Here is a 57,671-nt window from a genome sequence, read left to right on the forward strand (position 1 = left end):
TACTATAGATTATTCATTGGTACGAAATAATGTATAAGCTGTTACCTACGGACTTCGCAATTATTTTATCAAAAGAGGAAAGAATGATTGAGGTATAATGAAGACATCCCTAAACTTTAATAATCAAACATTGACAACGGGTTTCAATTCAACCAGCATAATGTCGAAGTATATTGAACATATGAATATATATATAAAACTGAGCGAAGGCGCCTAAGAGGGTGGATCGAAGCGGGTTTGAAGGGAATCATTATGACCTTTATGATTTTGGAGATTATTTGCTGCTTTTTTTCTCCATGTTGCTAGTGATTACTTCATCTATATAAAAAGGTTATAGAACCTGCATATTAAACTTTCGAAAGGATGTCTTTATTTTGATTACAGTAATACTGCTTTTTTTATTTGCGGGTCTAGCGGAAATCGGTGGAGGTTATCTTATTTGGCAGTGGTTAAGAGAGGGTAAACCGGCTTACTTGGGTCTTATAGGCGGGCTTGTTTTAGCGATGTACGGAGTGATTGCCACTTTCCAGCACTTCCCGACTTTTGGCAGGGTGTATGCTGCTTATGGCGGGGTATTCATTGTGCTATCTGTACTTTGGGGATGGGGCGTCGATAAAAAGATGCCGGATACATACGATTGGATTGGTGCTGCAATTTGTATAGTTGGTGTATCCGTTATGTTATGGGCGCCTAGAAGTTAATGTATAGCGAATAGCACCTGGTATCCAAATGGTTATGAAATGTTTGGATGCCAGGTGCTTTTTATTGAGGAGGAAGAAATAGCAATTTATTTGTTGGTATTATTAATTTATGATTAAGCCCAGAACACCCGTGACTTCAGTCTCGGGAGATTCATTCAGGCTCTACATGGACATGAACATCGTATACACCATGATCATTTATCAAGACTTTTTCAACATGGCTGGCTATATCATGAGAGTCTTTAATATTTAACGAGGAATCAACTAAAATTACAATATCTATTACTTCATTATTTCCGTAATACCTCCCTTTAATTGTTTCTATACCTAGAACTCCATCCACTTTTTTGACTATATCCTGATAGAGTTTAATTTTATCTACATCAAATCCATCCGAAAGTTCATGTGAAGCTAGTTTGAAGATATCCCAAGCCGTTTTACATATTAATAGTCCAACAGTAATGGCAGTTAGCGTATCCAACCATGGCATATTTAATTGTGAACCAAATATACCTATAGCCGTTCCCATACTTACCCAGGCATCTGAAATGTTATCTTTTGCAGCGGCCATAACCGCTTTGCTATTAATTTTTTCGGCTAGTTTTTTGTTGTAACGGTAGACAAAATACATAACTATTGAAGAAAAAACACCTACATAAGCGGCGCCAATATGAGGGGTCTCTTTGCCTCCTTGAAACATGGAGGTAATTGCCTCATTCAATACTTGAATACCAACTGCTAGCATAATGAATGAAGCGACCATTGAGGCAATTGTTTCACTTTTCCAATGACCGTAACCATGATCCTTGTCAGGTGGTTTTTGTGAAAGTCTTAGTCCGATAAGGACAGCAATTGATGCGACAATATCAGTTGTATTGTTTAGTCCGTCTGCCCTCAATGCGGCAGAGTCACTCATATATCCAACAACCAACTTTATGATAGAAAGAAAAACATAAGCAATAATGCTAATGATTGCTCCACGTTCTCCTAACTTAAGGTTATTATACTTTTGATTCTCCATTTTTTTGCCCCCCTATCGAATTCAAAACATGATTCATAAATTGAGCATAACGAGGAGAATTCTTTCCCTTACGCAACAAAAACCCTCGACTGATTCCAGTCGAGGGTTTTGGGTTTTGAAATATAATTTTGAGTTAAATCCAAGTTGGGGCACAGTTATCACTCACTAAGTTTAGACGTATATATATAGTAGCAGATGAAGGTAATTATAGCTCGATATTAACCTGTAAGAAAAGTCGGTTGTCTTCAGCTAAATAAGGTGAGGTATTTAGAAATGGAGCCTCTGTGGGTACGATTTACATTGAAAGGCTGAAGCGGTTATTGCATCAGGCAAATGAACCTATCATACCCACCCACTCTCGTAGAGTTCAAACATTGTGTCCGTTGGATAAGCAGGTATAAATGGAAGACTGTCGATGTAGGTATTATATGTGGACTATTCAAGAGATGAGGAATACTAGATGACAAGGCAAAGAGTATTTTAGAAGGAATCGGAATTGGACTTTTTAATACAGCAAAAAAATGGATCAAACTATAAAACAGCAATCCAATCGCTCAACTGCATAGTAGCATTATAATGTTTTAGTTCATTTGAGAAATATGTTTAATTTATCTATCTTCTGATAATTTTATGCAAAATGCCTATCAGTAATCTTGCGAATGGTGTGGTAATTGGAAGTAAAATGAAAGCATATATTGTACCCCAAATCAATGTACCTTCAACTTTTATCGTTTTCATGCCACCTCTAACGATAGTTTCGCCAAAAATTGCGCCTATCGTTCCGCTATATAAAGCTACAAGAAATGCACTTAGAAGGCTTAAGAGCCAAAGTTTTTTGTTGGAGATTTCGTTTTTATTGTGAAAATATCCTCCTAACACTGAAAAGGTAGTTGCGAAAGGAATTATCACTGAGAAATATAACCAACTTTCACCCCTGAATAAAGTTATGCCACCAGCCAACGTTTGTCCTATTAGCATAAATAACAATGCAGTAACGAATGAAAATAGAACACCGAAAATAAGACCTTTTAACGAAGAAATGTTTTTCAAAATCTAATCACCACCTAATACATAATATGAGATATTGCGAATTAATCATTTGGATTGTTTACATTACTATTATATCAGAAAATATAAACATAATAAAAATCATCCCTAAAGCAACAACGCTTAAGGAAACAGATAATTCGAGAAAATCTATTTGTTGAGAATGGTATAATGGAAATATAATCAAATGAATAAAGATCCTATGTTCTTTCTATTATTTCCTTAAGTATATGTATTCTTTTAGGTGTCTGGCTTATTTCAATATATTTGAAATTCGAAACCACTTATGAATTAGAAGAACCACTCTGATATGGGTTAATCTCACCGAATGGATAGTAACATCATTATATTTGATTAGCAAAGTGGAGAATATGGACGGAAGTATATTGAGTCTAATGAGTGACCGACCAATTGCGAGAAACAGCCATCACCAATTTCTACAATATCAATATAAATTCATAATGTTGTCTTACTCCCATGAAAATAAAAAAACGCTAATTATTGATAATAGTGCATAACAAAAAACTACTGAGCCTTGAGAAGGGTAATGTTGAATTGAAAGGTACATTAACAATCAGCTCCATCCTCCAGAAAATATAGGCAATGCCGGTGCAAAAACTAGTGTGGGATTAATCTCCCGAAAGCGCTTTACGTATCGTGGTCGTTGGAGTCAGGCTAACGGGTTGCTTTAGTGAAGATTAGGCTGCCTTTAATTACAGCTCTTTCTAATTGAGTAATGGAGTATCAATTAGGGGGATGTCAACCTATTGTGAATGGTGTATACAAAGTCGTTCAGCGATTGAATGGATGTTTTTCAGTTAGATCTTATGGAGCTATTCCAGTTTCTTATGTAACTAAGGGACAAGTTAGTGAAATGAAGAATATGGATTATTATGGTGGTGTGAGTTGAGAAGCAGCTGTCAATGTGAAGGTGGTTCTTCAGGCTATTATTGGTTCAATATTAATTAGTGTATCTTATATAGCTTGTATGAAGTTAGTTGGTTATTTTAAAACGAACGCTTATAAACCAGATATTATTGTTGCGTGGGACAAAGTAGAAATACTTCAAAATGAAGTTGTGTTTTGTAAGATTATTTCATTTGTTTTTGCTTTGTTGTCTTTTGTGGGATCATAATTATTTCATGAGGAAAAATGTTCAAATAACAGGACAAATTATGGAGGGGTAAAAATGACAAGGTTTATTGACGATTTAGCTGGAGCTATCTATGATTTCTTTAAGTTTATTTTTACGAGTACTTGTTATCTAATTGCTGGAATGTTAATTGTCGGAGTCCCACTTTATCTAATTGCTTTAGTATTTAATATGCTGCAATAACGGTGGGCTTTGGTGAAGATATAGCTGCCTTTCATAGTAGCTTTATATTTTTGAGTAATGGAGTTAAATACTTCCGAGAAATGGCGTTATGTTAACCTGATGCGTGTGGACTATGCAAGCCCCTTCAATGATTGTAACGAATACGTCCAATTCATAAATGAAACAGAACGCTATATTTTGGAGGGAGATAGGGGTATGAGGATACTATTTACTATTAGCATTTTTATTTCTGGATTAATTACTGCTTTTGCGTTTTTCTTTGCACATAGATTAACTGTTCCATTTGACCCCACAAATGATTTATTAGGTGGTGGTAATGGTAATGCAGCTCTGTTTTTTGTTATGGCTCCAGGTCCAGTTATTTTCTATTTCTATTTTTCATTGATTTTTGTATTCGAGAAACTTCATAAAATCCTTTCGTTAACAAAGCAGAAATGGTTCAAGTATAGTTACTTAATTGTTTTCATTATTATTGGGGTGATTACTTTTTATAGAGCAACAATATACCGGAATTATATTAATACAAATCACCCATATATGGAGGTAGGATTGCTTAGTCAATTTTCGAACAATATTTTCTTTAATATATGGACATTTGTAGCATTGTTATCTTTTATAGGGTTTATATCTTTTTGGACCAAGAAAAAATGAATAACAAGGGAAGTGATTGGAAATTAGCCTAATCGAAAAAGGCTCGAATAGTTTTATCCCGCATTAACGGGTAGTAAGACCCCCACTTCAAGTATTCAAGGACACAAGAAGAATAAGTGGGGGATCAACTGCCCGTAAAAACCCGAATGGTTAAACTAACAATCAGTGGGGGATGAAGAACCCCCCTCTGATTGAAGATTAACTTTATTAACCGTGCAACTATTGTTCAACTAACTGTACAGGGTCGTACAATAAGAAAGTAATAATAAAAGGGGAGAACAGATTGAAAAAATTAATACTGTTTTTATCTCTACTTGGTTTTCTGTTAGTTACTTCGGGTTGTTTGAATGAAATGGTTGGGCAAAAAATAACTGTACAGAAACGAACTGGTGAAGAAAATGTTTTTGAAGACATCAAAGAAGTCACTAAAAAAAATCAGGTAAAAAAAGCGATAGATATAGTTGGAAATGCTGATTTTGAAAATGAAAAGGTAGCAATGGCACACTATGCTGACTACCAATTTCAATTTCCTTCTAAGAATCGCTACGGCAGCGAAGACAAAATAGCGTCTTATTTACTATGGATTAGCTCAAATGGTGAAAATCTAGAGATAGTTAACGATAGCGATAAATATGTGAAATTAACAAAGCAAGATTCAGCAGACCTTTATGAAATTTTAATAGGAGAAGAATTAGTAAAATAATTCCCTATCTTCGTATACTCTTCAATTAACGAGTGCGTTTGTGAAGTGGGTTATGTTTACCTTAAGCACATGGGATAAGGGAGATCGTTCAGCAATCGAATGGCTGTTAACAGGTAGAATCTCATGGAGAGACTTCTAATAGACAACAATATAAGAATAGAGGTTATTATACATGGACATATATATTGAAAAATTACAGGATACAGATGCTGAAGGTTTGTATAAGTTTGAACTTGATAACAGAGCATTTTTCGAAGAAATGGTACCTACTCGTGGAAATGACTATTATAACCTTGAGGTTTTTAAAAAAAGACACGAAGATTTACTTGAAGAACAAGTTCAAGGAGGTTCATATTTTTATTTAATTAAAGATAAAGATAATTCAATTCTAGGAAGAATAAATGTCGTGGATATTGATAAATCTCAAAAAACGGGTCATCTCGGTTATAGGGTGGGGCAAGCACATACTGGAAAAAGTATTGCCACTAAAGCATTGAAGTTATTAGTAGAAACAGTAACTGACATAGACATAAAACAAATTAAAGCGAAAACAACAACTAACAATATAGCTTCTCAAAAAGTTTTAGAGAAAAATGGATTTGAGAGAACAGCTACTGATAGCGGAGAATTCGAAATGAATGGCCAGAGGTTAAACTTTGTTTATTACATTTTGACTATTAAATTTAAGTCTTATTTAACTTCCATGAAATAAAAAACTCTAATTAATGATAATAATGTATAACAATAAAGCTAAGCCTAGAGAACGATAATATTGAATGTATAGGTAAATTAAGCAACAGCTTCATCCTTCATATAATATAGGTAAGTCTGTTCCAGTAACTAAAGTAGGATTAATATTCCATAAGTGGCTACCCATATTGGGTGCAATAGTCTGTGATGCACCATAATCGTTGGTGTTAGACTAACGGATGGGGGCTCTATGGCAACATAGTTGATTGTCCTTCTTCATCAGTCGTAGTATCCAATATCCGTTCTGCATACATTTTTATCCTCTGCGCTGTAACGCTGATTTTGCGCTACATGTATGTCGAACGCTCCTTTTAGTTTAATTATAATTTTTTCAGAAAAGTGAAAGTATCGGTTATTGCACCGATGCTTTTTTAGTCGTTTCAATAAGCGTTTTTATTAATGTTTTTTCTCTAATGTCCCCCCCAAAAGAGAAGCCATTATCGGTTGAGTAGTTCTTTATTTCCAAAAAGTGCATCTTTTTTTGATTGAAAACTCTCTAATAGTCAGGACGGTGAAAAAAATGACGGTTAATGACAAGAAAGTAATAAAAGCGATTGGAGGAGATCAACAAGCGTTGTTGTTTTTGCTTCAACAAGAAAAAGAGAAAATTTATCGTACTGCATTTAGTTATGTTCGAAATAAGGCGGATGCTTTAGACGTTTTCCAGCAAACTGTGCTATCGGCAATTGAGTCTATTCATCAGTTAAGGGAGCCAAAGTATTTTTCGACATGGCTGATGAAAATTTGTATCAATGTATCACTTGGTGTACTTCAAAAACAAAAGAAAGTGGTTTTGATGGACGATCTGAAATTTCAATCCCTTTCCGCGGAGATGGCAACATCTGATGAAAAAATGGACTTACTTGATGCCATTTATAGATTAAATGACAAATATAAGACAGTCCTTATTTTGAGATATTATGAAGATTTAACTTTTGAGCAAATAGCAGAGATACTTGGCGAACCAATCGGTACAGTCAAATCGAATGGCAAGAGAGCGTTAGCGAAACTCAAACCGATATTAAAAGGAGTGTATATAGATGACCGAGCAAAACCGCTTTAAAGAAGTGATAAATGAAATTCCTGTTCCTTCTGAAGAGTTAGATGCTATTTTGATAGATGCTTTCAAACAGGAGAAAAAGATAATAAAATTCCCCTTCAAACGAATGGTTAAATATACTGCAGTTGTAGGGATTCTGTCTATTTGTACGATTTCCTCTGCTTATGTGTCACCTGCATTTGCTAACTTTGTTACGCAAATTCCAGTCATTGGTCATGCATTCGACTATTTCATCTTACAAGAAGACTATTATCAAGCGTATGAGGAAATCAGTACAGATATTGGTTTAGTTGAAAAAAGTAATGGCGTCGAACTAATTATTGAGAAAGCATTTTATGATGGGAATACGGTGACGCTTTCGTATGTACTGCGAACAGAAGAGGATTTAGGTTCATTTCCAACTTTCGAAAATCTGCCCACTAATATAAGTAATGCTGGTTATGAAGGAGAGTATGTCGATGGAGTCGGCTATGTCGGCATGATGACCTTATCAATGCTGGAGGACGCTAAGGAGACGGTAAATGTTATTTGGAAACCAAAATCGATTTCTTCAGATCAAAAGACAATAAAAGGGGATTGGCAGTTTGCATTTTCTTTAAATGCGCTAAAGGGATCACATATTTCGATTAATGAACAAGTAAGTAAAGAAGGTATTACAGTCGAATTAATTGACGCAATCAAAACAGATGTCAATTTAACAGTAAACTATTTACAAAATGTCAAACCATCCGTTCATAACAACTGGATGTACGTTGAAGCAGAGTTACATGCAATTGATAATTTAGGTAACGAATATAAAGTGCCTTATACTGGCGGAACAGGAACAAAAGGTGGAGATTCCAGTGAAGATATCACATGGAATGCAACGATTCATGGTCTTGCCCAAGAAGCAACATCCATTACATTTTATCCATTCGCACATGTAAGCAATAGTCAAAGCGATAATAAACGTATTGATTTCGAACCGATTATTGTGGAATTAGAGTAGCTATCAGGTGATTTACTCAACAGTGCTGTTCTCAAACGTTTAAACTTGGGCGTACACTTATGCTTCTTAACCCAGTCGATTAACTGTAATAGAAATACTGTCTTAGTAGAAAATGTTCGAATTCCCTTTCCTTTTGGAATCATTATATACCGAGTAATTGAATATTTATGAATGTCCATACTGCATGCATGCTCAATGATTAATAGCTGATCGACCTTCCTCTCCCAGGCGTAGTATCCAATACCCGTTCTGCACATATTTTCATTCTCTGTTGTGTGGCGCTAATTTTGCACTACTTATATGGTTAACTGTCCAAGGTTTGATACCTGTACTGTAAATTAGAGTCTATAGTAAGGAAAAACGCCTTCCATTTATGTATAACCATTCGAAGTGGTTACACGGAAGACGTTCCCAAAAAACATATGGTTATCCTATCAGACTATCGCTTAATTAAAAAACTTGAGAAAGGCGTTTTCAGTTCCGCTGCAAGAACAAGGCACTTGTTCTTGCAGCGGAACTTTCTTTAAATAGTTATATTGGTGTTCGTCTAGCGGAAATGTTTGAATTCATACATGTTGATGGAGTTGAAGTTGCGGTTGTACGTTTGTTGAGCGTTCTTAATATCGAAAACAGGCTGTTTATTGGCCTTATAGTTTAGAGTATCGGTCATGTCGGCGAATGCTTGGTATATAATGATGCTGTTTGATTTGATTCTGGCAGATTAACGGGAGTCTTATTCGGTCTTTTCAAAGATTCCATTTAGTGGAGCTGATTTAATTGTTGCAATAATGTCCGTTTATATTGGAATTATTTTGATGATTGGTATCTTCTGGTTGTATACGGAATTATTTATAAGAATCCCGTTAGATAGCGAAAAGTACCAGCGAACTTGCACGGAAGTTATCTAATTGTTAGAATTAATTATCCATACTTTTATTGGAAATGAATTTATTGCTTCCTCTTTTATATGGAATTAATATTATGGGAGCCGCTGCCAATAACATATACTTATTTCTAAATTTGTTATTTGTCTATTTAATAGACGCAAATTATGATAGGAGTGTATAAATGATGGAATTAAAGACAGAACGGTTAAGATTAATACCCTTAAATGCAGTAAACTTAAAATTACTAATTGATAATCAGAAGGCAATGGAATTAAAGTTATCACTAAGTCATTCAGATGAAATTCTTAGTGAGGAACTTAGGCAAGCCATGGAATATAGACTTACAAAGGTAGTAAATGATAAGCAAAATTATTTGTGGAATACAAATTGGTTAATTGTTTCTGATGATAATAATTGTGTAATTGGCGGCATGATGCTAAAGGGCTTGCCAAATGCAAATGGTGAAGTAATAATCGGCTATTACACATTGCCTAACTATCAAGGTAATGGCTATATGACGGAAACGATTATTAGAACGAAAAGTTGGCTGTTAAGTCAGCCTAATGTTCGGTATATAATTGCAGATACCGAAAAAGACAATAATGCTTCTCATAGAGTATTAGAAAAGACGGGTGCAGAAATGTATAAAGAAACGGAAGAATTATATTATTGGAGAATTTTTTAGATAATTCCTCAGTAGGAGAGAACCAGCATTTTATATGTTGGTTCTTTTTCTTTGGATATACCACGTCAGGTAATAACTTTTTTATGATAGTGGAGGTGTATATGATGAAATACGCCGGAAGGGGAATAAGTGTCTCGAAATGAATCCCAGCAATTTTTTCATAATAAGGTGTTAAGTACTTTGTGTTGTAAGATGCTCATCGAATGCATCAATAATTTGAAGGAAGTGATCCGCTTCACGGTAAACGTGGTCAGCAAGCAAAGCGGGAATGTTGCTCTTTATTTTACATGCTTCAATTAAATCTCTTGCCGTCTTTTTGAAATCGCGTAACGATACGACAGAAACGCGATTTTGGTCAAGAAAGTGTTCTAAAAGCGGTTGAGTTTCTGACTGAGGACGCATGTGATCCAAATCTTGTGCTTGGAAAAGAAGTTGGTCGAAATCATGGCTAAATTCTCGAGCTTGATCGACAAGTTTTCTTTCGGATGGGTCTAATAGATGGCTGATGAATTTTGAGTGATCCGCCATTATTTTTAAGAAAAACACATTCTCTTTAATAATTGCCTCAGGTAAAGGTATCAGCTTACCTTCATTTAATTCTTTCAATCGCTTAGCAAAATAAGCCGCCTCTCGGCTTGTATGATCAACTAATAAAGGAATATTATTGGACACAATTTGGCACCGTAATATCAATCCCAGTACTTTTCGTTTATATGCCCAAATAGAAGCTGCCGCCTGATACACTTGAATGTTTAGTTGTCTAATTACATTCGGATCTGTTGTTTCGTTGTAATTGCTAATTTGTTCTTCAATTCGTTCAAATACTGCAATAAATTGCTGTGCTTCTCGAATAAGTTCTGTATCATCTGCAGTAAACCCGAGACTTAAAAAGAAAGCGTGTTCCTTCATAATCCGTGACCAAAATCGGATCTCATCCAATGATTGTGTTACAAATGTCGGAATCGGATATTCACTCCTCTTATAGTGTCGATGCTATCTACTGTATTCGGAGTAGGATGAATCCATACTGCTTTCATATTTAATAATTAATACTCAGGGATTAAGCAATGTGTTATTGCTAGCTAACAGCAGGTTCCATCACAGTTATTGTCCGGTTAACTGTATTCATATTCAAGGTTGCTCCAATAGGTATTGTAGCTTTATAAATGCCATGTCCAGTTGCTAGATTGGACATGAGTGGTTTACCTAAAGGTACTAGAAAATCGTTTATAAGATCGTTATAGGACTTTCCATATGCATCTACACAATTTGTACATTCCCCCATTATTATCCCTACACAATCATCGAACTTCTTGGCTAATAAAAGATGATTCAAATACCTGTAAACTGTGTTAATCGGTTCATGCGTTTCTTCAAGTACGATAATTTTTCCTTCCGTATTGATTTCAAAAGAAGTTCCTAACGTACCGATGAAAGATGTGAGATTGCCTCCGACAACGGGACCGGTAACGTTTCCGGGAACTAAGCTTTCGAGGAGCATACCAGGTGGATTATTTATTAGCCAAGGCGCGGTTAATGTTGTGGTTGCTGAGAAGAATTGATTGAAATTATATGCCGGAGTATTTGGATTGAAGTCTAGCAGGAGAAGGCTGTGAAATGAAATTAAGTCCGCATATTCGTACAGTACATTTAGTAGTACTGTAATGTCACTGTAGCCTGAGACGATTTTCGGATTTTGAGAAATGATAGAAAAGTCGAGGAAGGGGAGAATACTTGCTACACCAACGCCGCCCCTTGAAGGCAATATCCATTTCACTTCTTTATTCTGAAACATGTTCATCAAATCCGACGCCATTTGTTGGGGCGTCGCTGCGAGGAATCCATTCGATGAATAGACATGCTCGCCTACAAGTACTTTAAACCCCAAATTCCGTAAATTTGTTATTCCTGCATCTATTCTACTTGCTGCCAATGGACTCCCCAACGTAACAATCCCAACAGTATCTCCTGGCTGCAAGTGAGGTGGTTTTATAGCCATATTTTACAGCTCCCTTTTAAATGAAATAGGATCATGTGAATCCTTGTATTTATAAGAAAAGAAATAATTTATGTTAACAAATGAATACCTATATAAACTGAGTGAAGGCGCCTTCCAAGGGGCAGCCGAAGCGAATTCATTGGGGTTCTTTATTTCAATCTATATATTCCGCACTGCTTATTTAGAATTAACTAGGTGGTATACCTCGCAAGTATAACGAACGAATCTAGCGACAAAGCGATGTTGGAAGAACAATCTATTTGTTAAGTGCCGACTATCTATAGAGATTTTTATTGGAACTATTTGTATCTTTAAGCCTAGTAAGAATTAACAGTTGCAGGACCTTCCGCATATGCTATAATAAATAAAAAGAATGATTAGAATAGTTAGTATTAATCATTTGGTCTGAGGTTATAATTATGGGGGAGTTACAGAAAAAGAAGCTATTATTCGTCTTTGTAAGTATATGTATGCTACTTCTAGTTGGTTACGAGGCACGACCTTTTCATCATGTAGAAATGAATGGAATGATTAGTGTTGCGCACCGTGGCGCTTCTAATTTTGCTCCAGAAAATACGCAGTCAGCTTTTCGAAAAGCATTAGAGCTTGGGGCAGACTTTTTAGAATGTGATGTGCACCTGTCGAAAGATGGAGAGTTAATCATTATGCATGATGACAAAGTGGACAGGACAACAAATGGTTCTGGCTATGTGAAAAACTTCACGCTTGCCGAATTGAAAGAGCTAGATGCAGGAGGGAAATTCCATTCTTCATTTGCCGGAGAAAAAATCATTACTTTAAATGAATTGCTCGAAGAATTTTACGGGGAAACTGGTTTATTAATAGAGATTAAGAAGCCATCGATGTACCCGGGTATCGAAGAGCGAGTAGTGGCTTTGTTGGGTGAATATAATGATTTGAACAGCATTATTGTTCAATCTTTCGATATCGAATCGATGAGGAAAATGAACACGTTGCTTCCAGAATTAGAGGTGGCCCTACTCATAAAACCATCTATTCAATCTCTGTCCTCTCAAAAAATAATTGACCTGACATCCTTTGCGACATATATTAACTTTAATGTCTCATATGTCAATAAACGTGAGATCAATCAAATACATAATCAAGGTGGAAAAGTATTAGTTTGGTCTACGAAAAATCGAGGATGGGTGGACAAAGCTTATCAATACAACGTTGACGGCATCATTACAGATTTTTCAATTTGGCCAGTCGAGGGCCCCATCCAGCTGGTGCAAGAGTAATCCACATCTGTTCCTTGGGAAAGCTGCCGTGATTATTGTAGCCGAAAGCGATCCAGGAACGTACTAGTCGACATAAAGACTTTTGCGCCTAGCTTACCTGTATGTTGTGTAAGAAAATGGTTAATCAATAGACATGAGAGTAATCCATAGTATGAAAAGGAATCTAGTACTAGCCAATTGGGGCAGTACTGGATTTTATTATGGTCCAGCTCATAATGCGCTTCCTTGACAATGAAAAACAGGAGCCATACACTTATGAGTAGAAAAGATAGTTGGAGGATAAAATGACAAATAATAATTTCATACCAATCATTATCGGAACAGACATGAATGCTTACAACATGGCGATCTCATTCCATGAAGAGTATGGTATCAACCCAATTCTAGTAGGAAAAGAATCTTTATCATTCACCAGTTTAAGCTCAATTATAAAGACGATAGAACTCAATCCAAAACTGCCTGAACAACAAGTATTCGTGAGCTTCTTGAAAGAGATTGCAGAGAAGTATGCGGAGCCAGGGAAAAAAATGCTGCTTATCGGAACAAATGATCTTTACGTCCGGATGATTATTGAAAATGCGGACGAGCTGAAAAGTCATTTCGTGTTTAATTATATTTCGGAACCACTTATGAACGATGTGCTTGTTAAATCGAATTTTTATAAGTTATGCGCAGAACATGGTATTGAAGCACCGGCTACATATTACTATTCTTGTCGGGATGAAAAGCCATTCTCAGAAAAGGTCATGTTCCCAATCATTATCAAACCAAGCAACGGTGTCGAGTACTATAAGAATCCGTTTGCAGGCATGGAAAAAGTGTATAAGGTCGATTCCTACGATGAAGTCCATAACGTTATTACAACGATTAAAGCGGGCGGCTATAGAGAGGATCTCATTATCCAGGACTATATTCCAGGGGACGATACATACATGTGGGATTCCGTATTCTACATGAACAGTCATGGAAAAGCTGAGCTGATCACTTTCGCACAAGTCGTGCTACAAGAGCATACCGTCACTGCGATAGGGAATTATACAGCGCTTATTACTCGGTATAATGAAGAGATGATGTTGAAACTAAAAGGCTTCCTTGAAGCATTGAACTACGTCGGTTACGCGAACTTTGATTTGAAGTATGACGAACGGGACGGTAAGTTCAAAGTGTTTGAGGTGAATATACGACAAGGACGATCAAGCTACTATATTACGGCTTGTGGACATAATATGGCGAAGTATCTAGTCGATGACGTCATTCACGGTCAACAGAAAGAGCTGACGCTACTGAATGAAAAATTCCTATTCACTGTCGTACCTAAAATCGTACTGAAGAAATTTGTGTCGAACCAAGAAGTACTCAAAGATGTGAAAGCATTGCTTAGAGCTGGGAAATACGGCAATCCATTGTTTTATAAAAAAGACCGTCATTTCAAGCGTAAGCTGTATTTATTCGCTAGACAAGTTAATTACTATCGTAAATATAAAAATAGTACATGGTAAAACAATCCCCTATGCGATATGCATAGGGGATTGTTTATTTCGACTTATAAGTGCTGTGTGTTATTAAGATTCCACTATCGAATCTAGCTGCATGCTGATCACGCTTAGACTTCCGGCGGACTCTGCAATCATGGCGATCATTTTGCTTTGTTTTTTTATTGATGAAGTAATATTTTCTACGGATCTTGCAGTTTGCTGAGAAACATCGGATGAGTTTTGGACAGCAATCGATATCGTATGGTTTTGTTCGGTCACTTTTTTTAATTCATCATTTAAAGTATCGATTGCTTCAATGGTTTGTGTAACGGCTTGCCGAATGGCGATGAATTCTTTTTCCGTTGCTTTAACGGATTCATCAAGCTGCCTGGAATGGGAGATGGTTTCCGTCATTGTCTGGATGGTCTTTTCTGTTTCGTGTTCAATGCTTGCGATCATTTTTTGAATTTGTTGTGTTGAAGTATTTGACTGCTCCGCTAATTTACGTACTTCACTAGCAACGATAGCAAACCCTTTCCCATGCACTCCCGCCCTTGCTGCTTCTATACTAGCGTTTAATGCCAATAAATTTGTTTCTGAAGAAATACCTTTAATCGTTTCGGTTATCCGGGAAATATCCAATGTTTTATTATATAGTGCTGAAATGCTTACACTAATTTGGTCTGAGGCGTGTAAGGATTTTTCATTGGATTGTTTAAGCTGTGCAACCATCTCTGCACCTTGTTGTGTGGCCATTTCTGAATTTGTTGTCACTTGACTAATGATCTGATTTTGTTGATTCATCATATCAATTGAATCGTTCATCATTTTCACTCGGTTGCTGACGATTTCCATATCTGCGACCTGATGTAATACTTCGTGTGAAATGCCAAGAATGGCGCTGTTGATATCAGCACTGGTGGCTGAGGTTGCTTCGGAAATGGCTGTAAGTTCTCCGGCAGACATTATGACGTGCATACTTGCATCACTAACTTGTTGGAAAAGCACCTCATTGTCATTCGAAAGGCTGTGAATGACCAAATGCAGCTTTTTAATGTCATCCGGTGTATTCGAACAATCTATTTTCGTTAGTGATGAAGCCTCCAACGCGGTTTGTGCCAATAACGTAAATGTTTTTCCAAAAGTTAAATAGAATGCCAGTATGCTCATAATTGTAAGTACGCCAATGGCTAAATAGGCAAGAAGCAAGCTTTCCCATTGTGCAAAAAGAGAGGCAGCTCCTCCGACGGATAAAACAAGGACACCATGGACGACTACTAATTTCATGAATAAGTAACTCTTTGTAAGCATTTCTCTCACTCCAGACTTTTTTCCCGTAAGGCAAAGTAGTTATATACTATCAGGCAGAGTTTGTGAAAAAACGGTGTCAGACGTGGAGAAACCGGTGCCTGACACCGCTAATGATTACTTTTCGATTAGCTTAAATTTTTGCCAAGGATGAATCTGATCTAGTAAAAACTGTTCCTCTTTGTCAACTGTTGCAACAATATTTGTGTTTCCACTGTTCTCCATAGGAGAGAGGGCAATATGGAGTTCACCTTTGTAACGCTCATAGCCGGAATTATCGATTGTGACACTTCCACGAGCAATTGTATCTGTATCATGAGCTGGGAAGTCATGTTGTTGATAGAGAACACGACTTTGCGTAGAACGGATAACATAGGCGGAAACATCTCCACGGTTGAAGTGTGGATTTTCTAACGCAATTTCTTTCTCCATCTGTGAAGTTTGTTCTTTAAAGTCCACCTTTAATTCTAATAAATAGCGGTTGAGCAAGGATAAACTTTTTAACTCCTCCTCTGACGCAAAAGCATTACCGATAATCAAATCATCAATGAGATTTGTTTGGAAGAAATCCTTTGCTTGAACATCAATGGGTAAAAAGCGATGCTCCTCAAGAGTTGGAAGGCCTTCTTGGACTGGCCACGGTCCAAACTCTGCATCTTTTGAAGAAATCATAGCTGCTGTACGGATGCCATTTTCTTTATATTGGGCAGAGCATTTGAGGAAATGTTCTCTTGATAGGCCCGTGTAACGTCGAGGATAAAAGTTATGGCAACCAATTATTTTTTGCTTGTTCGGTTGATAGGAAAGAATATTTTCAAGGTATTTCGTTCCTTGACTCATATTCAATTCAATGGAAAGTCCATAGTCATTGAAAGACATAACGCTTTCTTCTAATCCTGAAAAACCGAGGTCAAGCCTAAGCCCAGACAGACCAAGTTCCTTAAAATACGATAAATCTTTATAGGAAAGATTTTTTTCTTCGAAAACCGATGGACTGACATCGGCAATAACTTCAAACTCGAGTTCGTTTGCCTTTTTTAAAAGAGTTTGCAGTTGTTGGGTATCTTGTTCATCCGTTGCGGACATTAGACAGGTGAACATACGTGTGAAACCATAGAAACTAGCTTTTTCCATATAGTTGACGAGTTCTATTTCTGTCCCATACTGTGGATAAATTGAAATTCCGAGCTTTCTCATTTACACTAGTGCCTTCATTGAAAACTGTGGTAAATAGGCTTGATTGACTTCTAGTATCTCATCTAACAATAACTTAGCTACTTTACTGGAAGGAACAAACGGATTAGTTGTTAAGGCAAGCAACGCTTTTTGTTTATTTCCGGTCACAGCAGCTTCGATTGTTAATTGTTCAAATGCTTTTATCTGTTGGATTAAGCCGTTCAATTCAGGAGGGAGTTTACCAACTTGAATGGGCTGTGGTCCTTCACTATTAACAGTACAAGACACTTCAATAACAACATTATCCGGGAGATCTGTAATGGTTCCATTATTAGGGACGTTCACCGTATGAATGGCATGGTCATTGGTAACAATTGATGAAATAAGAGAGATGGCTGCTTCTGAATAAAGTGAACCGCCTCGTTCTTCTAATTCTTTCGGTTTGACGTCTAAATTAGGATTCTTATAGGTTTCAAATAATCCTTTTTCAATGATTTTAACTTGTTCAGCACGTGTTCCTCTGAGTTCGGCTGCTTCTTTTTCTTCAATCAGCATTTCATCCATCATGTAGTAATAACGATGATAGGGGCATGGCAAAGCATTTAACGCTTGTAAAAACTCTTTATCCCATGGCACATCATGAATGTTGCGCATATTCATATTGCGTCCCTCAGCGATGCGCTCGATAAGTGTACTCATTTTATCCTCACCGTTGACGAATACCTTTGTTGCATAGACAAGGTGATTTAATCCGGCAAAGGACATGTTTAGATTATCTCGATCAACTTCTAAAATAGTTGCAGTCATTTGTTTCATATTAATAGGCACATTACAGAGACCGATAGCTTTGACAGACGTGTACTTATGAATTGCTTCTGTTACTATTCCTGCTGGGTTGGTAAAGTTAATCAACCAGGCATCATTTGAATATTGCTCAATCTCTTTACAAATATCGAGGATGACGGGAATCGTCCGAAGGGCTTTTGCAAATCCCCCTGGTCCAACAGTTTCTTGACCAATTACATCGTATTTTAGTGGGATACGTTCATCACTTGCCCTTGCATCAAGACCACCAACCCGAAATTGTGTTAATACAAAATCTGCATTTGTAATTGCTTTAACACGATCAAAGGTAAGTTCAATCGTGATGGGAAGGCCGCTTTTTTTAATCATTCTCTTTGCAAGAGAACCGACAATTTCAAGTTTTTCTTTTCCTGCTTCAATATCAACCAATACGATTTCATCTGCTTTTATTTGAGTCGCCCGAAGAATAATACCTTCGATTAGTTCAGGTGTATAGCTACTGCCACCACCGATTACCGCAATTTTCATAGTTGGTTCCTCCAATATCTATAATATTTGTATGAATTTTATAGTCAAAAATAAAAGGGGGGAGCAATCACTGCATTAACTCGATTTCTCCCGAATGATATTATTTACAATTCAACTTTTCCGGCAGCTATTCATCGCTTCATATAAGGCGATAAATTCACCTGCAAGATCTTTAAATGTGATTGCGTTCATAAGATGATCTTGTGCATGAATGAGCAGGAGAGAGGATTCTACTTTCTCACCACGAATTTCTGACTGTATTAAAAATGTTTGAACACGATGTGCATTGCTCATTTCCACATTTGCTTTTTCAATCAATTCGTTAGCCTGATCGAAATTATTTTCTTTTGCAGCTTGAATCGCCTCGAAGGCAGTGCTTTTTGCATTCCCGCTATAAAGAATGATCTGCATGATTTGTTCTTCTAAGTTCATAACTGCTCACTACTTCCTACTTGAGATTAATGTTTTTTCTTCTGGTTGTAATATAGGCCCATCTTGGACTGATAATTCATTTTGTTGTTGACGAGAATCAGCTTCATCTTGTAATGCCAGTTCTTCTTGAAGTTTTTTCACTTCAATTCTTTCCGCAATTTTAACAAATGGCAGATAAATTACTACTGAAATGATTAAGTTAACAGCGGCTAATACAGCCCCTTTCCAAGATCCTGTGGCCAAAAACCCACCAATAACAGGTGGTGTTGTCCATGGGATGAGGTTAACCGTTTTTGGAACAATTCCAGTTGCAATCATAACGTAACTAAAGATTACCAGAACTACTGGCGTCAAGATGAATGGAATGATTAACAATGGATTTAACACAATCGGGAAACCAAATAGAATTGGCTCATTAATATTAAATAGACTTGGTCCCGCACTCAAGCCCGATATGTTTCGATAATGTTTATGACGACGGCCTGCAATAAACACCGCAATGATCAAACCAAGCGTTGCACCTGTACCCCCTAAATACATAAAGGCATCAAAAAATGGTTTTGTTACGATATAAGGAATTTCTAATCCAGCTTCAAATGCTTTTATATTTGCTTCAATTGCTGGTAAATAAACCGCTTGCATAACTGGCTCCATAACATTTCCTCCATGAAGTCCAAAAAACCAAAGAACATGGATAATCAATGCAAGAACAATGGCCGACCCAGGTGTGTTAGCCAATTTGGAGACTGGCTCCTGTAATGCATCGAAGAATGCTTGATGGATATCAGGCATGCCTGCTACTAAAGTAAATACCTTAATTAGACCAAATATACTTATTGCAATCATAGCTGGGAATAGAGCTGCAAATGATTTTGCTACCGCTGTCGGAACGCTAGGAGGCATCTTCATTACGAGCCTCTTATTGCCAAGTAATCTCGTGAAAATCTCAGTTGAAACGAGTGCTACAATAATAGCGATAAATAATCCTTGTGAACCGGCCCAAACTAATGGTAATCCTGAGCCCTCCGCAATGGGCGTTGTAATCGCTAGTAAAGAAGCAAAAGAGACAACCCCGGCTGACAGACCGTCCTTATCGTATGAACGGGCAAGTTGATAGGAAATTGTGAAGGCGATAAGTAACGAAACAATTGCGAATGTCCCCGTCCAAACGGCCCCACCAAATTGCTTCCAAGCATCACCGCCAAAAATCATCTCCATAAAATTCTGGTATGCTTCAATCGGCAAATTATTGATAAGCGTAACCATTGAACCAAGAATCATTAATGGCATGATAATAACAAAGCCATCACGAATGGCAGCTAGGTGACGTTGAGCCCCAATACGACCACCAATTTCCATAAACTTATCCATTTTTCCGTTCATTTTATTCTCCCCTTTATTCTTCCTTGGAATAAGAAAGAATGTATTTTTAGTTGATTATTACGTTAATTTAAATTAAAGATCAGAAATTCGACAAACCTCCGAATCTCTCCCCATATGATCTTCGTATCACTGGAAAAGCTTTGAGCCTATGATTATAGCAATGCAAGCGCCTTTGCAAGAACGGATTCGCCATTCATTGTGCCGTAATCGATACTTTCGATAACTTGAACTGGGATGTTTTTTCCTTCAACTGCTTTTTCAATTTTCTTTTTTAGATAACGCACTTGCGGTCCTAATAGTAGAACGTCAATTGAATCGAAGTGTCTACTAGACTCCGCTTCCGATACAGCAAAAATTTTAACATCCATAGCTTGAGCCTTTGCTGCCGATTCCATTTTTGTCACTAGTAAGCTAGTTGACATTCCTGCAGAACAAACGAGCATGATGGTTTTCATAGTCTATTCCTCCCCATTTCCTCTTTTTATAATTCAAGTAAATAGTAACAGTCGTATATTTACTTGTACGTCTATTTAATATGCAAGAAGCGTGCCGACTTTTTTTGGTGTAAACGCTGTCTTTTTGCGCCTTTTACGTTACACACATAAAAGTGAGGTGTGTAAACGTTCACACACCTCACTTTTTTAGGGTACCTATGTTGAGATACGATTGTTTTCTACAAACATTTTATAAATATGCATCTGTTCACTTTCTGCAAAGGTAATATCATATTCGACTTCTAAGCTATATAAGATAGTTTTCACAATCGCGAGCTTGTCTGCATGCTCTTGATGAAACTTTTTTGGACTAGGGAATGGACGTGCTGGTTGATTTAATCTCATATTTTCAATGAGAAAGGCTAAATGGAGGATAATGCCCGTATCGACCCCAGTATCCAGTGTGATGCTCAATTGCAATTCAAGTTTAATCACGGTTTTTTGCAATAGTTGTATTAAACGAGAGACAGAGGGAATCATTTTAAAGTGATTTTCAAGTGCTTCTACCATCTCGCTATAGGGTTCATGATTACCAATTAAATTTTCTAATCTTTTTAAATGATGGTCCTGGAAGATTTCAATCGGTGAAAAGTAAGGGATATTGAAGTATTCGAATTGGACAGTCCCTGCAATCGCTAATATATTATAGTCCTCTAGTAATTGATCGATTTTTTCTGTGAAAGATTGCCGATGAAGAAATTGTAAAGTAATAAGTTCGATATTTTTTCCTTTTACAACTTTTTCTAACTGTTCTTTAATCATTTTAGCGACACCATCGCCTGTGAAACAAGCTGTAATGATGGCTTTTTTGGATGGTTTCGGAAGGGATGCCGACGAACTGAACTGATTTTCAAGTAATTGCTTACTGCTATGATATATATCTTCCAAGCTTCTTCCTAATGAAGCTTTTCGAACCGCTTCCATTACTACAGGTGTACTTGCCATTGATACTGTTTTTGTTTTTATGCCCATCTCTTCAAAAATCATATGGCCAAAGGAAGAAAGTGAGCCCATATCTACAAGGAATAAGACTCCTTTTGTCGGTTGTAGATCATGTATTGCACCTTTGATAAGGTCATACATATCCCGTGCATCCATTGAAAGTGGCATATCAAAAGCCTTCCCGAGTCGTACGCCTAATAGATCCTGAACAGTCATTAACATACTAGTTGCAGTCGAGTTTCCATGCATAACGACGATAATGATGACCTTGTGTTCTTGGGTATACATGTTTTCTTCTATTTCGGGTACTAAAAACATGGTGATAAAACCGATTTCGTCAAGTGGAATTTCTACACCGACTTCATTTCCTATCATTTGTGCAGCTTCAATGGCGACTTTAAATTCTTTTGGATATTTTTTATGAATTTTATTTAAATTGGGATGTGAGATCAAGTTGTTCTGTTCGATTCGCTCAATTGTTCTTTGTAAATGAAGTGCAAAGGCAAATTTCATTTTCTTCTTAAAGGAACGATTTAATTCTAGTTCTGCAAAGTGGAAAATCTTATCAGTGATCTCCAAAATTTGATTATTAACCATTTCTTTTAAACCAACTTGTGGTAAATGGTCAATGTATTCATCAAAATATTGATTGAAATCAACAAGCAATTCTGTTTGAATCTCTTTATCGTTCTTACCCTCTTGGTGGAGTTGTTTTAACTTGTTCTCCATATTTTGATAAAGATTTTCCTCGTGTTCTTGGTCAATATACTCAGTACTTTCATCTTTATGGGAAAACGTGAAAACTTTCTTTTCCGTATCAATGAGTCCATCCATTTTTTCTCGATATTGTTTAACGTCCAGTAATCCTTTTTGGACATGGATTGATAGGTCATTCTGCCGAATTAGGATGCTCGATGTTTGATTTGATATATAATGCAAAAAAGATTTTGCGCAAGCGAGTTTTAAATCACGCTGTAATTGACCAATGTTAGCAGTCGTACGATAAAGTAAAAATGCGGTTAGTGCATGCCTTTCAACATAGATGGTCTCATTCAAAGATCCTGACTCCTGGATAAGAAAGTGCTCGATTAGCTGATAACGTTCTTCAAATTGGCGCTCCTCTAATGAGGGCAATGTTATCGTCATCGGAATCCTTCTTGTGAAAGTTTCAAGTAAATAAGATTCCGTAGATTCCGTAGTGGCCCCGATGATTTGGACAGAAGCGGTTTTCGTTTCCTCACTATCCCCTAAGCTTCGAAATTCCCCTTTATCGATGAAAGTAAATAGCATTTCTTGGCCTTCGGGAGGTAACCGATGAATTTCATCTAAAAACAAGACCCCTTTATCGGCTTTTTCGATTAGCCCTATCCGATTCTCAGTGGCCCCTGTAAAAGCCCCTTTTTTCACTCCGAAAATATGTCCGAACAACAGCTGGGGATTTTGAGCATAATCCGCACAATTGAATTGAATGAAAGGGGCATTCTCTTCGATACATTTTGACTCAAGAGAATAGTTGTACATAATTTTAGCGAAAAAGGATTTTCCAGTGCCTGTTTTACCTAGAATTAAAGTGTGCAAACCCCTTGGTGGATAGTGGATTGCGGCTTTCGCTTGTTGGACGGAAATTCTCAAACTTCCTTCCGTACCGATTAAGTGAGAAAATGCATCGTGATTGGGTTCTGCATATTTTGGTTTAGGCAATAACTCCTTATAAAAATAGAGGATTGGTTTCCCGCTAGTTTTTTCAATTAAACCATCTTTGTAAAGTTCATTTAAATATCTACTGACATTTGACCGATCAAGTTGAAGGTGTTCGGCTACCTCGATGGCGGAGACACTACTTTTTACTTTTTTAATATAATAAAAAATATCGTCTTTACGGCCCATATGTATTCCTCCTCAAGCGGCTACATTGTTTCAACTAATATGAATAGTTCGGTATTATCTTTATTTCTACCATGGTATCACAAACAAGTTCAATCAGATAGAAGACTTGAACCAAGTTTCATTCCACCTACAATTGGAGTTTCAAGCGAAGACTGGGATTTCAAAAGGTCAAGTAGCCTTATACCGAAACAAAAAGACTTCTCGCGTCTGGCTTTCTAACGAAGGTGAAACAGGAGATAGGTACTTATAACTAATAGCGGTAGTAATGGATTGAAATGATAAAGGATACTTTTGACCTTATAGTTGCTAAAATAAATGATCTTTACAATTGGATGATTAGTAGATGGTTGAGTTGTCTGAATTATTGCTATATAATTATAAGGAAAGGGGGATGCTTGTAAATGAGGAAATACTTGAGGGAGTTCGGCGCTTTTCCTGACATTGCTGTTATGCTGCTTATTTTGATAGTTTGTGCTTCATTAACCGTTCCACATGTACTCCATCTTTGGACGTGGGTTGCTTTAGTCTTGGGAATGCTGACATATGCAACAAGTGAATACATGGTTCACCGTTTTTTATTTCACATTAAGACTCCAGAAAACCCGTTTATGCTGAAGATGATCAAACGGTTACACTATGATCATCATGTCGATCCGGATGATTTGAAATTATTGTTTCTGCCGTTATGGTTCAGTATTCCGGGATTTATCATTTATGGACTTATTGTATTCCTAATAACGGGGAGCACGAACCTGACGGCGTCATTCGCGACAGGCTTAGTGGCTTACTTCCTCTATTATGAATGGAAACATTATATTGCCCATAAGCCAATACAGCCCCGTACGAAAATGGGGAAAAATATTAAGAAGCATCATCTTTTGCATCATTTTAAAAATGAAAATTATTGGTTTGGTGTCACCCATACTTCATTCGATAAAACGCTTGGAACCTTTAAAGAAAACAAGGAAGTTGAAAAAAGTCCGACCGCACGTAATTTGGAAAACAGGGTGTAAGTACAATACTCGTTTCCCTGGTTATTGCAACTAGGGAAACTTAACATGTTCTCGCAACGTATTAATAGTAAGAAACATTTCAAGAACATGTCTTGCTTAGTGAGAGAGGACTTAGAGAGCAGAAAATGAAACGCAAATTTTTCTACGAAGATTGGAGCAAAAAATATGGAGTTAGAAAAATTTATGGCAACAAATTTCTCAAACTTAGTTCTTACGCCACCATTGTTTTATAACTGGGACATTGGTATTCGATTTGAATTAGGAGTGGACTGGAAAAGGGAAGAGAATAAAGAAGGTAGTGTCTATCTTAGAGGAGTTTACGACAGGGCTATCACTTTGTTTGAGTCTTTACACCAAGAGGATGAAGAGATTTTAGTTGTGGTAAATGCACATGATTACGGAGGTAAATGGGCGTTCCGTGGGAAATTGAATTTGTTCTCACGGTATGTACGGGATAAGTCTGTTCTGTACAAATTACAGCATAAGATGATTCCTTACATAATTCCCGAAGACGATGAAGACGGTAAATACAAAACACATCTCTTTATTCTTAAATGTAAAACCTCTGACATTAGATACGTCTCCCTCTTAAAAGCCATATGCAATACTGATATGGGAGTAAAACCGAGTATTAATAATCGAGTCTTTTTTATCAATGTGAAAAATGAAACCATCTTCCATGTGTATGATGACAGAGGCTGTGATTTGGTGGCTAAGTCCCCGGAAGCAATTCGGAGTATCTATGCGAAATATAACGATTGGATATTGGATTATGATAGGGAAAAGATTGATAAAGTATTTAATTGAGTAGTTCGATTCGAAAAGCGATACTCTTAATTGAAGATTCTTTGCGTATAAAAAAGGACGAAACCATATTGGTATTCGTCCTTTTGATATTTTTTTGAAATATCACGTCTGTTGATTAACCAAAAGTAACCAGTGAATAACATGATCAGCTACTGAGCGCTACGTGTATAGTTGACTTTGGATTGAATGACTTCTATACGATTACCGAGATGTCTGGATGTGTAGGGATGCGAATTTGTCGCATCCCTACACATTTTTTTCGGTAATCGTATGGTGGTCCTTTATCCCGCATTAACGGGCAGTAAGACCCCCACTTAAAGTATTCAAGGACACAAGAAGAATAAGTGGGGGATGAAGACCCCCCCTCTGATTGAAGATTAACTTTATCTGTCGTGCTCCAAATCCATAAGTACTCGTAGCGCTGAATCTTTTTTGGACGAAAGAGTAGCGGGGCTTCTTATTCGGATAAAAGCCGCCAAAGATGTAATTTTGGCTGCTGATTCTTCCAATATGGTTTTTACTTTTTTTGGTAAAGAACTGTCGCTTTCTATAAGATATTACATGAATTAGATACATACTCTTTACTAAAAGTAAGCAAGGAACGCATTGTACGACGTGCAAGAGTGCCCGAAATTGAATCTTCGGGCACTTACACTCTACATAGAATGTCATCTATTCTTTTCTTCCAAAACTACTGCATTTTTCACTTGAATAGTATAGGTACGCGACAGGCTACTATTCGCAACAGGATTACCGAAAAAAGTGTGGCTAGAAGTGACTCTGTCACTTCTAGCCACACTAGGATCCCTCAGTAAATCTGTCATGAATAGTTAGCCGAAAGCGGGCCGAAAATAGTCCAGTGAAAATCAAGGTCATCAAGCCCTACTCACCAGACGTGTTGAAATATATTTCTAAACAGCGAAGTAAGCTTCGATGATTAACTTTGTCGTTTGTTCGTCCATCTCCAAATGCTTAACATCAGTTCCTTCAATAAGTTGCTGCGTGTTATTGTCATCGAAATTGAATGAGCGGGATAAGTAGGCATTGAATACACTAATCATGCCGTTCAGCCTCTCTTCCTCAGCTGTCAGCATTCCAGGTTCTGCGTTCTCGATGATTTCCAACTGTTGAAAATCAAGTGCGTTTTTGATGAGAGATAGAAGATCGTAATTCGTCGCAGGCGAGGGGTTTGTAATGTTGTAAATCTTGCCAGCCTCCGCTTTACTTGCAGCCAATGCTAAAATATCAGCGACGTAATTGACTGGAACAAAGTTCGATGTTGCGTTTTTACTTCCGACGACACGGTAAATAACATCAGCCTTGTCAGAAGATCTAGCGATACGACGCTTGAACACATCAAGTGCCCGCATAAAACCGTAAAGCGTGAACTCGGAATCGGCTTCGCCTGTTTCTGAATCACCAACAATAATTGAAGGACGGAATATTGATACATCCATACAATCGGAATAGGATAGGGCAAGGTGTTCGGATTTTACTTTGCTCTCTTCATAAGGATTATGAACGTTTGCATCGATTGGATAGAGTAATTCTACACCATGCGCACGTTTCCCAACAGTGTAAGCAGTGCTGATATAAATGAATTGATTTACATTAAATAGTTTGGCCAATTCCAACGCGTTTTTTGTACCTTCGTAATTGACTGAAAAGAGCTCTTCACGTAATTCTTCATCGAATTTCACAAGAGCTGCGATGTGATAAAACAGGTCGACTTTGCCTTGTAATTCATGAATGACATCGTCAGAAAGTCCGAAAAGCGGTTGTGTAATATCGCCGTTTAAAAGTTGGATTCTGTTCGCGGCATCCCCTGAGAGACTCGCGACAAGTCGTTGAGCTTTGTCCATATCCCGAACGAGTACAAATAATGTATGATCAGTCGTTTCTAGTAAGTTATTTAGTAATTTACCACCAAGAAAGCCAGTAGAACCCGTTAAGAAAATCGTCAACCTAAATCCCTCCATGAATAGGACAGAAATTATCTCCGTCCAATTGCTATTCTAATTATCGCATATATGGTTGCTTAAGTGAAAAATTAGCGGTTTCATGTTTGAAATAAGGTCATTAGAGGAATACATGTTGTGGATTCGACATCAAGGAGGAACTTACAGCATGAGAAAGATGGAAGAAACACAGATGGATTTGAAGAGAGAGAAAATCATCCAAAGACTTGTGAAAGATGGGGTTTTCAAACTACATGGGAAACATCTTTACGAACTCCCGCTTTACGCACTTATGAAAGCCTATATAATACGTACCGGCTGGAACCATCGCATCAGCCGGTATTTTTAGCGTGTATTGTCTTATGTTTAACCAATTGAGGTAAACTAGTGCGATAAGGTTCAGAATGGTGGGGAAATCCGATGTTAGATGACAAGTTAAAAAAACTTCAAAGCGATTGGCTAGATGAAGCAACAATTTCTGCTATGCAGGTAAAGATGAGTAGCGGAGAATTATCGGCTGAAGAGCTTACGTTTATGTATATTGACACGATCTCGTATAGGAACAAAAATATAAATGCAGTGCTTGAGTTGAACCCACAAGCTGTACAGATTGCTAGGGCTCTTGACGTAGAAAGACGGGAAAAAGGGATCCGTTCACTTCTTCATGGTATTCCGATTTTATTGAAAGATAATATGGGGACCCGCGACATGATGCATACGAGTTGCGGGTCACTTGCGCTTAAGGATTTCTATGCGGCAGAGGATTCTTTTCTCGTTAAGAAATTACGTGATGCGGGAGCTATTATTCTCGGAAAGACGAATATGACAGAGTGGGCGAATTTTATGTCCGATCGGATGACGAACGGCTGGAGTTCACGTGGTGGTCAAGTGAATAATCCATATGGTTTATTTGATGTCGGTGGATCGAGTTCGGGGGCCGCTGCAGGCATTGCAGCAAATATGGCAGCTGTGGCAATTGGCACGGAGACGACCGGATCAATCCTTAACCCGTCAGCGCAGAACTCACTCGTTGGCATTAAGCCGACTGTAGGAACAATCAGCCGTACAGGGGTGATGCCTCTTTCGTACACACAGGATACTCCGGGGCCTATGGCAAGGACCGTACACGACGCAGCAATTACATTTAGCCTGCTGATTGGCACGGACCCAGAAGACCCTATAACAGCGGAGGCATCCCGTCTAGAAGGAATTGACTGGACGTCTGTGCTTGATAGTAGAGCACTTGAAGGTGTTCGTCTTGGCGTTGCACGAACGATTTTCGAACGAGAAGCATCTACGGAACGTTTGAACCTTTTCGATGCCGCGCTCAAAGAACTTGAGGCAGCAGGTGCTGTAATAATAGATGATGTAGAATTAGGGACAATGGAAAATGACCTCGGTTATAATGTGCTTCTCTATGAATTTAAAGCGACCTTGAATGCGTATCTAGGGAAGACACCTGCAACAAATGCGATTCGTACATTGTCCGATATTATCAACTTCAACAATGAGCATGCAGAAGAAACATTGAAATTCGGTCAAGTGATGTTGGAAAAAGTGGAGCGAACAAGTGGAACGCTGACGGAAAGGGCTTATATAGAGGCACTTCTCCGCAATCGTCATTTGGCAGGGGACATCGCACTTGGCAAAGCACTTGATGAGCATGCTATTCAAGCGCTAGTATTTCCACAAGATCATGGATGCAGTTTCGGAGCGGCAGCGGGTTTCCCATCTGTTACTGTTCCAGCAGCCTATTCCCAGGCAGGTGAACCGTTTGGCATTACATTTTCAGGGAAAGCATTTACTGAACCTGAATTAATAGGCTATGCATACGCGTTCGAACAGCGTGTCAACGCACGGAAAAAACCTTAATCAGTTTTGTCAGAAATAGAGTGTAGCAGAGCCTATTATGATAAACTGAAAGGAATAGAGTGAAAGTGGGGATAATGATGTCCTTCTTAGAAAATATGGACGAAATGTTTAAAGAAAAATGGAAGTTTGAGTACGAAATGCCAATCCAGGAGAAAATGATTCCTGAAATGCTGGCAGGTAAAGATATCGTTGCAGAGTCACCGACGGGTTCGGGCAAGACACTTGCATTTGTATTGCCACTTTTGCAATTGGTTGATGGCGATAAAAAACAGACGCAGGCGCTGATTATAACACCATCACAGGAACTGTCGATGCAAATCGTTAATGTTATCAGAGAATGGGTAACAGGAACTGGTATCACGGTTACACAACTAATTGGCGGAGCTAATATGCAGCGCCAGATTGAACAATTGAAGAAAAAACCAACAATTGTTGTTGGAACACCTGGTCGATTGGCTGAACTTATCAAGGTCAGAAAGTTGAAAATGCATGATATTCGTCACATTGTTCTTGATGAAGGCGATCAGCTTTTAGCGCGTGATCATCGTGTCGTTGTGAAAAATATGATTGAAGCGGCAAATCCGGAAAGACAAGTTATTGCCGTATCTGCGACAATTACAGATGAAATTGAAATTGTTGCTAGCAAGTTTATGAATGATCCAATCCGCATCCAAGTTGGAGCGGAAGAAATGCCAAAATCGGGTAAGGTCGTTCATTCATTTGTGAAAACGGATGCACGGGACAAAACGGATGTATTGCGTGGGATTTCTTATTTGAATGGAATTCGTGCACTTGCATTTATTAATAATGTGGATCAGCTTCGCATGAAAGAAATGAAGCTTAGGTATAACGAAGCACCAATTGCGGTTCTTCATTCAGAAATGACGAAATTTGAGAGACAGCAAACATTGGAAAGTTTCCGTAAAGGCGAGTTGAAGATTTTGATAGCAACTGATCTTGCGGCACGAGGGCTAGACATTGATGGCTTAACACATGTTATTCACATCGACGTGCCACATACGGTTGAGCAATATTTACACCGTTCAGGCAGAACTGGACGAGCAGGCGGAGACGGGGAAGTATTGACATTGTTGTCGTACCCAGAAGAACGAGATTATCGTAAGCTGACTAAAGGAATTAAAACGGTTCAAAAAGTATGGTATAAAGGCCATCTTGCCGAAGGAAATTCAAAAACAATTGCAGCTCCTAAAAAGAAATAAGACAAGCGCAAGGGATCTATATATGTCGGGAAAATAGCACGTGTGCTGATTAACCATTTATTTGCATAAAATACTGGTGAATAGGGCTTAGAAAAATCCGTTTTCACTGAATCATTTCCGGTTCGCTTTCGGCAAACTATTCACGACACATTTACCATGAGGCAAGTGTAGCTAGAAGTGACTCTGTCACTTCTAGCTACACTTTTTTCGGTAATCCTGTTGTGAATACAAGTAGCGCCAGTAGGTGATCATGTTATTCACTGGTGATTTTTGATTAATCAATAGACGTGGGAAAATAGTTATATAAATCGAGTGAAGGCATCCCCTAGCGCCGTAGTGAATTTAATGGAATACTTTATTACCACATATCTAGACAATAATAAAAAGGGCTATCCAGGAATCCAAGTGCATTGGATTTCCAGGGACAGCCCTTTTCTATATATATTGAAAGAACGCATTAGGCACTAATTATAGTTGCGTCAAAATAATTGGTTCGCCTTTTGTGACGATAATTGTATGTTCGATTTGAGCCACAAGAGATTTGTCTGGTGTAATGAACGTCCAGCCATCCCCTGATTCAATAATATGCTCTGCTTTTTCAGAGATAAACGGTTCAACTGCAAGAACCATTCCTTCTTTCAGAAGCGTCTTATCCCAAGCGTCATAATAATTGAGTACATGCGAAGGTTCTTCGTGCAACGCTTTACCGATGCCGTGGCCAGTCAAGTTTTTGATGACTTTTAAGCCATTTTCTTTTGCCTCGCGTTCAACTGCTTTACCGATTTGGTTTAAGCTTGAACCTGCTTTAACTTTCGTCATTGCACGTTCAAATGCACTCTTAGCCACATCACATAATTGTTGTTTCTTATTATCGGGTGTACCGACAACAAATGAAATGCCAGTGTCAGCAAAATAACCATTGTAGGAACCTGAGACGTCAATATTAACGAGATCTCCATCTTCTATGACGCGGGAACCAGGCATGCCATGGGCAACTTCACTGTTGACGCTGATGCATGTAAATCCAGGGAAATCATATTCTGCGATAGGACCTGAAATTGCACCTTTTTCTTCGAATAGGCGACCGCCGATGTCATCAATTTCTTTCGTCGTTTTACCAGGGACAGTTGCTTCTTTCATCGCTTCCCTGATTTCAGCAACAATTTTGCCGATTTTCTTTAACGCTTCAATTTCCTGTTCAGTTTTTGCAATCATTATGTTCAAATCCTTTCTTCCGTTCATTCTTTTCCATACCATACTATATCATATGGAGCTGAACAAAAAAGCCTACAAACTTAAAAAACGTTTGCAGACTGTCGAATTATTTCTTTGGGATTGTCGTGCTTGTTGCTTTTTTTTCTTTCATTACTTTGCGAACAATCGGATAGACAATAGGCGCCAATTTAATAGCGGTTTTTAATAATTTTCCAATATTCATTACGAATCACTCCTAAACACAGCATTTGTTACTTTTTTCCCGAATAGGTGGTTTTATAAACATTCACTTCAATACTTTAACACCTTGAAACACATTCCAAATTAGAATTGCTATGAGCAAAACTCCATAAACTAGCATGAATAAGACAGGTGTTAATTGCCAAAATCCAAAGTTACCACTAGGCATTACATTCAGGTCGTAGGTAAAGGAAAACATTGAAAAAGAAAAAATGATAAATCCTGCAATAAGAAGTACGACAGGAACAAGATGTGAAACGAGAGAGCGCTTGGCATGGTGTTTTACTTCACGGTCATCCGAAACGAAATAAATAATGACGGGTATAAGTAAAGGGGTGAAGAAGACACTAAAGTAGCATAGGGCGGCTAACAGTTTATTGTTTGACACACGAATCCCTCCATTTTAGTTTAACTATATATATATTGAGTAAATGAATCCCTAGATTAAACTTGGCGAAGAGGCCATACAAGGGTTAACTGGAGCCTGAGATTGGCGGCATCTCCTAGCGCCGCAGCGAATTTAATGGAATTCTTAATTTCAACATATATAGGATAATTATCATCCCTGTTAATCATCTTGCTTATAGGATCCCCATCTTATACAATGAACTAGACAACTAAATTACTGGAACCACAGGGGGAGCCTATTTGGCTGAGATTGGACAGCACGTCCTGACCCTTAGAACCTGTAAGATTATTCTTGCGTAGGAATGTGGATGGAAATTGACATATTCGATGTCCCATCTATTTCGGGATGTCTTTTTTTATGCCCACATCTTTCGCTGAGCTAGGAAAGGGATGAATTAATTTGGATCGGAAAAGACTTCAACTTTTACTTGAAATAGCTATTTTAGGTGCAATTTCATTTGTACTTGATCAGATTGGTTTTAAAATGCCACAGGGTGGCTCGGTTACGCTGTCAATGTTGCCGATTGTTGTCATGGCATTTAGATGGGGGATTGCAGGCGGTATGCTGACTGGCTTCGTCAGCGGGTTATTGCAACTGATGATGGGAGGCTATGTCTTTAATATAATACAGGCTGCCCTTGATTACTTCGTGGCGTACACGTTGGTTGGAGTGGCAGGTGTTACACTTGCATGGCTGTTAAGTAGTAAAGTAAAAGGCAACAAAGGCTCAATGGTTACAGCAATCGTTCTGGGGACAGTTATCGGTGGCCTACTTCGATACTTGATTCACTTCATTGGTGGAATTGTATTTTTTGCATCTTATGCACCTGAGGGACAGCCCGTATGGCTCTATTCACTCGTATACAATGCAAGTTACATGATACCTTCAATAATATTATCAGCAATTGTTGCGTCAATATTATTCACTACAGCACCGCGTCTTTTAGAGAGAAAATAGAAAATCGCCGTTCTGCCCAATGTGGGAGGACGGCGATTTTTTTTAAGGTAAGAAAGTATAAGTTGTTCTACATGGATCGATGTCTAGACTCCAGACGCCAGCCCCTGGGCCCACACGAAGTGGGTCATGCAGTGGGGAGGGATTGAGCTACATCCCTCCTTGTTGCGACAGGATGTCGCGATTTTAGACTGCCTTCCTTTAATTTCAGTCTTGCCGAAAAGGCAAAGACCGCCTTTGTCTTCAAGTCTTTCAGCGCTTGTCGGGGCTAAACAGCGTCTTGCACTTTTATTTAGGTGTGAATGACTTTCGTCTGAAGAACATGAATCCTGCGATTGTAGCTGCAAGAAATAGGGCTGCGGCAGAGACGAATAGTTCATCAGCACCGTTTTTTACAGTGATACCTATAAATGCCCATATGAAGACAGCACTAAATGCTATATCCGCGTAATGGTATAAAAAATGAAGTGCAATAGCGGTTGCGATAGTCAAGTAGATGACGGTCCATAGCGGGTCACTTAGTCCCCAACCAGACCATTCATGCAAAGTAAGGACATAACTGATATTTGCAATGGTCGCGACAAAAACCCATCCTAGATAGACAGCAATCGGAACTCTACCATGAATATGACTATTTTTTATAGAATAAGTAAAATAAATGGTTAACAGTGTTAAAAGAAGAAGCAGGTTGATAATAATTGTCCATCCGAAGAAACCAAAATGCCAAAGCAAAATCCAAGTGATATTTAATAGGCAGCTGAGCACAAACAAAACTACCCTCCGATTGAATAATGCATGATTAATGTTTACTGTGTTGCGCATAAAGCCGTATAACCAGATAGCGAGAAGCAGATAAATAACTGCCCAAATTGAAAAGGTATATCCTGCAGGTGTAAATAGTACCGGTAAACTATTAGAGATTTGCCCGGTTGTTTTTCCATTGATAGGCATTATATTCGCAGCTGCATTGACTAGAACGACCGCAATGAGCGAAAAGGTCATAATTATAATTCTAAACATATTTAAATCCTCCTACTGAATAGTATACAGAGGAATGGTGGAACCTGCGAAGGAAAGTATGAACCTTCCGTCACAATTGCATTATTTCGCATACCGAAAATTCATGTTATAATCAAGTTGTGTTTTTAGAAAATTTTGAATGAATTAAGGGGGAATAATAGTGACGCAAAAAACGTATTCTGAAGTATGGGATCTTGACGTTTTCTTTAAAGGTGGAAGTGGATCGACAGAACTACGGACACATTTGGATAGCGTAAAAGAAAAGTTAGGTTCATTAGAAGAAACGGCTTCTGCATTTGAAGTTCCTCAGTCAGCTGGTGCGTCAAAAGAAGTTGTAAACCTTATTGAATCATTAAAAGAGGTTGCACTTGACCTGTCACAGGCAGGTGCCGTTATTGGGTGTTTCCTTGCGGCGGATACAACAGATAAAAAAGCATTGCAACTGCAAGGCGAAACCGGATCCCTTGGGGCACGTTTTTCTACAATCGGGCTTAAAATCCGACAAACGCTGGCAAAAGCAGATGAGGATACATGGAATGGATTAATGGAATCGGATGAACTGAAGGAATTTGCATTTGTACTGAATGAATGGCGTGAAGAGGTCAACCTGAAACTGTCTGAAGAAGAAGAGAGTTTGATCACGTCGCTAAGCGTAGACGGCTATCATGGGTGGGGACAGTTATACGACATGCTCGTTGGTGACATTAAAATCAAAATCGAATTGGACGGAGAAGAGAAAGAACTTTCCGTTGGGCAGGCAAATAACCTAAGTTCGCATGAGAATGCAGATGTGCGAAAGCGCTCATTTGAAGCGTTGGAAGAAGCTTGGGAAGGAAAAGAGGACTTCTTCGCATCTGCATTAAATCATATTGCGGGTTTTAGGCTTGAAGTATACAAAAAACGTGGTTGGGATTCAGTATTGAAAGAGCCACTCCTCCGAAATAGAATGAGCGAAGAGACACTTGATGCAATGTGGGGAGCAATTGGTGTAAATAAAGCCCCGTTTGTAGAATACTTGCAAGTCAAAGCGAGAATGCTAGGTACTGACAAAATGAACTGGTATGACATTGATGCGCCAGTTACAGCATCAACAAAGAAGATGTCGTATCAAGAAGGTGCAGAATTCATCCTAAAACACTTTGGAGAGTTTGGTCCTGAATTGGAAGCCTTTTCTCGCCAGGCATTTGAAGATAGCTGGATCGAAGCGGAAGATCGCCCGAATAAACGTCCAGGTGGTTTTTGTACGGGTATGCCAGCATCCGAACAATCCCGTATCTTCATGACTTACAGCGGAACAATGTCGAACGTTGCAACACTTGCCCATGAATTGGGTCACGCGTTCCATTCATATGCACTGCGTCCAGTGCATTGGATGAACCGCCAATATGCGATGGGCGTAGCTGAAACGGCATCGACATTTGCAGAGATGATTGTCGCAGATGCTGCTGTAAAAGCCGCGGAAACGAAGGATGAAAAGATTGCATTACTGGAAGATAAAATTCAACGTAGTGTTGCATTCTTTATGAATATCCATGCGAGATTCCTTTTTGAGACGAGATTTTATGAAGAACGAAGAAATGGCATCGTGTCGGCTGAAAGATTGAACGAGTTAATGGCAGAAGCGCAGAAAGAAGCTTACGGAGACGCTCTTAATACGGTACATCCACACTTCTGGGCGTCGAAACTCCATTTCTACATTACGGGCGTGCAATTCTATAATTTCCCGTACACATTCGGCTATTTGTTCTCCCTTAGCATCTATGCAAAAGCTTTAGAAGATGGAGAAGGATTTGAACAGAAATATATGGCGCTTTTACGGGACACTGCGGTTATGAGTGTTGAAGACCTTGCGATGAAGCATCTTGGTGAGGATATTACGAAACAAGAGTTTTGGGCAAAAGGCGTAGCGTTATGCATAAAAGATGTTGAGGAGTTCTTGGAACTTACTTCGGTAAAAGGGTGAATATGAATTGATTTTGCTTGAAGGGCAAACTTGTTATTTACGAATATTGACAGAGGAAGACGCATTTAGCTTCACGGAATTACTTAGCGCTAATAAAGAATACTGGTCTATTTTCGAACCGCGGCACGAAAGTAGTTATTTTACCGTGGCTGTCCAAAGAGAGAAAATAAGGGAGTCAATTTATCAAATGCGGGACCGAAGGGAATATAACTTCGGTATCTTCGAAAAGGCAACAAGTAGGCTAATTGGTCATATCTCGCTTTACAGTATTAAAAGACTTCCTTTTTCCAGTGGTTTTGTCGGCTATTCAATCGATGAGCGTGAAACGGGTAGGGGAATTGGTACGGAAGCGGTTCGTCTTGTTACTAATTTCTCATTCGATAAAGTCGCTTTACATCGGATCGAGGCATATGTCTCACCCCGTAATAGCGGCTCGTTAAAAGTACTGGAGAGGTCTGGGTACTTCCAAGAAGGACTGCTGCGCAAACTCCTTTATATCAATGGTGTCTGGGAAGACCATTATATCTACGCTATTGTGGAGGATGATTTTTGAAAGGGTAAGACCGCATTGCGGAAATTAATAGCTAAAATAAAAAGCCGATTCCTGTAAATAGGAATCGGCTTTTGTTTATTTCCCGGGAAATGCGTCGATTTTAATCATTGGAATTGTGCATATAGCCATCTATGATGATATCGAGCTTCCCAGTATTAGGGTGGACGACAAGTCCGTGAACGGCTACTTTTTTGTCCATAAGGGGATGATTTCGTACAGCATCCACACTCATCTTGACGCTTTCCGTCACATCGCCAAACCCATGTAACCAATCTTCCATGTCTACACCGGAGTACTTGAGAGTTTTAAAGATATTTTTATCAATCCCGCGATGGACCATTTTTTCTATAATGAGACCTGTATCGACAGCACTCATTCCACAATCGTGATGCCCGACAATGTAAACTTCATCAGCTTGCAAATCATAAACTGCTACAAGCAAGCTTCTCATAATGCCGCCAAATGGGTGTGTGACGACTGCACCGGCGCTTTTAATAATTTTAGCATCGCCATTTTTTAAGTTCATCGCCTTAGGCAACAACTCAGTCAGTCTTGTATCCATACATGTTAATATTACAATTCGCTTATCGGGAAACTTTGTTGTTGCGTATTGTTCATATTGTTTTTCAGCTACAAATGTATCATTAAAATCAAGTATTTCTGAAAGAATTGTCATCGTATACTCCCATTCTGTAAGTTTTTATTTATCATACTTGAAAATATGTAAAAAGAAAAGAGCTGCCTAAAGGCAACTCTTAGAAGTTTGTGTCTGGTTTTGGATCAATTGTTGAAGAATCGGCGGAAATCATAGCCGAAGACAGAAAGTGCATTGTGAACATAGCTGTTATACCAAGGCAAACCATAAAGCCGATAACTGTAGTGAACATCAAGCCCATATATATGACCCCTCTCAAAATTATTAGTTTAGGTACTATCATCAGTATACAGTAAAAACCCAAATTATTTAAGGGGTTCTTGAAATGTTTTACCTAATTGTGACGATTATTAGAAAGCCCAGTTGCCATGGCTGAACACAGGTTCTGAAGAGCCATCATCATTAATTCCATCAATATCCATTTCCCCAGAACCAACCATGAAGTCGACATGTGTGATACTTTGGTTTAAACCATGCTTTACAAGCTCTTCACGTGCCATCGTTTTGCCACCCTCAATACAAAATGAATAGGCACTGCCGAGCGCAAAATGATTCGATGCATTTTCATCGAACAATGTATTATAGAAAAGCAGACCCGATTGGGAAATCGGTGAAGCATGTGGAACAAGTGCGACTTCACCAAGATGTTTTGCACCTTCATCTGTATCAATTAGACGTTGCAAGACTTCTTCACCTTGTTCGGCTGAAATCTCAGTTACTCGTCCATCTTTAAATGTTAATTTGAAGTTATCGATGATATTTCCACCATAGCTTAGCGGTTTTGTGCTTGATATAAAGCCGTTGACGCCCGTTTTTAGAGGGACAGTGAATACTTCCTCTGTTGGCATATTAGCCATGAAAGTATCTCCCTTCTCATTGACGCTACCGGCTCCACACCACAAGTGACCTTCGGGCAATTCAACAATCAGGTCAGTACCTGGCGCTTTGTAATGAAGTTTGCGGTATCTTTTGTTATTTAAGTAATCGACTTTGGCATGCAGATGGTTGTCATGATTGATCCACTCTTGCACTGGGTCTTGCTTGTCTGTACGTACTGCTTTAAAAATTGCAGTCCAAAGTGCCGAAATCTGTTCTTCTTCTGGGAGCTCTGGGAACACTTTTGCTGCCCATGCTTTTGAAGGGGTGGCGATGACTGTCCAGCTGATTTTATCAGACTGTACATACTGCCGATATTTGTCGAGTGCCTGTCCAGTGGCTTTTTGTGAGTCGGCAATGCGCGAAGGCTCAATTCCTTTTAATAAGTCAGGACTTTGGGACACGATACTCATGAATGCAGCACCTTTTTCTGCAAGTGTTTCGCGTTCCATTACTTTCCATTCAGGGAATTCAGCAAAAGAATCAGCTGGAGCTTTTTCATAACGCAGTCGGGAAATCGTGTCATCGGACCAATCAACAAATACTTGACGTGCACCCGCATCATAAGCTTTTTCAGTTACAAGACGGACAAATTCCGTTGTTTCTGTTGAAGCACTGATATAAAGGTATTGATTTGGTTGAATATTGACCCCAACCTTTACTGCAAGTTCAGCATAGCGAGATAATTGTTTTTCGAAAGTAGACATAAATAAAAACTCCTTCCTCTATCTTCTATAATAGTACCAATTTATAGGCCCGGCCTGCAACGTCAAATGTATTGAAAAAGTTAATCTTCGCCTCCATGGATTGTTAGTTTAGCCATTAGGGTTTTTACAGGATAAATTGTGACAGTATGAAAACTTGCATATATTTATTACTTCTGTTCACCTAAAGAATAGGCCGGAGATGCCGAAATAAGAAGAAGAATGGAATACTTGGAGGGTCAACTTATGGATTTATCAACAGTAATTGGTCTAGTATTAGGGTTTGTTGCGCTTCTTGTCGGTATGACGATGAAAGGTGTCCCGGTAGATAGCTTATTTAATATGGCAGCTATACTAATAATACTTGTAGGAACGCTTGCGGCTGTTATCATTGCCTTTCCAATGAATGAGTTGAAACGTGTACCCAAATTATTTGGCGTGCTTTTTAAAGAACAGAAACTTGCTTCCGATTCCGATATCATCCGTATGTTTTCAAGTTGGGCAGATATTGCGCGACGTGAAGGACTATTATCGCTTGAAGCAAAAACAGACGAAATTAATGATCCATTTTTGAAAAATGGATTGGGCCTCGCAATTGATGGGCAAAATGCCGATTATATCCGTGATGTGCTAAGTGAAGAAGTGGAAGCTATGGAAGATCGGCATTCTGCCGGAGCACAAATATTCTCGCAGGCGGGCACATACGCACCAACACTGGGTGTTCTAGGAGCAGTCGTAGGTCTTATTGCAGCACTTGGGAATTTGAATGATATCGAGGCGCTTGGTCATGCGATTTCCGCAGCATTTATTGCGACGTTGCTTGGTATTTTTACTGGATATGTGCTTTGGCATCCATTTGCGAATAAATTAAAACGTAAATCGCACGAAGAAGTAAGACAGAAGAAAATGATGATTGAAGGGGTCCTCTCCGTTCTTGAAGGGGAAGCACCGCGTGTTATTGAGCAGAAGCTGTCCTCATATCTGTCTGCGGAAGAACGCAGAAAGCTGGCCGTTACAAAGAATAGCGATAAGGGGGATGGGGAGTTTGTCGAAGAGACGTAAGAGAAAAAAGGATGACCACCATATAGATGAGTCATGGCTGTTGCCATACTCCGACCTTATGACTCTTCTTCTCGCGTTATTCATCGTACTATTTGCCTCAAGCTCGGTAGATGAAGTCAAACTTAAACAGATGTCAGCAGTGTTCAGTGAAATATTTGATGGTGGACAAGGTGTGATGGATAATGCAGCTCCTACACCTGTGCCGATACCGAAGGATTCAATTGGTACCAACAATGAGAATACATCCTATATAGAAGATCAGAAGTCACTTACTGAAATTCAAGATAGAGTAGATGAGTATATTGCAGTGAATGAACTGGAGAATCAGTTCGAAACCAAACTGACGGATGAAGGGTTATTAGTGACAATTAGAGACAGTATCCTCTTTAGTCCAGGAATGGCAGATATCAATCCTGAATATATAGGGATTGCAGATGATATTGCGGAACTTCTTGTTTTTGACCCACCTCGTCATATCGTCGTCACTGGCCACACGGATAATGTTCCGATTGGAAATGCTCAATTTCAATCGAACTGGGAGCTTAGTGTAATGAGAGCGGTGAATTTCTTGAAAAGTATTGTGAGAAATGAAGAGATCAATCCACTTTTATTCAGTGCGAAAGGATACGGCGAGTTTCAGCCAATCGAATCAAATGAAACAGCTGATGGAAGAAGTAAAAACCGTCGGGTAGAAGTATTGATCCAGCCACTTGTACTAGAAGATGGAACTGCATTTGAATAAATTTATCCAAAGAAAAAAGATTCACCGGTAAATTCATACCGGTGAATCTTTTTGGATTGCTTAACTTCTTAGCGTACCAAGTTCAGCTGCAATTGCCTGCATTTCATTTGGTGTAATGTTAGTGCGTTTCATGACCATTTTGTACATATAGTACAAATCATCATATTTAGATGTGCTGAAATTCTCCGGATTCATAGCGGCTGAATTAACCATACGAAGTTTTTCAGTAATTTTGTCGATCATATAAGAAACATTTTCTGGTGTTGGGTTAGATAAATCCATAGTATAGTCCACCTTTCGATAAGCTTTGGACCTATCATTTCATTATTCTCCCGGACTGTCAAATAGAATTGGAAATCAACCTCGTTTTGCGGCTTCTCTTTCCTCTTTGAGTTTTGCATTGAAGCGTTTTGTTTCAAAGACGATGACCCCAGATAATCCGAGAAGTCCAATTAAGTTTGGTATTGCCATGAGTCCGTTCATTACGTCAGCGAATAACCAAACAGCATCAAGAGTTGCTGTAGCACCAACAAAGATGACTCCAATAAATACAATACGGTAGTAGATTAGAACTTTAGGATTCGGGAATAGGTATTGGAAACACTTCTCGCCGTAATAAGCCCAACCGAAAATTGTTGATGTTGCAAAGAATATCAATCCGATTGCAACAACAATCGGCCCAGCACCTCCAAGGAACTCGCCGAACGCGGCAGCTGTGAGAGAGCCGGCTTCAATGCTCTTGTCTTTCCACATGCCAGACATGACGATTGTTACCCCGGTAATTGAACAGATGATTAGGGTATCGAATAATACTTGTGTCATGGAAACGAGTGCTTGACGACCTGGTAAGTCTGTTCTAGCTGCAGCAGCAGCAATCGGAGCAGATCCAAGACCTGCCTCATTGGAGAAGAGACCACGTGCTACCCCGAAACGGATTGCCGCACCGATTGCGCCCCCAACAGCTGCTTCACCAGTAAACGCAAATTTGAATATCGTTGCAAAAGCTTCTGGAATCAAGTTGAAGTTCAAAATCATTACGATTAAACCTGCTATTAAATAGAAACCTGCCATAACCGGGACGAAAAACGATGTAACCTTACCAATCGTTTTAATGCCTCCAATAATAACCATTCCGCCTAAGACAACAAGAACAAGTCCTGTAATCCAATGGGGAACACTAAACGTTGAATTCAAGACATCGGCAACTGCTTTCGATTGTGTTCCGTTACCGATTCCAAATGCTGCAATCGCGCCAAAAATAGCGAATAAGACGCCGAGCCATTTCATTTTCAGACCGTGTTCAAGATAGTACATTGGTCCGCCCGCCATTTGTCCATTGGCATCCTTGACCCGATATTTAACTGCAAGAATTGCTTCTCCATATTTTGTAGCCATCCCGAAGAATCCGGCCATCCACATCCAGAACACAGCGCCTGGACCACCAAAGTAAATTGCTGTTGCAACTCCGACGATGTTCCCCACGCCGACTGTGGCGGCCATCGCTGTCATCAGTGCCTGGAAGTGAGAAATATCACCTTCTGATGTTTTATCCTGATTTCTTGAGAAAACGAGTTTTAGTGCATAAGGCAACATACGTATTTGAATAAGTCCTAGTCTTAATGTTAAAAAGATACCTGTTCCGACGAGAAGGATAAGCAAAGGCGGTCCCCAAATAAATCCGCTGGCCTTATCCAAAAAAGCTGTTAATCCATCCATTTCATTACCCCCAAGTAATTTATTTTTCGTGAACCCCTATTCCCTTTTAGCTCACATCCTCTCAGTCTCTCTAATTCGTCATCCCTATTGTCAATATTCCGAAAATTATCATCATTCGTCAAGCTTTATTTTTTAAATTCGACAATTTGTTTGTATTTCCTTTAGCTGGGGTATAATTGTATATGCGAAAGAGTTTGAATTGGAGGGCTTATAATGGGTAATAGCAAATTTGGTACGTTTATTATTGTTGGTGCACTTACGGGTGCGGTTGTAAGTATGTTCGATCGGAGTACGCGGAAACATATCGTAAAGAAATCAAATAATTGTATATCGGAAATGAAGTATTATGCGAAAAATACTGATGTGCTAAGATGGAAATTGGAAGAGAAGAAAGACAAGTATAAGTCTGTCTTTGAACAACTATCGGACGATGCATCATATATTAAAGCACAAGTAGAAGAGTTAAAAGCACTTACGCCACAAGTTAAAGGTTTAGTCATGGACACAAAGGATGCATTTGTTGAATCGAAAGATGAATACAAGTCAATTGTTAGTGAAACACCATAGGAATATAGTGTCGGTTTTAAAAGTAAACTGTATTGAAAGGGGTGACGAAAGTTTGAAGAATGATGAACGTTCAACACCTACACCGATCCAAGAAGAGAAAACTAGCAAGTATAAGGAGAAGATGGATGGCTTTATGGCAGACTCCGCAGCCATGAAGTTTTTGGATGATGTAAAAGAAGGTGAACTTGAGCAATTTGATGTCACGACAACAAATGGATTTTTCAAAGAACTGCTTGTCCGGATAAAAAAAGTCGACGTGACGGGCATTGGCTCGCAACTCGCCTTCTTTTTCCTTTTGTCCCTTTTTCCCCTACTAATCTTTATAATGACATTGTTACCTTATCTAAACTTTAACCAAGCGGAAGTTCTCTTATTGATTCGAGACTATGCACCAGAGAGCGTTGCTACGCTAATCGAGGACACATTAAAAGAAATCTTGCAAAACCGCAATGGTGGTTTACTATCATTTGGGATACTTGCGACGGTGTGGTCAGCATCTAAAGGAATGAACGCACTGACGAAAGCTTTGAACCGATCTTATTTTACGGAGGAATCACGTTCGTTCATCGTGGCCCGCGGTATGTCGGTTGTCTTTACTATCTTACTCGTCGCCGTGTTGGTAGTCGCCCTTGTATTACCAGTGTTCGGGCAACAGATTGGCGTACTAGTATTCTCTTATATGGGACTTGAAGATGGATTCATCACTTTGTGGGGTAGTCTGCGCTGGGTATTGCCACCTGTACTAATCTTCTTCGTGTTTTCACTTATTTATTGGCTGGTACCCAACTTAAAAATTCACTTTATAAGTGTGCTGCCAGGAGCATTATTTGCTACGGTAGGCTGGATTCTGACATCATTTGGATTCTCATATTATGTCAATAACTTCGGAAGCTATTCGGGTACATATGGTAGTATCGGAGCAATTATTGTATTAATGATGTGGTTATATTTCTCAGCTATTATTCTGATACTGGGAGGACAGCTGAATGCCGTCACATTTGAGAGGACTCAGTTGAAAAGAGCAAAAGCAAAAAGCAATGCAGTCATGTAACAATGACGCATTGCTTTTTTTCTATATATGTTGAACGAGTGAATACCTATATAAACGGAGCGAAGGCGCCTTACAAGGGGATCTCTATTCCAATTATATCGTTAGATAGAGATATAAATGAATTATTCAATGTGATTCAGCATCCTAAGCCCGTTTAAAATGACAAGGATAGTGCTACCTTCGTGGCCGATAACGCCAAGCGGCAGATCAACGACTTGCAGGAAGTTTGAAACAATTAACACCAAAATGATTGAAATGGAGAACAAGACATTCTGTTTCACAATCCGCTGCATTTTACGAGATAACTTGATGGCATAAGAGATACGTCTCAAGTCATTTTGCATTAGAACGATATCGGCTGTTTCAAGTGCAACATCGGTACCTTCACCCATTGAGATACCTGATGTTGCGGTAGCAAGTGCAGGTGCATCATTGATCCCGTCACCGACCATACCTACGTTTTTGTAGTCGATCAGGAGGCGTTTTAAATGATTGACTTTCATTTCCGGCAGACATTCTGCAACGTATGAATCGAGTCCGGCCTGTTTCGCAATAGCGGCAGCAGTTTTTTCATTATCACCTGTTAACATGATTGTTAAAATACCTGATTTTTTCAATTGTGTGATGGCCTCGATGGCCTCGGGGCGCAACGAATCTCTTAGTGCTGCCGCAGCGATAATACCTTTATCATCTTTCATGAAGATAATTGTTTTACCTTCATCGGCAAGAGAGAGGGCGACGCCTTGCTGAAATTCCTCTGTCAATTCTTTGCCGACAAAACGTGGATTTCCAACGAGAAATTCTTGTGTATCAATAATTGCCCGGATACCGTGGCCAGGTACATCTTTAATGTGAAGATTTCGGTCTAAGGTTATTCCTTTATTGACCGCATATTTTGTAATCGCGACAGCAAGTGGATGATTCGATTGGGATTCAATACTTGCAAGCATCGTTAGTGTTGCATCTGGATCTGCGCCATCACGTACATAGAAGTCTGTGACAATTGGTTTACCGTTCGTTAAAGTACCGGTTTTATCAAAAGCAATCGCTTTAAGTGAACCCAAATGCTCTAGATGGACACCACCTTTGAATAGAACGCCTTTCTTTGCTCCGTTAGAGACCGCGGCAAGTGTCGCTGGCATAATAGATGCGACTAGCGCACACGGAGATGCAACGACGAGCAGGACGATTGCCCGATAGAGCGTAGTCATCCAATCCCATCCAAACAAATAATGAGGCACAACCATCATGATTAGCACCATGATGATAACGGCTTTTACATACGTTCCTTCAAATCGTTCTATAAATTGCTGTGAAGGTGATTTCTCGCTTTGGGCACTTTGAACAAGTGTAATGATTTTTTGGAAAAGTGTTTCAGAACTAGGCTTTGTCATTTTTATTTGGATAGCACCGCTTAAATTGACTGTACCGGCGAATAGTTCGTCGCCGATTTCTTTTGTGACGGGAATGGATTCTCCATTAACGGCAGACATATCGATGGAAGAAACACCAAAAGTGATATTCCCGTCGACCGGAACCCTTTCGCCTGGTTTGACGAGTAGAATGGATCCGACCTTTAGGGAAGAGGTTGCCACTTTGATAGCAGTACCATCTTCTTGAAGGAGCCACGCCTCTTCAGGCTGTAATTCCATAAGTGCGGAGATTTCCTTATGGCTTTTATTTAGCGTGTAGCTTTCAAGCGCACCACTGAGTGCAAAGATGAAAATAAGGACCGCTCCCTCCGCCCAGTATCCAATAAATGCAGCACCGATTGCTGCGAACACCATTAGCATCTCGACATTCAGTTCCTTGTCGTTAATCGTATCTTCAATACCTTCCTTCGCTTTGGCGAATCCACCTATAATAAAGGCGGTGATATAGAGGGGGACAGAAAGGGTTTCCAATCCGTACTTACCACTTATCCAAGCTGTAAGAATTAGTGCACCTGATAGAATCGCAGCAATCAATTCAAGATGTGCTGGCCATGTTATAGCTTCTTTTGGCTGTTGTTCAGTGAGAATAGTCACAGTTATTACCTCCTAATTGATAATGATAGTCAATTTCAAATGGCTCATTAAAGTATGAAAGTCGGTTCCCATTGATGGGAACCGACTAATGTTAATAGATGATAATTGATATCAGTTGATAATTATTATTGTTAATAAACATAGTATATCCAACTGGAAAAGAAATAGATACTATTTTGTATTGGAGGTTGGGATGAGGGAGTTAGTAGTTAGTGAGGCTTACCGCAGATTATTCTAGTTCTGTCGTCCAGTTCAGTGGATTGTTCATAGAGTTTTTAGACTGTCGTATAGATTTCCGCAAGTTCGCTCTACTTCACGGACTATTAACCAACGTCTAATTAAAAAAAGGCATCTTATGCCGGGATTACTCCGACATTAAGATGCCTTACTCAATTAGCTAAAAACTTTTTCTTTAAACTGAGACAGTTTTTCAAGCGAAGACTTGTCGACATCAGCATGCAAGCTGTTGCCGTGCGAGTCCATCGTCACAACTGCGGTGAAATCTTTAACGCGCAGATGCCACATTGCTTCAGGGATACCGAATTGAAGAAGGTCGACACCCTCGACTGCTTTAATACAGTCGGCATAATATTGCGCAGCACCACCAATTGCATTTAAGTAGACGCCGCCATGTTCTTCTAAAGCCGCCAACGTTTTCGGACCCATACCGCCTTTACCGATAACAGCACGCACTCCGAATTTTTTCATGATGTCGCCTTGATATGGTTCTTCACGTGCTGATGTTGTGGGTCCCGCAGCTTTGATTTCATAACTACCATCTTCATTTTTCATCACAACCGGGCCACAATGATAAATGATTTGTCCATCAAGATCGATAGGTGAGTCATTTTCTGATAAGTATTTATGGATCGCATCACGACCTGTATACATCATTCCGCTGATTTTAACAACATCGCCGACATTTAAATCACGGATCTGTTCTTCTGAAATTGGGGCCATGAGCTCGACAGTACGTGCAGTTTGTTTCGCTTCATCTTGATTATTATCATCTTGTGCGAAAGCAATTTTTTCTCCATCATTGTAATGCCAGTTCGTAATATTACCAGATCCAGCATCGATATCCACAGCCATTCGGCGGTATGCCCAACAGTTATATGCTACAGAAACATAGAAGCTTGCAGGGATCCGGTGCATGACGCCAATTTTACAACCGAGGAGGGTAACCTCGCCACCGAAGCCCATTGTACCGATGCCGAGTTTGTTTGCTGATTCCAGGACATATTCTTCAAGGTCAGCAAGTTTCGGATTCGGATTTAGGTCGTCTACTTCGCGGAAAAGTTGGTCTTTCGCAAGTTCGTAGCCCGAAGCGCGGTCTCCGCCGATTCCGACGCCAATGAAACCCGCAGAACACCCTTGCCCTTGGGCTTGATAAACAGAGTGTAAAATACATTTACGGATGCCATCAAGATCGCGTCCAGCACGACCAAGTCCGTCGAGTTCTGCAGGTAGGCTATATTGAATGTTTTTATTCTCACAGCCGCCGCCTTTTAGAATCAGTTTCACTTCGATATGATCTTGTTCCCATTGTTCAAATTTCACAACGGGGACACCTGTACCAAGATTATCTCCGCTATTATCACCCGTCAGTGAGTCGACAGAGTTTGGACGGAGTTTAGTGTCTTTTGTGGCTTGTACAATTGCGCGCTTAACAGCGGCCTTGATTTCAATTTGGTTGACTCCGACTGGTGTTTTGATTTTAAATGTTGGCATGCCGGTATCCTGGCAGATTGGCGACATTTTTTCATCAGCCATATTGATGTTTTTTGTAATCGTCTCAAGACTCATTGCTGCTCGTGTACCGGCATCTTCTAGCTCTTTTGCTGCAAGGATTTTTCGACGCACATCTTTTGGAAGATTCGTGGAAGTTTCGCAGATGAGATCATACATGCTTTTTTCAAGTTGTTCTATGTACATTCTCGATTTCCCCCTGTAGTTATAGCCTGTTACTTATCTAATTTGATTTTTTCCATCTGTTCTTCAAGGTCGTCTAGCAAACTTATTAGCTGATCGATTTCCTGAAGGTCAGCTGTTTCTGGTTCAATTGTATCCAGCGTTTCAAGAAATTGATGAAGCCTAGTTTTTAATCCTTCAACATGTCCGTTATTTTGTGCTTTGTCCAATCCGTACACCTCTTTTCATTAGTATAAGCGTAAACGAAAAAACGGAATTTATCAATGAAGGGGAATAGAACCTTTTCAAGTAGTTGAATATTCTTTTTAACATAATCTTTACAATACATAATCTATGTGCTATGATTCATTTAATCAAACGAAAGGGAGGATGACGGTAAGGGTAATCACAACGGAAACCAAGGAGGTTGAGAACTTTAATTAAAAAAAAGAAAGCTCAACAATGTAGGTATCGTTATACCCAAATTTAGTCCTGTGGAGGTGGAGTCTCAAAAAAATACAGACAGCGTTAGTGATTGCTTGAATGTAAATGTGAGAAGTAAACATAAAATTATAGAAAGGTAGCGAGAACAGGTTAAAGACGAAGTGAAAGAATTTAAGAAGGAGGGGATTCGTAAGTGTCCGCTGGCAGTGTGCCAGGAGACTAATACGACTTATGCAGATGGAAAGTGAAGGTTCAATTCATACGTAAAGGCTCAGCCGTAATCTGACAAACAGATATGGACTGGGCCTTTATATTTTTTTGCGTAATCACCGTTTTCATGTGCTAAAATTATACAATGATCTTTAAAGCAGGGAGCGGTTATTCATGGATACTTTTTCACAACAAGAGAAGCGCCGTTTTTGGATACTTGTTATTATTGTCTCGATTTCTGGATTTTCACAAGGCATGCTGTTGCCGCTTATTTCGGCCATCTTCGAAAAGGATGGCATTTCGAGTTCAATGAATGGTTTGAATGCTACGGGTTTATACATAGGAACGTTACTTGTTTCACCGTTTATGGAGGCGCCGCTCCGGCGTTTTGGCTATAAGCCAATTATTGTTGGGGGCGGGATGCTTGTTTTTATATCGTTACTGCTGTTCCCATTATGGAAAAGCGTCGTGTTTTGGTACGTACTTAGGTTGTTTATTGGCATCGGGGACCATGCACTTCATTTTTCAACTCAAACATGGATTACTAGTTTTTCACCGCAACAAAGATTGGGTCGCAATATTGCGATTTATGGTTTGTCATTCGGCGTCGGATTTGCGGCGGGTCCCTTATTAGCGCCACTTGTCAATGTGTTTGAAGGCTTACCGTTCATTGTATCGGGATTACTGTGCATGCTTGCATGGTCGCTAGTCTTCATGCTGAAAAATGACTTCCCGGATATTATGAAAGGAAAGTCCGATAATGAACGACTTTCCGCACGTTTTAAAGGAACGATGGCTGTTGCTTGGCTTGCTTTTCTAGGGCCATTTGGATACGGTTTTCTTGAGTCAACACTTAACGCGATGTATCCGGTATATGCGCTCAGAAATGGCATTGAATTTACATCTGTAACAATTATTCTCGCCACATTTTCTGTAGGAGGGATTATTTCTCAGTTACCTCTTGGTATGCTATCCGATAAGATAGGAAGAAGACCTGTCTTTCTTGCTGCACTCGGAGGTGGATCAATCTCGTTTTTCATCGCAAGTACTATGGAAACATCTATAACTGCTGTTATAGTTATGTTTTTCGTTGCTGGACTTTTTTCAGGTTCTATTTTTTCCCTTGGTATTTCGTACATGTCCGATTTGACACCGAAGCATCTGTTACCGACGGGGAACTTGTTATGCGGAATTTTCTTTAGCTTAGGCAGTTTGACAGGTCCATTTCTGGGTGGTCTCTTCCTAGAGTTTGATGCCGGGTTTAGTTTCCTACTGCTGATTTCATTGTTTTTGGCTGTGTTGTTCGTTGTTTCTTTTATTGGGAAACTGAAGCAACGCCCGATTGCAGCATAAGAAAAAGCGTCCAATAATGGACGCTTTTTCTAAGCTTAGGAAACTATAAAATCACGTACTGTGGATAAGCTGCGTTCCTTAACAGGCGCTTGCGCTTTTGTTCTTGTCTAGCAGGCGCCTTACGCATTTCGTATTACCTCAAAATCGAGTTGACGTTTTCGTATTCCAAAACAAGATCGTCAAGCGTTTGGAAAGTATAACCTGCTTTCTTGGCGTCTTGGATAAAGGAAGGTAAAGCTTGTGCGTTATCAGGCGAAACTGTGTGCATTAGAATGACGGCGCCGGGATGTAGCTGTTTCATTAGTTCACCATAAGCAAAGTCACGACCTTTGGGTTTATCGGCGTACCAGTCAATGAATGCGACTGACCAGAAAATATGCCTGTATCCGAGTTCGTTGCCTTTGGCGAGGACTTTGTCATTGAATACGCCTTCAGGAGGCCTAGTGTAGTATGTCCGTTCGAGTCCGGTTACTTCATTCAACAGCTTGTCGAATTTAGTCCATTCTTCTTCCATTCTCTGTTCGGATAGATTGGCCAAGTTCGGGTGTCCATACGTATGGTTGCCGATTCCATGGCCTTCCGCAATCATCCGTTTGACGAGGGGGAGAGCACTTTTTAAGTAATGTCCCGTGAGAAAGAATGTCGCCGGAGCGTCCTCTTTTTTCAATGTATCTAAAATACTTTCCGTATAGCCGTTTTCATAGCCGTTATCGAACGTCAAATAGACAATTTTTTCGTCAGGCTTTCCTTTATAAATGGCCCCATGTTTATCGAGCATTGAATCAAGTGCAGCGCCAGCACTAGGCTGGATCCCCCCTGTAGCTTTCTTGAAGCCCCAATGAAATTCATCTGCCTTAGCTGAAAATGGATTAAAAACAAATCCTACCATTACAATGAAAGTTGCTAATAAAATACCTGGTCCATGTTTTTTTATCATCAAAAACGCACCTTTCCTTTTAGGGTAGGATGCGCAGTTGAAGCCGAACTATACGTCTTTATTGTACAAATCATTTAGTGCAGACTCTAGCGTCGGAAAATGAAACTTAAAACCGTTGTTCAGTAGTTTTTCGGGTAAGACATGCTGACCTTCTAGAACGAGTGAGCTTTTTTTACCAAGCACTATTTTCATTATGAATGAAGGAACTGGTATCCAGTGTGGTCTATGTAACACTGAACCGATTGTTTTACCGAAGTACTTCATTCGTTTGGGAAAGGGTGATGTGACGTTTACGGGTCCGTAAACTTGTGGATTGCTGAGTGTAAAAGCAATTGCATGTGCGACATCTTCTATATGCACCCAAGATACCCACTGATTGCCCGTGCCGACTGGTCCGCCCACAAATAATTTGTACGGCAGTACCATAAGTGGCAATGCTCCGCCGTCTATTCCGAGTATGACCCCGAATCTCATAAATACGACGCGTATTCCCTCAGATTCGACTGATACTGCTTTCTTTTCCCAGTCTGTTACAGTCTGACCGAGAAAGTCGTCCGCATAATCCAGTGATTCTTCTGTGTAAACATTATCTTCCGATGCTGGATAAATACCAATTGCACTAGCGTTTACAAGTACAGCCGGTTTTGTTTGCAAAGCGGAGATGATTCGCAGTAATTCATCGGTTGCTTCCATTCGACTTGCGTAGATTTGTTTACGATGTTCAGCGGTCCAACGCCCCTCGTTGATGGATACGCCGGCAAGGTTGACGAAGGCATCAGCTGAAATAATTTCATTTTCCGGATAGGTATCTTCCTGAAGCCATTTAACGTATTTTATATTGCCATCAATTTTACTATCTTTTCTGGATAAAATGATGATTTCATGGCCTTCATTCAATAAAGTATCCGTTAATTTCTGTCCGACAAAACCAGATCCACCTGCAATGACGATTTTCATTTTCCGACACCCCCATTAGGATTCTATACCCTATATTGAAACCAATTAAGCTGAAGCACAAGGACGGAACATGTATACTAAAAAGAAAGCAAGGGAGGCGTGTTAAAAGTGCCTGTTATTACTAAAATATCACAACAGAAAAAAGATCTCGAACGATACAATATTTTCCTAGATGAAAAGTATGCATACAGTGTCCACGAATCGGTGCTTGTCAAATTCGGTCTAACGAAAGGGATGTCCCTTGAAGACTGGTCGATTGATGAGATGGTCTATGAAGACGAGATACGGAAAGCATTTAATCGAGCACTCCATTATCTTGGTTTCAGAATGCGCAGTGAGTTTGAAGTGAAGAAAAAACTTTTGGAATTAGGATATGGGGAAGCAATTGTACTAGAAGCACTCGTGAAGTTGAAAAGCCTTGGATTTCTAAATGATGAAACCTATTCAGATGCACTTCTTCAAACTCGGAAAAATTCATCCGGTCAAGGCCCTAAAGCAATTCAGCAAGAGATGCATAAAAGAGGGATAGGGAAGGAACTACAGATCAAAGTGCTTGAATCTTATTCGGAAGATGAACAGCTTAAAGTCGCAACGAAACTTGCAGAGAAGACAGCAAATTCAAACCGCTCTGTAGCCCCAGCTCAATTAAAACAAAAAATCCAAAATGCATTGCTTCGAAAAGGGTATTCCTTCGACCTTATTAAACAAGCACTTGCGACTATTAATTTTGAGCGCGAGGAAGATGAATGGACATCCATCGCCGATTCAATAGGAGAGAAAGCATGGCGTCGCTATAGCTCGAAATTTAGTGGACGGACCTTGAACGACAAAGTAAAACAGGCGATGTATCAAAAGGGTATCCCATTTGAGCAAATTGATCATTTCATTGATAAAAAGGAGAATGAAGAAGATGGAGATTGAAAAAAAATATAGTGCAATGACAGAACATGAATTACGTACAGAAATCGGACGACTGCGTGAAAAAGCGCGCAAAGCCGAACAATTGGGCATTCTTAATGAGTATGCGGTGTACCAACGCAAAATGGTTATGGCACAATCTTATCTAATTGACCCAAGTACAATTGTGCCTGGTGAAATGTATCGGATTGACGGGGACGAAGGAATGTTTTTTCAAGTCGACTACTTAAAAGGACGTTTTGCCTGGGGTTACAGACTTGGGGGCGAACGTGCAGATGAGGCGCTACCGATTGCCATGCTAAAATCAGTAAAAGAAGGTAAATAAGAAAAGCGTAAGGCGCCGTTTAGCCCCGACAAGTAGGAGGGATGCAGTTCAATCCCTCCCTGCTGGAAGTCTTGATGATAAAGGCGTACTTTGCCTTTTCAGCGTGACTGAAGCGACTCGAGGGGCTGGCGTCTGGAGTCTAGACATCAATCCATATAGAGAAACTTGTATTTACTTACCTTCGTCTCATGAGTTAGGTGCAAAGTTGAGTTTTTTGCGTAACTTATCCTCGGAGAAAATCCATCCTGTATATGAATTGATGACGTTCAGTTCCTTGTCAATATGTGCAACAGCAACAAATGGGTAATAGCCTTTGCTACGGTAACGAAGATCGATTAAGCGTACTTCACAGATGTCATCGATGTAGGTAATAGACCATCTGTAAATGGGTGAAAATGATGTGAAAGCTTTAATGTTTTTATCGCCCATTGCCACATCAATTTCAGGGGATTTTGGCATAGGTTCCCGACTAAAGCGATCGTAAATATTAACAGATCTACCGTAAGCACGTCCAACATAGTGGCACTCTTTTGATGAAGCAGCTATTCTCCATTGGAAAAAGCGCATTGTCGGTGCGATAATAATTTCCGTCGCATCGGGGACCGTATAAAAGACGGCTTTTTTAACGGCCGATTTGACCGCAAATCGCAATAAATAATAAAAGAATATTATTACGTATGTCGTCAAAATCGTATAGACCGGATTTACCCCCATTGCCCAAATAATTAGCGCGATGGCGTGTAATATGAAAATAATTGGATCGAATGTGTTAATGACTCCGATGGCGACCCACTTGTTGGAAAACGGCCGTAATGCCTGCGTTCCATAGGAATTGAAGATGTCGACAAAGACATGTAGAAAGACGGCTAAAAAGGTCCAAGCCCATACATGTAAGAAGTTGGCTTCTGGGACGATAAGCGACATAAGTATTGTAATAAGTAGCGGCCATAATAATACCGCGGGAATCGAATGTGTAATCCCTCTGTGATGCCGTATGTAGACAGCGTTATTTCTCAATTTTAATACGGTATCGATATCCGGGATAAGTGAACCGACAATAACACTTGCAACGACGGCACCCAGTGTCGCACTATCAGCTAAAACGACAGGATCCGCCAGAGCGAGGCCGCCAAGTGCGACACCCATAACAATATGTGTTCCAGTATCCAAATTATCACTCCTTTTACCTAAACAGTCGTGCCAAGCATTGGATTGACTTTTTTAATCCCACCTCGGAGTGATTAAGCCCAGACTTTGAATTGAGCTTGCTCCACTACCTACAAAATCTGTGACATCCGGGCCAACGAGGAGGAATTGCAGTTCATTCCTCCCTGTAGATTCGTTCGTATTCATCTCGCCACTTAATAGAGTGGGAGACTTCTGTAGCTGACGTTTCGCTTTCAGTACAAAAAGATTTGCTGAATGAAAGTTAGAAGCCATATACATATCAATACCCGTTTATGCTCAATGATAAGCATATGCGATAAGGAGGAAATGATGCAAATAATAGTGAAGAAAGACGAATTTCGCGAAGCGCTTCTTTCCTGGTATCGTCGTGAAAAAAGGGATTTACCTTGGAGAAGAACGTCGAATCCATATTACATTTGGGTCTCCGAAGTGATGTTGCAACAAACGAGGGTTGATACCGTTATACCTTATTATGAACGGTTTATCGCAAGTTTTCCGACGATGGAAGCACTTGCGGGAGCGGAAGAAAACGATTTATTGAAAATGTGGGAAGGTCTTGGTTATTATTCGCGGGCAAGGAACTTACAAGCAGGAGTGAGGGAAGTTGTGTCGGATTATGGTGGAGAGGTTCCTTCCAATCGAACGGAGATTTCCACATTGAAAGGCGTTGGCCCGTACACTGCTGGAGCGGTTCTCAGTATCGCTTACGGGGTTCCTGAGCATGCCGTAGATGGGAATGTTATGCGTGTCATATCGAGATTGCTTCTTATAGAAGAAGATATTGCGATTCCGCGTACAAAAAAGATTTTTGAAACGGTAGTCATGGATTTAATAGACCAAGAAGATCCTTCCTCTTTTAATCAAGGACTGATGGAGCTTGGCGCGACAATTTGTACCCCAAAACCGAAATGCCTTCTATGTCCGGTTCGAGACTTTTGTTTAGCTTTCCAAGAAGGCAGGCAAGAGGAGTTACCCGTGAAAACGAAGAAAACGAAAATGAAAATTATACCTGTTGCATCATTTGCAATTCAAAATAGTGAAGGTGAGTGGTTAATGCGGCAACGACCTTCGAAAGGGCTACTTGCAAGTTTGTGGGAGTTTCCAATGGTCGAGCCAGCGGATGATAAAACACCACAAAAAATGGCTCATGAACATTTCGGTATCGAACTAGTGGGGATAGTTGATATACTAATTTTCAAACATATCTTTTCCCATTTGACATGGGAGATGAAAAGCTTCGGGGCACGGATTGAAAAGACTGATATAATCCCTGATGGTTACCAGTTTTTCTCGCAGGAAGAAGTGGAAGCGCTGCCGAAACCAGTGCCGGTTTTAAAAATTTGGGATGAAATTAAACGAGGAGGACTAAAATGATGGCTGAAAATAAAGTAGCAATGGTGACAGGAAGTTCAAGAGGATTAGGAAAAGCACTTGCGATTGAACTCGCAAAACAAGGTTATGATATTGTAGTGAATTATGCACGAAGCCGTTCTGCAGCTGAAGAAACAGTGAAAGAAATCGAGGCACTTGGCAGGAGAGCAATTATGATCCGTGCAAATGTCGGTGATGTTAAAAAACTTCGTACGATGTTTGAACAAGTAAAAGAGGAATTCGGCCGTTTAGACGTATTTGTTTCAAACGCAGCATCGGGTGTTTTGCGTCCAATTATGGAACTCGAAGAAACACATTGGGATTGGACGATGAATATCAATGCGAAAGCAATGCTATTTGGCGCACAAGAAGCGGCAAGACTTATGGACAAAGGCGGAAAAATCCTTGGAGTTAGCTCACTTGGATCTATTCGATATCTTGACAACTACACGACAGTAGGCGTTTCGAAAGCGGCAATTGAATCGTTGACTCGCTACCTGGCTGTCGAGCTTGCGCCACTAGGAATTGCTGTTAATACTGTTTCGGGCGGCGCGCTTGATACCGAAGCACTAAAACATTTCCCTAATCGTGATGAATTGCTAGAAGATGCGCGTATTAATACGCCAGCGGGTCGCATGGTTGAAATTGAAGACATGGTGAAAGCGGCGATGTTCCTGATCTCGGCTGATTCGGATATGATTCGTGGACAGACGATTATTGTCGACGGCGGACGTTCGATTTTACTGTAAAAAATTCCAATTGAATAAAAAATGTCTCCTTGCACATGATAGTTGTACGGAGGTGAAAATCCATTGACCAAAAATAACCCGAATCAAACTGATGCGAACCAAGTACGAAAACAGAACCAAGCATCACAACAACAAAACCGAAATGCAATGAATGAGGAGTTTGCTTCTGAAACTGATGTAAATCAGGTTAAGAAACAAAACCAACAATCAATGCAAAAAATGCACAACCAAAAACAAAATCAAAATGCGATGACTGAGGAGTTTGGTTCCGAAACTGATGTAAATCAAGTTAGGAAACAAAACCAACAATCCGAAGCAAACAAAACCAATGCTTCTGGACAGCGCTCGAATCAGTTCGAGAACGGTTCGAAATAAGTAAATGGATACCGCCGGCCGGCAGGAGCTTTACGCTTCTGCCGGTTTTTTATGGATACAAATGACGTCATGAATGGAAATAAAAGTTGAAAGGTTTCAAATAGTACCGTTCTGTTGGTATAATGATGAGATAATAATGGCTTCGAAATTTTCCGGCAACCAAAAGGTGGGTTAATCATGACGATTGCTAAAGAAGGAGAAACGATACAAGTACATAGTTATAAACATAATGGTAAAATCCATCGGGTTTGGCAGGAAACTGTAGTATTGAAAGGAACGCGTAATATTGTCATCGGTGCAAATGAAAGGACGCTTGTAACAGAGTCGGACGGACGCACATGGTTGACACGCGAGCCTTCCATTTGCTATTTTCACGCTGAGCATTGGTTCAATATCATTTGCATGTTAAGAGAAGATGGTGTTTATTATTACATTAACATGAGCTCACCTTTCGTTTATGATAACAAATCATTGAAGTATATTGATTATGACCTTGACGTAAAAGTGTTCCCGGATATGAGTTATATGATTCTTGACGAGGATGAATATGCTGAACACAGGAAACAAATGGGCTATCCTGATGTCATCGATCAGATATTACAAAAGAACCTGGATACCTTGCTAGGGTGGATTAAGCAGCGGAGGGGACCATTTGCTTCCGACTTCATTGAAGTATGGACTTCCAGATATGAATTCTACAAACAGGTCAAGAAAAGTAAGTGAAAAGCCTGATTGCAATTGCAAGGATGCAGTCGTTGCGACAGGATATAGCAACCTTAGACTGCCTTCC

The 57,671-nt window shown here is 39.5% G+C and carries 56 protein-coding genes and 1 riboswitch; of the genes, 30 read left to right on the forward strand and 26 right to left on the reverse strand.

Annotated elements, in window-relative coordinates:
* Positions 1 to 374: 374 nt before the first annotated feature.
* Entirely contained in the window at positions 375 to 701 is a 327-nt protein-coding gene (locus ACP8HG_RS20160) for a YnfA family protein (protein ID WP_067205681.1), read from the forward strand.
* Positions 702 to 852: 151 nt separating this feature from the next.
* On the opposite strand, the gene ACP8HG_RS20165 is transcribed toward ACP8HG_RS20160, so the two are convergent.
* Both ACP8HG_RS20165 and ACP8HG_RS20170 read right to left on the reverse strand, forming a co-directional pair.
* Positions 853 to 1,722 (reverse strand): cation diffusion facilitator family transporter, encoded by an 870-nt coding sequence (locus ACP8HG_RS20165; RefSeq protein WP_187046621.1) that lies wholly within the window; start codon positions 1,720 to 1,722, stop codon positions 853 to 855.
* Positions 1,723 to 2,334: 612 nt separating this feature from the next.
* Entirely contained in the window at positions 2,335 to 2,772 is a 438-nt protein-coding gene (locus ACP8HG_RS20170; protein WP_438297777.1) for a hypothetical protein, read from the reverse strand.
* A gap of 766 nt (positions 2,773 to 3,538) precedes the next feature.
* On the opposite strand from ACP8HG_RS20170, the gene ACP8HG_RS20175 reads away from it, so the two are divergent.
* The 8 genes from ACP8HG_RS20175 (at position 3,539) to ACP8HG_RS20210 (ending at position 9,829) form a co-directional block, all read left to right on the forward strand.
* Positions 3,539 to 3,679 (forward strand): hypothetical protein, encoded by a 141-nt coding sequence (locus ACP8HG_RS20175; protein ID WP_187046623.1) that lies wholly within the window; start codon positions 3,539 to 3,541, stop codon positions 3,677 to 3,679.
* A gap of 279 nt (positions 3,680 to 3,958) precedes the next feature.
* Positions 3,959 to 4,105 (forward strand): hypothetical protein, encoded by a 147-nt coding sequence (locus tag ACP8HG_RS20180; RefSeq protein WP_187046624.1) that lies wholly within the window; start codon positions 3,959 to 3,961, stop codon positions 4,103 to 4,105.
* 57 nt (positions 4,106 to 4,162) lie between these two features.
* Positions 4,163 to 4,756, forward strand: a complete 594-nt coding sequence (locus ACP8HG_RS20185; protein ID WP_438297780.1) for a hypothetical protein — start codon at positions 4,163 to 4,165, stop codon at positions 4,754 to 4,756.
* 283 nt (positions 4,757 to 5,039) lie between these two features.
* On the forward strand, positions 5,040 to 5,459 hold the full coding sequence (locus tag ACP8HG_RS20190) for a hypothetical protein (protein ID WP_187046626.1): 420 nt from the start codon (positions 5,040 to 5,042) through the stop codon (positions 5,457 to 5,459).
* A 172-nt stretch (positions 5,460 to 5,631) separates the two neighbouring features.
* On the forward strand, positions 5,632 to 6,171 hold the full coding sequence (locus ACP8HG_RS20195; protein WP_187046627.1) for a GNAT family N-acetyltransferase: 540 nt from the start codon (positions 5,632 to 5,634) through the stop codon (positions 6,169 to 6,171).
* Positions 6,172 to 6,729: 558 nt separating this feature from the next.
* Entirely contained in the window at positions 6,730 to 7,272 is a 543-nt protein-coding gene (locus ACP8HG_RS20200; RefSeq protein ID WP_187046628.1) for a sigma-70 family RNA polymerase sigma factor, read from the forward strand.
* Complete coding sequence (locus ACP8HG_RS20205; protein WP_187046629.1) at positions 7,250 to 8,257, forward strand: DUF4179 domain-containing protein; 1,008 nt, start codon at positions 7,250 to 7,252, stop codon at positions 8,255 to 8,257. The genes ACP8HG_RS20200 and ACP8HG_RS20205 overlap by 23 nt, the downstream gene beginning before the upstream one ends.
* 1,068 nt (positions 8,258 to 9,325) lie before the next feature.
* The gene (locus ACP8HG_RS20210) at positions 9,326 to 9,829 is read left to right on the forward strand and encodes a GNAT family N-acetyltransferase (protein ID WP_067205703.1); all 504 of its coding nucleotides are present in this window, start codon (positions 9,326 to 9,328) and stop codon (positions 9,827 to 9,829) included.
* Positions 9,830 to 10,000: 171 nt separating this feature from the next.
* On the opposite strand, the gene ACP8HG_RS20215 is transcribed toward ACP8HG_RS20210, so the two are convergent.
* Both ACP8HG_RS20215 and ACP8HG_RS20220 read right to left on the reverse strand, forming a co-directional pair.
* Complete coding sequence (locus ACP8HG_RS20215; protein ID WP_082786792.1) at positions 10,001 to 10,738, reverse strand: DUF2935 domain-containing protein; 738 nt, start codon at positions 10,736 to 10,738, stop codon at positions 10,001 to 10,003.
* Positions 10,739 to 10,907: 169 nt separating this feature from the next.
* Positions 10,908 to 11,828 (reverse strand): S66 peptidase family protein, encoded by a 921-nt coding sequence (locus ACP8HG_RS20220; protein ID WP_438297784.1) that lies wholly within the window; start codon positions 11,826 to 11,828, stop codon positions 10,908 to 10,910.
* Between the two features lie 419 nt (positions 11,829 to 12,247).
* Between ACP8HG_RS20220 and ACP8HG_RS20225 the strand changes: the two genes are divergently transcribed.
* Both ACP8HG_RS20225 and ACP8HG_RS20230 read left to right on the forward strand, forming a co-directional pair.
* A complete protein-coding gene (locus ACP8HG_RS20225; protein ID WP_067205712.1) occupies positions 12,248 to 13,090 on the forward strand; it encodes a glycerophosphodiester phosphodiesterase in 843 nt (280 codons plus the stop codon).
* 284 nt (positions 13,091 to 13,374) lie between these two features.
* Positions 13,375 to 14,589 (forward strand): carboxylate--amine ligase, encoded by a 1,215-nt coding sequence (locus ACP8HG_RS20230; RefSeq protein ID WP_067205715.1) that lies wholly within the window; start codon positions 13,375 to 13,377, stop codon positions 14,587 to 14,589.
* A 63-nt stretch (positions 14,590 to 14,652) separates the two neighbouring features.
* On the opposite strand, the gene ACP8HG_RS20235 is transcribed toward ACP8HG_RS20230, so the two are convergent.
* The 7 genes from ACP8HG_RS20235 to ACP8HG_RS20265 all read right to left on the reverse strand — a co-directional run bounded on the left by ACP8HG_RS20235 (position 14,653) and on the right by ACP8HG_RS20265 (position 23,519).
* On the reverse strand, positions 14,653 to 15,876 hold the full coding sequence (locus tag ACP8HG_RS20235; RefSeq protein WP_187046631.1) for a methyl-accepting chemotaxis protein: 1,224 nt from the start codon (positions 15,874 to 15,876) through the stop codon (positions 14,653 to 14,655).
* 114 nt (positions 15,877 to 15,990) lie between these two features.
* The gene (locus tag ACP8HG_RS20240) at positions 15,991 to 17,070 is read right to left on the reverse strand and encodes a DUF871 domain-containing protein (protein WP_067205721.1); all 1,080 of its coding nucleotides are present in this window, start codon (positions 17,068 to 17,070) and stop codon (positions 15,991 to 15,993) included.
* The gene (locus ACP8HG_RS20245; RefSeq protein WP_438297787.1) at positions 17,071 to 18,381 is read right to left on the reverse strand and encodes a 6-phospho-beta-glucosidase; all 1,311 of its coding nucleotides are present in this window, start codon (positions 18,379 to 18,381) and stop codon (positions 17,071 to 17,073) included.
* 111 nt (positions 18,382 to 18,492) lie between these two features.
* On the reverse strand, positions 18,493 to 18,813 hold the full coding sequence (locus tag ACP8HG_RS20250) for a PTS lactose/cellobiose transporter subunit IIA (RefSeq protein WP_067205725.1): 321 nt from the start codon (positions 18,811 to 18,813) through the stop codon (positions 18,493 to 18,495).
* A gap of 9 nt (positions 18,814 to 18,822) precedes the next feature.
* A complete protein-coding gene (locus ACP8HG_RS20255; RefSeq protein WP_187046633.1) occupies positions 18,823 to 20,196 on the reverse strand; it encodes a PTS sugar transporter subunit IIC in 1,374 nt (457 codons plus the stop codon).
* A 152-nt stretch (positions 20,197 to 20,348) separates the two neighbouring features.
* Positions 20,349 to 20,651, reverse strand: coding sequence for a PTS sugar transporter subunit IIB (locus ACP8HG_RS20260; RefSeq protein ID WP_067205726.1), 303 nt, complete (start codon positions 20,649 to 20,651; stop codon positions 20,349 to 20,351).
* Positions 20,652 to 20,846: 195 nt separating this feature from the next.
* Positions 20,847 to 23,519: a sigma 54-interacting transcriptional regulator gene (locus tag ACP8HG_RS20265; protein WP_187046634.1), complete on the reverse strand. Its 2,673-nt coding sequence runs from the start codon at positions 23,517 to 23,519 to the stop codon at positions 20,847 to 20,849.
* 401 nt (positions 23,520 to 23,920) lie between these two features.
* On the opposite strand from ACP8HG_RS20265, the gene ACP8HG_RS20270 reads away from it, so the two are divergent.
* Both ACP8HG_RS20270 and ACP8HG_RS20275 read left to right on the forward strand, forming a co-directional pair.
* Positions 23,921 to 24,532: a sterol desaturase family protein gene (locus tag ACP8HG_RS20270; protein ID WP_338653601.1), complete on the forward strand. Its 612-nt coding sequence runs from the start codon at positions 23,921 to 23,923 to the stop codon at positions 24,530 to 24,532.
* A gap of 165 nt (positions 24,533 to 24,697) precedes the next feature.
* Complete coding sequence (locus tag ACP8HG_RS20275) at positions 24,698 to 25,339, forward strand: DUF3885 domain-containing protein (RefSeq protein WP_438297791.1); 642 nt, start codon at positions 24,698 to 24,700, stop codon at positions 25,337 to 25,339.
* 911 nt (positions 25,340 to 26,250) lie between these two features.
* Here ACP8HG_RS20275 and ACP8HG_RS20280 read toward each other — a convergent pair.
* Entirely contained in the window at positions 26,251 to 27,303 is a 1,053-nt protein-coding gene (locus tag ACP8HG_RS20280; protein WP_187046637.1) for an SDR family oxidoreductase, read from the reverse strand.
* Between the two features lie 163 nt (positions 27,304 to 27,466).
* Here ACP8HG_RS20280 and ACP8HG_RS20285 point away from each other — a divergent pair, with 163 nt between their 5' ends.
* The 3 genes from ACP8HG_RS20285 to ACP8HG_RS20295 all read left to right on the forward strand — a co-directional run bounded on the left by ACP8HG_RS20285 (position 27,467) and on the right by ACP8HG_RS20295 (position 30,389).
* Positions 27,467 to 27,646: a Fur-regulated basic protein FbpA gene (locus ACP8HG_RS20285; protein ID WP_338653598.1), complete on the forward strand. Its 180-nt coding sequence runs from the start codon at positions 27,467 to 27,469 to the stop codon at positions 27,644 to 27,646.
* A 71-nt stretch (positions 27,647 to 27,717) separates the two neighbouring features.
* Positions 27,718 to 29,169 (forward strand): amidase family protein, encoded by a 1,452-nt coding sequence (locus tag ACP8HG_RS20290; protein WP_338653597.1) that lies wholly within the window; start codon positions 27,718 to 27,720, stop codon positions 29,167 to 29,169.
* Between the two features lie 77 nt (positions 29,170 to 29,246).
* On the forward strand, positions 29,247 to 30,389 hold the full coding sequence (locus tag ACP8HG_RS20295) for a DEAD/DEAH box helicase (RefSeq protein ID WP_067205742.1): 1,143 nt from the start codon (positions 29,247 to 29,249) through the stop codon (positions 30,387 to 30,389).
* 468 nt (positions 30,390 to 30,857) lie between these two features.
* On the opposite strand, the gene map is transcribed toward ACP8HG_RS20295, so the two are convergent.
* The 3 genes from map to ACP8HG_RS20310 all read right to left on the reverse strand — a co-directional run bounded on the left by map (position 30,858) and on the right by ACP8HG_RS20310 (position 32,232).
* On the reverse strand, positions 30,858 to 31,604 hold the full coding sequence (gene map / locus ACP8HG_RS20300; RefSeq protein WP_067205745.1) for a type I methionyl aminopeptidase: 747 nt from the start codon (positions 31,602 to 31,604) through the stop codon (positions 30,858 to 30,860).
* 106 nt (positions 31,605 to 31,710) lie between these two features.
* Positions 31,711 to 31,827 carry a hypothetical protein gene (locus tag ACP8HG_RS20305; protein WP_338653596.1) on the reverse strand — a complete coding sequence of 39 codons (117 nt, stop codon included), beginning with the start codon at positions 31,825 to 31,827 and terminating at the stop codon, positions 31,711 to 31,713.
* 63 nt (positions 31,828 to 31,890) lie between these two features.
* Entirely contained in the window at positions 31,891 to 32,232 is a 342-nt protein-coding gene (locus ACP8HG_RS20310) for a DUF4870 domain-containing protein (RefSeq protein WP_187046639.1), read from the reverse strand.
* Between the two features lie 238 nt (positions 32,233 to 32,470).
* Positions 32,471 to 32,572, forward strand: a riboswitch (TPP riboswitch).
* A gap of 80 nt (positions 32,573 to 32,652) precedes the next feature.
* On the opposite strand from ACP8HG_RS20310, the gene thiT reads away from it, so the two are divergent.
* Positions 32,653 to 33,210, forward strand: a complete 558-nt coding sequence (gene thiT / locus ACP8HG_RS20315; RefSeq protein WP_438297795.1) for an energy-coupled thiamine transporter ThiT — start codon at positions 32,653 to 32,655, stop codon at positions 33,208 to 33,210.
* A gap of 285 nt (positions 33,211 to 33,495) precedes the next feature.
* On the opposite strand, the gene ACP8HG_RS20320 is transcribed toward thiT, so the two are convergent.
* Positions 33,496 to 34,227, reverse strand: coding sequence for a tryptophan-rich sensory protein (locus ACP8HG_RS20320; RefSeq protein ID WP_067205754.1), 732 nt, complete (start codon positions 34,225 to 34,227; stop codon positions 33,496 to 33,498).
* Between the two features lie 160 nt (positions 34,228 to 34,387).
* Between ACP8HG_RS20320 and ACP8HG_RS20325 the strand changes: the two genes are divergently transcribed.
* Both ACP8HG_RS20325 and ACP8HG_RS20330 read left to right on the forward strand, forming a co-directional pair.
* Entirely contained in the window at positions 34,388 to 36,190 is a 1,803-nt protein-coding gene (locus tag ACP8HG_RS20325; RefSeq protein ID WP_342539684.1) for a M3 family oligoendopeptidase, read from the forward strand.
* Between the two features lie 7 nt (positions 36,191 to 36,197).
* Positions 36,198 to 36,743, forward strand: coding sequence for a GNAT family N-acetyltransferase (locus ACP8HG_RS20330; protein ID WP_067205759.1), 546 nt, complete (start codon positions 36,198 to 36,200; stop codon positions 36,741 to 36,743).
* A gap of 100 nt (positions 36,744 to 36,843) precedes the next feature.
* On the opposite strand, the gene ACP8HG_RS20335 is transcribed toward ACP8HG_RS20330, so the two are convergent.
* Positions 36,844 to 37,419, reverse strand: coding sequence for a beta-class carbonic anhydrase (locus tag ACP8HG_RS20335; RefSeq protein ID WP_067205761.1), 576 nt, complete (start codon positions 37,417 to 37,419; stop codon positions 36,844 to 36,846).
* Between the two features lie 329 nt (positions 37,420 to 37,748).
* Positions 37,749 to 38,981, reverse strand: a complete 1,233-nt coding sequence (locus ACP8HG_RS20340; protein WP_067205763.1) for an aminopeptidase — start codon at positions 38,979 to 38,981, stop codon at positions 37,749 to 37,751.
* A gap of 243 nt (positions 38,982 to 39,224) precedes the next feature.
* On the opposite strand from ACP8HG_RS20340, the gene motA reads away from it, so the two are divergent.
* Together motA and motB are read left to right on the forward strand one after the other, a co-directional pair.
* Positions 39,225 to 40,040, forward strand: a complete 816-nt coding sequence (gene motA / locus ACP8HG_RS20345; protein ID WP_067205766.1) for a flagellar motor stator protein MotA — start codon at positions 39,225 to 39,227, stop codon at positions 40,038 to 40,040.
* A complete protein-coding gene (motB, locus tag ACP8HG_RS20350; RefSeq protein ID WP_067205768.1) occupies positions 40,024 to 40,782 on the forward strand; it encodes a flagellar motor protein MotB in 759 nt (252 codons plus the stop codon). Before motA ends, motB begins: the two co-directional genes overlap by 17 nt.
* A 60-nt stretch (positions 40,783 to 40,842) precedes the next feature.
* Here the strand turns inward: motB and ACP8HG_RS20355 are convergent, their stop codons facing one another.
* Positions 40,843 to 41,064, reverse strand: coding sequence for a DUF1128 domain-containing protein (locus tag ACP8HG_RS20355; protein ID WP_067205771.1), 222 nt, complete (start codon positions 41,062 to 41,064; stop codon positions 40,843 to 40,845).
* Between the two features lie 75 nt (positions 41,065 to 41,139).
* On the reverse strand, positions 41,140 to 42,498 hold the full coding sequence (locus ACP8HG_RS20360) for an alanine/glycine:cation symporter family protein (RefSeq protein ID WP_067205774.1): 1,359 nt from the start codon (positions 42,496 to 42,498) through the stop codon (positions 41,140 to 41,142).
* Between the two features lie 213 nt (positions 42,499 to 42,711).
* Here ACP8HG_RS20360 and ACP8HG_RS20365 point away from each other — a divergent pair, with 213 nt between their 5' ends.
* Complete coding sequence (locus ACP8HG_RS20365; protein ID WP_067205777.1) at positions 42,712 to 43,065, forward strand: hypothetical protein; 354 nt, start codon at positions 42,712 to 42,714, stop codon at positions 43,063 to 43,065.
* A gap of 52 nt (positions 43,066 to 43,117) precedes the next feature.
* Positions 43,118 to 44,116: a YihY/virulence factor BrkB family protein gene (locus ACP8HG_RS20370; RefSeq protein ID WP_335339514.1), complete on the forward strand. Its 999-nt coding sequence runs from the start codon at positions 43,118 to 43,120 to the stop codon at positions 44,114 to 44,116.
* A 122-nt stretch (positions 44,117 to 44,238) separates the two neighbouring features.
* Here ACP8HG_RS20370 and ACP8HG_RS20375 read toward each other — a convergent pair whose 3' ends face one another.
* The 3 genes from ACP8HG_RS20375 to ACP8HG_RS20385 all read right to left on the reverse strand — a co-directional run bounded on the left by ACP8HG_RS20375 (position 44,239) and on the right by ACP8HG_RS20385 (position 48,284).
* The gene (locus ACP8HG_RS20375; protein WP_421102243.1) at positions 44,239 to 46,143 is read right to left on the reverse strand and encodes a heavy metal translocating P-type ATPase; all 1,905 of its coding nucleotides are present in this window, start codon (positions 46,141 to 46,143) and stop codon (positions 44,239 to 44,241) included.
* A 393-nt stretch (positions 46,144 to 46,536) separates the two neighbouring features.
* Entirely contained in the window at positions 46,537 to 48,078 is a 1,542-nt protein-coding gene (locus ACP8HG_RS20380; RefSeq protein ID WP_067205783.1) for a fumarate hydratase, read from the reverse strand.
* 29 nt (positions 48,079 to 48,107) lie between these two features.
* The gene (locus ACP8HG_RS20385; protein ID WP_187046647.1) at positions 48,108 to 48,284 is read right to left on the reverse strand and encodes an SE1561 family protein; all 177 of its coding nucleotides are present in this window, start codon (positions 48,282 to 48,284) and stop codon (positions 48,108 to 48,110) included.
* A 598-nt stretch (positions 48,285 to 48,882) separates the two neighbouring features.
* Here ACP8HG_RS20385 and ACP8HG_RS20390 point away from each other — a divergent pair.
* Positions 48,883 to 50,061, forward strand: a complete 1,179-nt coding sequence (locus ACP8HG_RS20390; protein WP_338653588.1) for an MFS transporter — start codon at positions 48,883 to 48,885, stop codon at positions 50,059 to 50,061.
* Positions 50,062 to 50,194: 133 nt separating this feature from the next.
* Here the strand turns inward: ACP8HG_RS20390 and ACP8HG_RS20395 are convergent, their stop codons facing one another.
* Complete coding sequence (locus ACP8HG_RS20395; protein WP_067205789.1) at positions 50,195 to 50,998, reverse strand: polysaccharide deacetylase family protein; 804 nt, start codon at positions 50,996 to 50,998, stop codon at positions 50,195 to 50,197.
* A 48-nt stretch (positions 50,999 to 51,046) separates the two neighbouring features.
* A complete protein-coding gene (locus tag ACP8HG_RS20400; protein WP_421102244.1) occupies positions 51,047 to 51,955 on the reverse strand; it encodes a TIGR01777 family oxidoreductase in 909 nt (302 codons plus the stop codon).
* Between the two features lie 108 nt (positions 51,956 to 52,063).
* Between ACP8HG_RS20400 and recX the strand changes: the two genes are divergently transcribed.
* Both recX and ACP8HG_RS20410 read left to right on the forward strand, forming a co-directional pair.
* Complete coding sequence (recX, locus tag ACP8HG_RS20405; protein WP_421102245.1) at positions 52,064 to 52,876, forward strand: recombination regulator RecX; 813 nt, start codon at positions 52,064 to 52,066, stop codon at positions 52,874 to 52,876.
* On the forward strand, positions 52,866 to 53,198 hold the full coding sequence (locus tag ACP8HG_RS20410; RefSeq protein WP_149582467.1) for a YfhH family protein: 333 nt from the start codon (positions 52,866 to 52,868) through the stop codon (positions 53,196 to 53,198). Before recX ends, ACP8HG_RS20410 begins: the two co-directional genes overlap by 11 nt.
* A 186-nt stretch (positions 53,199 to 53,384) precedes the next feature.
* Here the strand turns inward: ACP8HG_RS20410 and ACP8HG_RS20415 are convergent, their stop codons facing one another.
* Entirely contained in the window at positions 53,385 to 54,368 is a 984-nt protein-coding gene (locus ACP8HG_RS20415; protein ID WP_421102247.1) for a metal-dependent hydrolase, read from the reverse strand.
* A 327-nt stretch (positions 54,369 to 54,695) separates the two neighbouring features.
* Between ACP8HG_RS20415 and mutY the strand changes: the two genes are divergently transcribed.
* From mutY to ntdP, 4 genes are all read left to right on the forward strand, one after another.
* A complete protein-coding gene (gene mutY, locus ACP8HG_RS20420; protein ID WP_067205806.1) occupies positions 54,696 to 55,760 on the forward strand; it encodes an A/G-specific adenine glycosylase in 1,065 nt (354 codons plus the stop codon).
* Positions 55,760 to 56,506: an enoyl-[acyl-carrier-protein] reductase FabL gene (fabL, locus tag ACP8HG_RS20425; protein ID WP_067205809.1), complete on the forward strand. Its 747-nt coding sequence runs from the start codon at positions 55,760 to 55,762 to the stop codon at positions 56,504 to 56,506. Before mutY ends, fabL begins: the two co-directional genes overlap by 1 nt.
* A gap of 63 nt (positions 56,507 to 56,569) precedes the next feature.
* Positions 56,570 to 56,881 carry a gamma-type small acid-soluble spore protein gene (locus tag ACP8HG_RS20430; protein WP_067205811.1) on the forward strand — a complete coding sequence of 104 codons (312 nt, stop codon included), beginning with the start codon at positions 56,570 to 56,572 and terminating at the stop codon, positions 56,879 to 56,881.
* Between the two features lie 177 nt (positions 56,882 to 57,058).
* Complete coding sequence (ntdP, locus tag ACP8HG_RS20435; RefSeq protein ID WP_067205814.1) at positions 57,059 to 57,604, forward strand: nucleoside tri-diphosphate phosphatase; 546 nt, start codon at positions 57,059 to 57,061, stop codon at positions 57,602 to 57,604.
* Positions 57,605 to 57,671 lie beyond the last annotated feature (67 nt).

Origin of the sequence: Sporosarcina sp. FA15, assembly GCF_051550195.1 — a bacterium.
GTDB classification, from domain to species: Bacteria; Bacillota; Bacilli; order Bacillales_A; family Planococcaceae; genus Sporosarcina; species Sporosarcina psychrophila.

What these genes read in the sequence shown, in the direction of transcription:
- ACP8HG_RS20270 (WP_338653601.1), top strand. Translation starts at nt 23,921, where the DNA reads ATGAGGAAATACTTGAGGGAGTTCGGCGCTTTTCCTGACATTGCTGTT.
- ACP8HG_RS20185 (WP_438297780.1), top strand. Translation starts at nt 4,163, where the DNA reads ATGGAGTTAAATACTTCCGAGAAATGGCGTTATGTTAACCTGATGCGT.
- ACP8HG_RS20210 (WP_067205703.1), top strand. Translation starts at nt 9,326, where the DNA reads ATGATGGAATTAAAGACAGAACGGTTAAGATTAATACCCTTAAATGCA.
- ACP8HG_RS20400 (WP_421102244.1), bottom strand. Translation starts at nt 51,955, where the DNA reads ATGAAAATCGTCATTGCAGGTGGATCTGGTTTTGTCGGACAGAAATTA.
- ACP8HG_RS20365 (WP_067205777.1), top strand. Translation starts at nt 42,712, where the DNA reads ATGGGTAATAGCAAATTTGGTACGTTTATTATTGTTGGTGCACTTACG.
- motA (WP_067205766.1), top strand. Translation starts at nt 39,225, where the DNA reads ATGGATTTATCAACAGTAATTGGTCTAGTATTAGGGTTTGTTGCGCTT.
- ACP8HG_RS20320 (WP_067205754.1), bottom strand. Translation starts at nt 34,227, where the DNA reads ATGTTTAGAATTATAATTATGACCTTTTCGCTCATTGCGGTCGTTCTA.
- ACP8HG_RS20340 (WP_067205763.1), bottom strand. Translation starts at nt 38,981, where the DNA reads ATGTCTACTTTCGAAAAACAATTATCTCGCTATGCTGAACTTGCAGTA.
- ACP8HG_RS20305 (WP_338653596.1), bottom strand. Translation starts at nt 31,827, where the DNA reads ATGAATATTGGAAAATTATTAAAAACCGCTATTAAATTGGCGCCTATT.
- ACP8HG_RS20215 (WP_082786792.1), bottom strand. Translation starts at nt 10,738, where the DNA reads ATGAAGGAACACGCTTTCTTTTTAAGTCTCGGGTTTACTGCAGATGAT.
- ACP8HG_RS20390 (WP_338653588.1), top strand. Translation starts at nt 48,883, where the DNA reads ATGGATACTTTTTCACAACAAGAGAAGCGCCGTTTTTGGATACTTGTT.
- fabL (WP_067205809.1), top strand. Translation starts at nt 55,760, where the DNA reads ATGGCTGAAAATAAAGTAGCAATGGTGACAGGAAGTTCAAGAGGATTA.
- ACP8HG_RS20290 (WP_338653597.1), top strand. Translation starts at nt 27,718, where the DNA reads ATGTTAGATGACAAGTTAAAAAAACTTCAAAGCGATTGGCTAGATGAA.
- ACP8HG_RS20205 (WP_187046629.1), top strand. Translation starts at nt 7,250, where the DNA reads ATGACCGAGCAAAACCGCTTTAAAGAAGTGATAAATGAAATTCCTGTT.
- ntdP (WP_067205814.1), top strand. Translation starts at nt 57,059, where the DNA reads ATGACGATTGCTAAAGAAGGAGAAACGATACAAGTACATAGTTATAAA.
- ACP8HG_RS20275 (WP_438297791.1), top strand. Translation starts at nt 24,698, where the DNA reads ATGGAGTTAGAAAAATTTATGGCAACAAATTTCTCAAACTTAGTTCTT.
- ACP8HG_RS20240 (WP_067205721.1), bottom strand. Translation starts at nt 17,070, where the DNA reads ATGAGAAAGCTCGGAATTTCAATTTATCCACAGTATGGGACAGAAATA.
- map (WP_067205745.1), bottom strand. Translation starts at nt 31,604, where the DNA reads ATGATTGCAAAAACTGAACAGGAAATTGAAGCGTTAAAGAAAATCGGC.
- ACP8HG_RS20225 (WP_067205712.1), top strand. Translation starts at nt 12,248, where the DNA reads ATGGGGGAGTTACAGAAAAAGAAGCTATTATTCGTCTTTGTAAGTATA.
- ACP8HG_RS20360 (WP_067205774.1), bottom strand. Translation starts at nt 42,498, where the DNA reads ATGGATGGATTAACAGCTTTTTTGGATAAGGCCAGCGGATTTATTTGG.
- ACP8HG_RS20245 (WP_438297787.1), bottom strand. Translation starts at nt 18,381, where the DNA reads ATGAAAATTGCGGTAATCGGTGGTGGCAGTAGCTATACACCTGAACTA.
- ACP8HG_RS20165 (WP_187046621.1), bottom strand. Translation starts at nt 1,722, where the DNA reads ATGGAGAATCAAAAGTATAATAACCTTAAGTTAGGAGAACGTGGAGCA.
- ACP8HG_RS20285 (WP_338653598.1), top strand. Translation starts at nt 27,467, where the DNA reads ATGAGAAAGATGGAAGAAACACAGATGGATTTGAAGAGAGAGAAAATC.
- ACP8HG_RS20260 (WP_067205726.1), bottom strand. Translation starts at nt 20,651, where the DNA reads ATGAAAACCATCATGCTCGTTTGTTCTGCAGGAATGTCAACTAGCTTA.
- mutY (WP_067205806.1), top strand. Translation starts at nt 54,696, where the DNA reads ATGCAAATAATAGTGAAGAAAGACGAATTTCGCGAAGCGCTTCTTTCC.
- ACP8HG_RS20230 (WP_067205715.1), top strand. Translation starts at nt 13,375, where the DNA reads ATGACAAATAATAATTTCATACCAATCATTATCGGAACAGACATGAAT.
- ACP8HG_RS20380 (WP_067205783.1), bottom strand. Translation starts at nt 48,078, where the DNA reads ATGTACATAGAACAACTTGAAAAAAGCATGTATGATCTCATCTGCGAA.
- ACP8HG_RS20335 (WP_067205761.1), bottom strand. Translation starts at nt 37,419, where the DNA reads ATGACAATTCTTTCAGAAATACTTGATTTTAATGATACATTTGTAGCT.
- ACP8HG_RS20265 (WP_187046634.1), bottom strand. Translation starts at nt 23,519, where the DNA reads ATGGGCCGTAAAGACGATATTTTTTATTATATTAAAAAAGTAAAAAGT.
- ACP8HG_RS20410 (WP_149582467.1), top strand. Translation starts at nt 52,866, where the DNA reads ATGGAGATTGAAAAAAAATATAGTGCAATGACAGAACATGAATTACGT.
- ACP8HG_RS20395 (WP_067205789.1), bottom strand. Translation starts at nt 50,998, where the DNA reads ATGATAAAAAAACATGGACCAGGTATTTTATTAGCAACTTTCATTGTA.
- ACP8HG_RS20220 (WP_438297784.1), bottom strand. Translation starts at nt 11,828, where the DNA reads ATGGCTATAAAACCACCTCACTTGCAGCCAGGAGATACTGTTGGGATT.
- ACP8HG_RS20235 (WP_187046631.1), bottom strand. Translation starts at nt 15,876, where the DNA reads ATGCTTACAAAGAGTTACTTATTCATGAAATTAGTAGTCGTCCATGGT.
- ACP8HG_RS20180 (WP_187046624.1), top strand. Translation starts at nt 3,959, where the DNA reads ATGACAAGGTTTATTGACGATTTAGCTGGAGCTATCTATGATTTCTTT.
- ACP8HG_RS20200 (WP_187046628.1), top strand. Translation starts at nt 6,730, where the DNA reads ATGACGGTTAATGACAAGAAAGTAATAAAAGCGATTGGAGGAGATCAA.
- ACP8HG_RS20255 (WP_187046633.1), bottom strand. Translation starts at nt 20,196, where the DNA reads ATGAACGGAAAAATGGATAAGTTTATGGAAATTGGTGGTCGTATTGGG.
- ACP8HG_RS20250 (WP_067205725.1), bottom strand. Translation starts at nt 18,813, where the DNA reads ATGAACTTAGAAGAACAAATCATGCAGATCATTCTTTATAGCGGGAAT.
- ACP8HG_RS20195 (WP_187046627.1), top strand. Translation starts at nt 5,632, where the DNA reads ATGGACATATATATTGAAAAATTACAGGATACAGATGCTGAAGGTTTG.
- ACP8HG_RS20355 (WP_067205771.1), bottom strand. Translation starts at nt 41,064, where the DNA reads ATGGATTTATCTAACCCAACACCAGAAAATGTTTCTTATATGATCGAC.
- ACP8HG_RS20295 (WP_067205742.1), top strand. Translation starts at nt 29,247, where the DNA reads ATGTCCTTCTTAGAAAATATGGACGAAATGTTTAAAGAAAAATGGAAG.